Source organism: Enterobacter sp. WP_7_1, from assembly GCF_003688535.1.
GTDB classification, from domain to species: Bacteria; Pseudomonadota; Gammaproteobacteria; order Enterobacterales; family Enterobacteriaceae; genus Enterobacter; species Enterobacter asburiae.
This window is the reverse complement of record NZ_REFK01000006.1, coordinates 1-57,671: the sequence shown is the minus strand read 5'-3', so window position 1 is coordinate 57,671 and position 57,671 is coordinate 1. Positions and strand designations below refer to the sequence as shown.

The 57,671-nt window shown below is 56.2% G+C and carries 48 protein-coding genes and 1 pseudogene (1 of these 49 running past the window's edge); 22 read left to right on the top strand and 27 right to left on the bottom strand.

The genetic code is table 11. The features are described 5' to 3' along the window. The 3 genes from arnC to BJ885_RS20215 all read right to left on the bottom strand — a co-directional run. Window positions 1–281, bottom strand: the start of a protein-coding gene (gene arnC / locus BJ885_RS20225; protein ID WP_121932655.1) for an undecaprenyl-phosphate 4-deoxy-4-formamido-L-arabinose transferase. Its footprint begins 703 nt before the window's first position; 281 of the gene's 984 nt are visible here — the first part of the coding sequence; the start codon lies at window positions 279–281; its stop codon lies beyond the left edge, outside the window. Between the two features lies 1 nt (window position 282). Next, window positions 283–1,422 carry a UDP-4-amino-4-deoxy-L-arabinose aminotransferase gene (gene arnB, locus BJ885_RS20220; RefSeq protein WP_121932654.1) on the bottom strand — a complete coding sequence of 380 codons (1,140 nt, stop codon included), beginning with the start codon at window positions 1,420–1,422 and terminating at the stop codon, window positions 283–285. Window positions 1,423–1,874: 452 nt separating this feature from the next. Further along, complete coding sequence (locus tag BJ885_RS20215; protein WP_024908855.1) at window positions 1,875–2,381, bottom strand: phenolic acid decarboxylase; 507 nt, start codon at window positions 2,379–2,381, stop codon at window positions 1,875–1,877. 99 nt (window positions 2,382–2,480) lie between these two features. On the opposite strand from BJ885_RS20215, the gene BJ885_RS20210 reads away from it, so the two are divergent. Beyond that, on the top strand, window positions 2,481–3,362 hold the full coding sequence (locus BJ885_RS20210; protein ID WP_032662157.1) for a LysR family transcriptional regulator: 882 nt from the start codon (window positions 2,481–2,483) through the stop codon (window positions 3,360–3,362). A 32-nt stretch (window positions 3,363–3,394) separates the two neighbouring features. Next, complete coding sequence (locus BJ885_RS20205) at window positions 3,395–4,189, top strand: SDR family NAD(P)-dependent oxidoreductase (protein ID WP_047646797.1); 795 nt, start codon at window positions 3,395–3,397, stop codon at window positions 4,187–4,189. Window positions 4,190–4,194: 5 nt separating this feature from the next. Here BJ885_RS20205 and BJ885_RS20200 read toward each other — a convergent pair whose 3' ends face one another. Then, the gene (locus BJ885_RS20200) at window positions 4,195–4,722 is read right to left on the bottom strand and encodes an NlpC/P60 family protein (RefSeq protein WP_029740677.1); all 528 of its coding nucleotides are present in this window, start codon (window positions 4,720–4,722) and stop codon (window positions 4,195–4,197) included. Window positions 4,723–4,961: 239 nt separating this feature from the next. On the opposite strand from BJ885_RS20200, the gene BJ885_RS20195 reads away from it, so the two are divergent. Further along, window positions 4,962–5,624, top strand: a complete 663-nt coding sequence (locus tag BJ885_RS20195) for an HAD family hydrolase (protein WP_014885577.1) — start codon at window positions 4,962–4,964, stop codon at window positions 5,622–5,624. 60 nt (window positions 5,625–5,684) lie between these two features. Here the strand turns inward: BJ885_RS20195 and BJ885_RS20190 are convergent, their stop codons facing one another. Beyond that, the gene (locus BJ885_RS20190) at window positions 5,685–6,710 is read right to left on the bottom strand and encodes a TerC/Alx family metal homeostasis membrane protein (RefSeq protein WP_024908851.1); all 1,026 of its coding nucleotides are present in this window, start codon (window positions 6,708–6,710) and stop codon (window positions 5,685–5,687) included. A 166-nt stretch (window positions 6,711–6,876) separates the two neighbouring features. Next, a complete protein-coding gene (locus BJ885_RS20185) occupies window positions 6,877–7,275 on the bottom strand; it encodes a potassium channel family protein (protein ID WP_121932653.1) in 399 nt (132 codons plus the stop codon). A 317-nt stretch (window positions 7,276–7,592) separates the two neighbouring features. On the opposite strand from BJ885_RS20185, the gene BJ885_RS20180 reads away from it, so the two are divergent. Then, window positions 7,593–8,927 carry an MFS transporter gene (locus tag BJ885_RS20180; RefSeq protein WP_029740244.1) on the top strand — a complete coding sequence of 445 codons (1,335 nt, stop codon included), beginning with the start codon at window positions 7,593–7,595 and terminating at the stop codon, window positions 8,925–8,927. Between the two features lie 37 nt (window positions 8,928–8,964). Here the strand turns inward: BJ885_RS20180 and BJ885_RS20175 are convergent, their stop codons facing one another. Then, a complete protein-coding gene (locus tag BJ885_RS20175; protein WP_023309548.1) occupies window positions 8,965–9,702 on the bottom strand; it encodes an IclR family transcriptional regulator in 738 nt (245 codons plus the stop codon). Between the two features lie 169 nt (window positions 9,703–9,871). Between BJ885_RS20175 and BJ885_RS20170 the strand changes: the two genes are divergently transcribed. Further along, a complete protein-coding gene (locus tag BJ885_RS20170) occupies window positions 9,872–10,564 on the top strand; it encodes an RraA family protein (RefSeq protein WP_121932652.1) in 693 nt (230 codons plus the stop codon). Continuing rightward, window positions 10,564–11,502 (top strand): NAD(P)-dependent oxidoreductase, encoded by a 939-nt coding sequence (locus tag BJ885_RS20165; RefSeq protein ID WP_121932651.1) that lies wholly within the window; start codon window positions 10,564–10,566, stop codon window positions 11,500–11,502. The genes BJ885_RS20170 and BJ885_RS20165 overlap by 1 nt, the downstream gene beginning before the upstream one ends. Window positions 11,503–11,534: 32 nt before the next feature. Here the strand turns inward: BJ885_RS20165 and BJ885_RS20160 are convergent, their stop codons facing one another. Beyond that, a complete protein-coding gene (locus BJ885_RS20160) occupies window positions 11,535–12,731 on the bottom strand; it encodes an NAD(P)/FAD-dependent oxidoreductase (RefSeq protein ID WP_121932702.1) in 1,197 nt (398 codons plus the stop codon). A 228-nt stretch (window positions 12,732–12,959) separates the two neighbouring features. Here BJ885_RS20160 and pitA point away from each other — a divergent pair, with 228 nt between their 5' ends. The 3 genes from pitA to BJ885_RS20145 all read left to right on the top strand — a co-directional run bounded on the left by pitA (window position 12,960) and on the right by BJ885_RS20145 (window position 15,410). Beyond that, window positions 12,960–14,459, top strand: coding sequence for an inorganic phosphate transporter PitA (pitA, locus tag BJ885_RS20155; RefSeq protein WP_008503116.1), 1,500 nt, complete (start codon window positions 12,960–12,962; stop codon window positions 14,457–14,459). Window positions 14,460–14,635: 176 nt separating this feature from the next. Beyond that, on the top strand, window positions 14,636–15,025 hold the full coding sequence (locus tag BJ885_RS20150; RefSeq protein ID WP_029740249.1) for a polymorphic toxin type 44 domain-containing protein: 390 nt from the start codon (window positions 14,636–14,638) through the stop codon (window positions 15,023–15,025). Further along, entirely contained in the window at window positions 15,003–15,410 is a 408-nt protein-coding gene (locus tag BJ885_RS20145; protein WP_121932650.1) for a hypothetical protein, read from the top strand. The genes BJ885_RS20150 and BJ885_RS20145 overlap by 23 nt, the downstream gene beginning before the upstream one ends. Before the next feature lie 43 nt (window positions 15,411–15,453). Here BJ885_RS20145 and uspB read toward each other — a convergent pair whose 3' ends face one another. Further along, a complete protein-coding gene (gene uspB / locus BJ885_RS20140) occupies window positions 15,454–15,789 on the bottom strand; it encodes a universal stress protein UspB (RefSeq protein WP_003861224.1) in 336 nt (111 codons plus the stop codon). A 283-nt stretch (window positions 15,790–16,072) separates the two neighbouring features. Between uspB and uspA the strand changes: the two genes are divergently transcribed. Then, window positions 16,073–16,510 (top strand): universal stress protein UspA, encoded by a 438-nt coding sequence (uspA, locus tag BJ885_RS20135; RefSeq protein WP_003861223.1) that lies wholly within the window; start codon window positions 16,073–16,075, stop codon window positions 16,508–16,510. 133 nt (window positions 16,511–16,643) lie between these two features. Here the strand turns inward: uspA and rsmJ are convergent, their stop codons facing one another. Together rsmJ and prlC are read right to left on the bottom strand one after the other, a co-directional pair. Beyond that, window positions 16,644–17,396 carry a 16S rRNA (guanine(1516)-N(2))-methyltransferase RsmJ gene (gene rsmJ / locus BJ885_RS20130; RefSeq protein ID WP_183128641.1) on the bottom strand — a complete coding sequence of 251 codons (753 nt, stop codon included), beginning with the start codon at window positions 17,394–17,396 and terminating at the stop codon, window positions 16,644–16,646. A gap of 7 nt (window positions 17,397–17,403) precedes the next feature. Then, window positions 17,404–19,446 carry an oligopeptidase A gene (prlC, locus tag BJ885_RS20125; RefSeq protein WP_121932648.1) on the bottom strand — a complete coding sequence of 681 codons (2,043 nt, stop codon included), beginning with the start codon at window positions 19,444–19,446 and terminating at the stop codon, window positions 17,404–17,406. A gap of 214 nt (window positions 19,447–19,660) precedes the next feature. Here prlC and BJ885_RS20120 point away from each other — a divergent pair, with 214 nt between their 5' ends. The 3 genes from BJ885_RS20120 to BJ885_RS20110 all read left to right on the top strand — a co-directional run bounded on the left by BJ885_RS20120 (window position 19,661) and on the right by BJ885_RS20110 (window position 23,758). Further along, on the top strand, window positions 19,661–20,503 hold the full coding sequence (locus BJ885_RS20120; protein WP_047646791.1) for a 23S rRNA (adenine(2030)-N(6))-methyltransferase RlmJ: 843 nt from the start codon (window positions 19,661–19,663) through the stop codon (window positions 20,501–20,503). 71 nt (window positions 20,504–20,574) lie between these two features. Further along, entirely contained in the window at window positions 20,575–21,927 is a 1,353-nt protein-coding gene (gene gorA, locus BJ885_RS20115) for a glutathione-disulfide reductase (protein WP_033146863.1), read from the top strand. A 181-nt stretch (window positions 21,928–22,108) separates the two neighbouring features. Then, window positions 22,109–23,758 (top strand): alpha,alpha-trehalase, encoded by a 1,650-nt coding sequence (locus tag BJ885_RS20110; protein WP_029740255.1) that lies wholly within the window; start codon window positions 22,109–22,111, stop codon window positions 23,756–23,758. Between the two features lie 59 nt (window positions 23,759–23,817). Here BJ885_RS20110 and BJ885_RS20105 read toward each other — a convergent pair whose 3' ends face one another. Next, complete coding sequence (locus BJ885_RS20105) at window positions 23,818–25,407, bottom strand: STY4199 family HEPN domain-containing protein (protein ID WP_032662140.1); 1,590 nt, start codon at window positions 25,405–25,407, stop codon at window positions 23,818–23,820. Between the two features lie 148 nt (window positions 25,408–25,555). On the opposite strand from BJ885_RS20105, the gene BJ885_RS20100 reads away from it, so the two are divergent. Together BJ885_RS20100 and BJ885_RS23600 are read left to right on the top strand one after the other, a co-directional pair. Further along, window positions 25,556–26,095 (top strand): GNAT family N-acetyltransferase, encoded by a 540-nt coding sequence (locus BJ885_RS20100; protein ID WP_029742154.1) that lies wholly within the window; start codon window positions 25,556–25,558, stop codon window positions 26,093–26,095. Between the two features lie 71 nt (window positions 26,096–26,166). Beyond that, window positions 26,167–26,265, top strand: a pseudogene (locus BJ885_RS23600) (lysozyme); the annotation flags it as partial. Window positions 26,266–26,362: 97 nt separating this feature from the next. On the opposite strand, the gene BJ885_RS20090 reads toward BJ885_RS23600, so the two are convergent. Beyond that, window positions 26,363–27,121: an SDR family NAD(P)-dependent oxidoreductase gene (locus tag BJ885_RS20090; RefSeq protein WP_121932647.1), complete on the bottom strand. Its 759-nt coding sequence runs from the start codon at window positions 27,119–27,121 to the stop codon at window positions 26,363–26,365. Between the two features lie 119 nt (window positions 27,122–27,240). Between BJ885_RS20090 and BJ885_RS20085 the strand changes: the two genes are divergently transcribed. From BJ885_RS20085 to BJ885_RS20075, 3 genes are all read left to right on the top strand, one after another. Further along, window positions 27,241–28,140 carry a LysR family transcriptional regulator gene (locus BJ885_RS20085; protein WP_121932646.1) on the top strand — a complete coding sequence of 300 codons (900 nt, stop codon included), beginning with the start codon at window positions 27,241–27,243 and terminating at the stop codon, window positions 28,138–28,140. Window positions 28,141–28,192: 52 nt separating this feature from the next. Then, complete coding sequence (gene yhjD / locus BJ885_RS20080) at window positions 28,193–29,218, top strand: inner membrane protein YhjD (protein ID WP_121932701.1); 1,026 nt, start codon at window positions 28,193–28,195, stop codon at window positions 29,216–29,218. 260 nt (window positions 29,219–29,478) lie between these two features. Further along, a complete protein-coding gene (locus tag BJ885_RS20075) occupies window positions 29,479–30,801 on the top strand; it encodes an MFS transporter (protein ID WP_047646786.1) in 1,323 nt (440 codons plus the stop codon). A gap of 60 nt (window positions 30,802–30,861) precedes the next feature. Here BJ885_RS20075 and BJ885_RS20070 read toward each other — a convergent pair whose 3' ends face one another. Together BJ885_RS20070 and pdeH are read right to left on the bottom strand one after the other, a co-directional pair. Next, window positions 30,862–32,904: an AsmA family protein gene (locus tag BJ885_RS20070; RefSeq protein ID WP_121932645.1), complete on the bottom strand. Its 2,043-nt coding sequence runs from the start codon at window positions 32,902–32,904 to the stop codon at window positions 30,862–30,864. Window positions 32,905–32,969: 65 nt separating this feature from the next. After that, window positions 32,970–33,743 (bottom strand): cyclic-guanylate-specific phosphodiesterase, encoded by a 774-nt coding sequence (gene pdeH, locus BJ885_RS20065; RefSeq protein ID WP_023309584.1) that lies wholly within the window; start codon window positions 33,741–33,743, stop codon window positions 32,970–32,972. A gap of 229 nt (window positions 33,744–33,972) precedes the next feature. Between pdeH and BJ885_RS20060 the strand changes: the two genes are divergently transcribed. After that, a complete protein-coding gene (locus BJ885_RS20060; protein WP_059347469.1) occupies window positions 33,973–34,902 on the top strand; it encodes a sugar kinase in 930 nt (309 codons plus the stop codon). 63 nt (window positions 34,903–34,965) lie between these two features. Here BJ885_RS20060 and BJ885_RS20055 read toward each other — a convergent pair whose 3' ends face one another. The 9 genes from BJ885_RS20055 to bcsR form a co-directional block, all read right to left on the bottom strand. Continuing rightward, entirely contained in the window at window positions 34,966–36,459 is a 1,494-nt protein-coding gene (locus BJ885_RS20055) for a pitrilysin family protein (protein WP_121932644.1), read from the bottom strand. A gap of 227 nt (window positions 36,460–36,686) precedes the next feature. Continuing rightward, window positions 36,687–37,973, bottom strand: coding sequence for a dicarboxylate/amino acid:cation symporter (locus BJ885_RS20050; RefSeq protein WP_032662127.1), 1,287 nt, complete (start codon window positions 37,971–37,973; stop codon window positions 36,687–36,689). A gap of 159 nt (window positions 37,974–38,132) precedes the next feature. Next, window positions 38,133–40,139 (bottom strand): biofilm formation regulator HmsP, encoded by a 2,007-nt coding sequence (hmsP, locus tag BJ885_RS20045; RefSeq protein ID WP_121932643.1) that lies wholly within the window; start codon window positions 40,137–40,139, stop codon window positions 38,133–38,135. A gap of 119 nt (window positions 40,140–40,258) precedes the next feature. Continuing rightward, window positions 40,259–43,741 carry a cellulose synthase complex outer membrane protein BcsC gene (bcsC, locus tag BJ885_RS20040; RefSeq protein WP_121932642.1) on the bottom strand — a complete coding sequence of 1,161 codons (3,483 nt, stop codon included), beginning with the start codon at window positions 43,739–43,741 and terminating at the stop codon, window positions 40,259–40,261. Then, window positions 43,723–44,829: a cellulose synthase complex periplasmic endoglucanase BcsZ gene (gene bcsZ / locus BJ885_RS20035; protein WP_121932641.1), complete on the bottom strand. Its 1,107-nt coding sequence runs from the start codon at window positions 44,827–44,829 to the stop codon at window positions 43,723–43,725. Before bcsZ ends, bcsC begins: the two co-directional genes overlap by 19 nt. A gap of 6 nt (window positions 44,830–44,835) precedes the next feature. Continuing rightward, window positions 44,836–47,256, bottom strand: a complete 2,421-nt coding sequence (gene bcsB, locus BJ885_RS20030) for a cellulose biosynthesis cyclic di-GMP-binding regulatory protein BcsB (protein ID WP_121932640.1) — start codon at window positions 47,254–47,256, stop codon at window positions 44,836–44,838. A 10-nt stretch (window positions 47,257–47,266) separates the two neighbouring features. Then, window positions 47,267–49,882, bottom strand: a complete 2,616-nt coding sequence (gene bcsA / locus BJ885_RS20025) for a UDP-forming cellulose synthase catalytic subunit (protein WP_029740462.1) — start codon at window positions 49,880–49,882, stop codon at window positions 47,267–47,269. Further along, complete coding sequence (gene bcsQ / locus BJ885_RS20020; RefSeq protein ID WP_029740463.1) at window positions 49,879–50,631, bottom strand: cellulose biosynthesis protein BcsQ; 753 nt, start codon at window positions 50,629–50,631, stop codon at window positions 49,879–49,881. The genes bcsA and bcsQ overlap by 4 nt, the downstream gene beginning before the upstream one ends. Before the next feature lie 11 nt (window positions 50,632–50,642). Next, complete coding sequence (bcsR, locus tag BJ885_RS20015; RefSeq protein ID WP_008503237.1) at window positions 50,643–50,831, bottom strand: cellulose biosynthesis protein BcsR; 189 nt, start codon at window positions 50,829–50,831, stop codon at window positions 50,643–50,645. Between the two features lie 175 nt (window positions 50,832–51,006). Here bcsR and bcsE point away from each other — a divergent pair, with 175 nt between their 5' ends. From bcsE to bcsG, 3 genes are read left to right on the top strand one after another with little or no spacing between them, the layout of a single operon-like run. Then, window positions 51,007–52,569 carry a cellulose biosynthesis c-di-GMP-binding protein BcsE gene (bcsE, locus tag BJ885_RS20010; RefSeq protein ID WP_121932639.1) on the top strand — a complete coding sequence of 521 codons (1,563 nt, stop codon included), beginning with the start codon at window positions 51,007–51,009 and terminating at the stop codon, window positions 52,567–52,569. Then, the gene (gene bcsF, locus BJ885_RS20005; RefSeq protein WP_024908822.1) at window positions 52,563–52,760 is read left to right on the top strand and encodes a cellulose biosynthesis protein BcsF; all 198 of its coding nucleotides are present in this window, start codon (window positions 52,563–52,565) and stop codon (window positions 52,758–52,760) included. Before bcsE ends, bcsF begins: the two co-directional genes overlap by 7 nt. Continuing rightward, a complete protein-coding gene (gene bcsG, locus BJ885_RS20000) occupies window positions 52,753–54,432 on the top strand; it encodes a cellulose biosynthesis protein BcsG (protein ID WP_029740465.1) in 1,680 nt (559 codons plus the stop codon). The genes bcsF and bcsG overlap by 8 nt, the downstream gene beginning before the upstream one ends. A gap of 48 nt (window positions 54,433–54,480) precedes the next feature. Here the strand turns inward: bcsG and BJ885_RS19995 are convergent, their stop codons facing one another. Genes BJ885_RS19995 through murB form a run of 3 tightly spaced genes read right to left on the bottom strand, consistent with a single transcriptional unit; the run spans window position 54,481 to window position 57,477 of the window. Continuing rightward, window positions 54,481–55,473 (bottom strand): glycosyl hydrolase family 8, encoded by a 993-nt coding sequence (locus BJ885_RS19995; RefSeq protein ID WP_029740466.1) that lies wholly within the window; start codon window positions 55,471–55,473, stop codon window positions 54,481–54,483. A gap of 16 nt (window positions 55,474–55,489) precedes the next feature. Then, complete coding sequence (gene birA, locus BJ885_RS19990) at window positions 55,490–56,452, bottom strand: bifunctional biotin--[acetyl-CoA-carboxylase] ligase/biotin operon repressor BirA (protein WP_029740467.1); 963 nt, start codon at window positions 56,450–56,452, stop codon at window positions 55,490–55,492. Further along, the gene (murB, locus tag BJ885_RS19985) at window positions 56,449–57,477 is read right to left on the bottom strand and encodes a UDP-N-acetylmuramate dehydrogenase (protein ID WP_121932638.1); all 1,029 of its coding nucleotides are present in this window, start codon (window positions 57,475–57,477) and stop codon (window positions 56,449–56,451) included. The genes birA and murB overlap by 4 nt, the downstream gene beginning before the upstream one ends. Window positions 57,478–57,671: the final 194 nt, after the last annotated feature.

The following is a 57,671-nucleotide window of genomic DNA, read 5'->3' as shown; positions in this document are numbered from 1 at the left end:
TCGCCCGTGACGTGGCTAAACCCCGCCATAATCGCCGAGTGCTGGCCGTAGTTGCGGTTGAGCAGCACGGCAACAATATGGCTGCCTTCGGCCTGCGCGGCCTCGGTCAGCATCAACGCGGAATTATCGCTACTACCGTCATCTACCAGCAGAATTTCATAAGCCTTGCCCATCGTGTCGCAGGCGGCGGTTGTACGGCGGATCAGTTCGGGCAGGCTCTCCTGCTCGTTATAAACCGGGATTACCACGGAAACTTTTTGTACAGGCGGTGCACTGAACATATCAATGTCCTGCAAGCTGATGGAGTGCGGTAATGACGCGGGTTGTGTCGTCATGAGTCATGTCCGGGAAAAGAGGGAGAGAACAAATACGCGCGCTATTCCATTCAGAATTCGGGAGCGATACATTAGGAAAACGCTCGCGGTAGTATTTTTGGGTGTGTGCCGCGCGGAAGTGGAGGCCGGTACCGATGCCTTTCTCTTTCAGCGCCGCCATCAGGTTGTCGCGTGAGATCCCGCAGCGCGCTTCGTCAACGCGAATAATAAACAGGTGCCAGGCGTGCACGTGCGGCCATGACGCAATGGTGAGCGGCTGGAACGGCGTATCGGCAAGCTCACGCAGGTAGCGTTCAGCAATTTCCTGGCGGCGTCTGTTGGCCTCTTTCAGTTTGTCTAACTGCACCAGCGCCAGCGCGGCGTTGATGTCCGCCAGGTTGTATTTATAGCCCGGCGCGATCACTTCCGCCTGCGGCGCGCGGCCGTGCGTCTGGCGGTCATAGGCATCTACGCCCAGGCCATGGAATTTCAGGCTGCGGATCCGCTGTGCCAGCTGGGCATTATCCGTGACGACTAAGCCCCCTTCCGCGCAGGTCATATTTTTAATGGCGTGGAAGGAAAAAATCGCGGTCCCTTTCCAGCCTACATGACGGTTCTTGTAGTAGGTTCCGGCGGCATGGGCCGCATCTTCAATAACCGGAATACCGTGACGTTCACCGATGGCATGAATGGCGTCGATTTCACACGGCGCGCCGGCATAATGAACGGGAATAATGGCTTTGGTACGCGGGGTAATGGCGGCTTCAACGGCTTCTGGCGTCACCATTAACGTATCTTTGTCCACATCAATCATGACCGGTGTGGCACCCAGCAACACGATCATATTCAGCGTGGAGACCCAGGTCTGGGAAGGGGTAATGACTTCATCGCCCGGGCCAATATCCAGCGCCATCAGCGTGACGTGCATACCTGCGGTGGCTGAACAGACGGCAATCGCATGCTGATTCCCGGTAAGCTGACAGAATGCCTCTTCAAGTTCCTGATTCTTTGGCCCAGTGGTGATCCAGCCCGACATCAAAACGTCCTGAAGCGCCGCAATTTCCTCAGCGCCCATCGACGGTCGCGAAAAAGGCAGAAAATCACTCATTATTAATTTCCTTGCTGTATTAAAGGCGTCATCTTTTACTGCACTGTCGTAATGGGCAGCTCAATGGAATCATGCAAGATGGTTATTAAATAAAGACCAAATAAAATTAAGTCGCTATTACAGTTATGTCAACAAACCATCAACTGAAGCAAAAGTAACGTCGTTTTCTTAGGAAAAAATTAAGACAGGTGAAAAGCAGAAGGGAAACAGCACATAAAAGAGAATAGAAAATCGTTTTACAACAGCAAGATAGTCATTCTTACTAGTTTTTTCTTTTTTTGTGGGTGGACTCACAGCGATTACTCTACTATTTCATTTTGTTTACAATGAAATTATAAGAAAAGTAAATGAACACTCAACCAAAATAAAAATCCCGGAGGTTTGAGTGGAAATTCCGTCATCCTCCGGGAACTTTTTATTAATATCAATTGTCGCGGAATCAACTGTCGCGCTTAGTTAAGATTAGCAGGAAAATCATTCGGCAATTCACTGGCTGCGCAGGCAATAACGCTTTCATTATTGGCACCACAGTCGCGCACAAAGGTGATCGTAGCAAATTCATCAATCACTTCCGTAGGATACGCCGGACCCGCATCGCGATAGCTATTCATCAGCGGAATATGGTCGTTCTGGAAGCAGACGGTTTTTTCCGGATTGTTCATGACCCAGCGTGGGAAGAAGATGGTGCCGTGGAACAGTTTGTCGCCCAGGTTCACAATCAGGCTGACGTCGGTACCGGTTGGCTCGGTCCAGGAAATTTTATAGATGCTTTCCCCTACCCGCACAATATAAGCCTGCTGATCTTTCACCCAACGGTTGGCTACAAGACCGCTGTGAATACGGTAATCAAGCGTAGTCTCATTTTTTACGTAAATCTCGTAGTTCCAGCCGTTATCGTAGGTATATACAAGATGTTTACCAACAAAGCCGCTTAAGTCGTGTTTGTCGAAGGTGTTCATAAGATGTCTCCTTTGTTTTGATGAGACGATCGTACCCCTTCAAAAAATGAATGAATAACGCTATGTTTTAATCAAATTCATCCAAATTTTAGATAAATCATGCATAAGACGACGCTGGAACAATGGGCTTTACTGGAAAGAGTGGTGGAAGCGGGCAGCTTTGCCAAAGCCGCGGAAGAAACCCACCGCAGCCAGTCCTCGGTGAGCTATAACCTGTCGCTGCTGCAGGAGCGGCTCGGCGTGGCGCTGCTGGTGCCGGAGGGGCGACGGGCGGTGTTAACCCCGGCCGGAGAGCTTCTTCTCAACCAGGTTAAACCGCTGCTGAAAGCGTTTTCGTACGTTGAGACGCGCGCAGCGACCCTTCGCAACGGGATGCGCACGCGGTTAGATCTGGTGGTGGATTCCATTTTCCCGCGCCGCCGCCTGTTCGCTATTCTTCGTCAGTTCCAGCAGCAGTATCCGCAGACTCAGGTTCGTCTGACAGAGGTGCTGGAAAATACCCGCGCCGACGCCATTAACGACGAAGCCGATGTGATGGTCTTAACCCGCCGCCAGGACATTACCGGGCTCGGCGAATGGCTGATGAATATCGACTTTGTTGCCGTGGCCCATTCCCGGCATCCCCTGTTTCACCTCGACGCGCCGCTAAATGATGAGATGCTGCGCCCGTGGCCGCTCATCCAGATTGCGGACAGCCAGCCCGCCGCGCGTGCTGCCGGCGAGTCGTGGACCTTCTCCACCATCGATGCCGCCATTGAGGCCGTCGTCTCTCAGGTCGGCTACGGCTGGCTGCCAGAGGAACGCATCCAGACCCAGCTGGATCAGGGCGTACTGAAGCGCCTGCCGCTGAGCCACGGCGCGCGCAGGGCAACGCCGCTTCACCTGATTGTAAAGCGTTCCCTCGCCCCGCTTGATGAGCAGGTTGAGACGCTGTTGCGCCTTTTTAGCCAGGAGCCGTCATCCTCACCTGCTACGCTTTAAGGTCCGAACGTTTAAACGAGAAGGAGCAGATGATGAAAATCGACTTTGCGGGGAAAGTGGCGCTGGTGACCGCCTCAACCGGCGGGATCGGGTTCGCCATTGCCAGAGGTCTGGCAGAAAGCGGTGCGGAAGTGATCGTCAACGGCCGCAGCACGGAATCGGTGAATAAAGGCATTCAGCAGCTCCAGCAGGTGGTGCCGGGCGTACAGGTGCGCGCCGCGATTGCCGACCTCAGCACGGCGGAAGGGGTCGAGTCGCTTCTGAAGGTAGCGAATAACGTCGATATTCTGGTCAACAACGCCGGGATTTACGGTCCGCAGGATTTCTATGCCACCGACGATGAGACCTGGGAGCGTTACTGGCAGACCAACGTGATGTCCGGCGTGCGTCTGTCCCGCGCCCTGCTACCGGGTATGGTGCAGAAAGGCTGGGGACGCGTGGTGTTCATCTCCTCCGAGTCGGCCTGCAATATTCCGGCGGATATGATCCACTACGGCGTGACCAAAACGGCGCAGCTCTCGCTGGCGCGCGGGCTGGCGAAGTTCGTGGCGGGGAGCGGCGTGACGGTCAACAGCGTGCTGCCGGGCCCGACGATGTCAGACGGTTTCGCAGAGATGATGAAAGATGAAATCGAAAAAACCGGCAAATCGCTGGAACAGCTGGCGAAAGAGTTTGTGATGGCCAACCGCCCCAGCTCGGTTATCCAGCGTGCGGCAACGGTTGAAGAGGTGGCTAATATGGTGATTTATGTCTGTTCGCCCCAGGCCTCCGCCACCTCGGGCGCGGCGCTGCGCGTCGACGGTGGCGTCGTGGATGACATTATCTGACGCTGTCAGGCCGCGCTGCCTGCAATACGACGGGCGGTAATGTAGTGTGCTTGCCAGTAATCATCCGTCAGGGTTGAAACCGTTACGCCCTGACTGGTTGAGGCATGAATAAACTGGTTTTTGCCAATATAAACGCCGACGTGCTTGCGGTTCGGGCCCGTCTGGAAGAAGACCAGATCGCCGGCTCTCAGGCGGTATTGGGCGACCTGCACGCCGCGATGGATCTGTTCACTCGTCGTGCGCGGCAAATTAAGATGCGCCGCATCGGTGAACAGGTGCTGCATGAGCGCGGAGCAATCCACCCCGCGATGCGTGGTTCCGCCCCACCGGTACTGGGTGCCTTTCCACTTCTGGTATTGGTCGAGAATACGCGAGCGCAGCGGGCCTGTTTCCTGATGCACCAGCGCAGATTTCGCCGGTGATGCTGCCAGTTCACTGTTCATCGATAACATCGACGCTGGAAGTTGAAAGCTGAACGCAGAAAACGAAGCAAAACTTAACGTGAGGATTGAAATAAGCGATCTAAGAGTCATATCAAGAAAGAAGTAGTGAGTGAGTTTTTCCTTACCTGTGGGGCCCAATGGTTCCCCTAAATATCTTGCGATGTGGCGATAATATAGACAGTTCGTTTTTTCACCAATTGTTATCGAGGCCAAAAATGGATTCACTTTGAGATCGCAAGATCGAGAAAAAAAGAGTGGTGATATAAGGACTGTCCAGCTAAAGCAGGTAAACTGATCCGCAGAATGTGTATTTCAGCTAAGACGTATTTATGACCAATATGATTGCCGACGAGACGGTGGCAAAATCCAGCGTGCTCTCTGTCTTTGACTTTGACGGGACATTAACGCACCACGACAGCTTTATTCCTTTCCTGCGTTTTGCCTTTGGCAAACGTTACTTCGCGGGCCGCCTGGTGCGCATGGCGCTGCCCACGCTCCACTGCGTGCGTCGCAAGCTGACGCGCGATGAGCTGAAGGAAGTGCTGATTAAAACGTTCCTGACGGGCGTGGATGAACACTGGCTGCGCCAGCAGGCGGAAGCCTTTTGCGAAAAATACTGGAACAAGCTGATGCGCCCCGAAGGGGTTCTGGCGGTGGCGGCTGAGGTAAATTCCGGTGCGGAGGTGACCATCTGTTCCGCATCCCCGGCGCTGGTGCTCCAGCCGTGGGCTGATAAGCTCGGCATTAAGCTGATTGGCACGCAGCTGGAAGTGAAAGACGGCAAGCTGACGGGGCGCATTACGGGCAATAACTGTCGCTGCGCCCAGAAGGTGGCGAGGCTGGAAAAAGTGTATGGCGATCTGAACGCCTATCACCTGCGCGCCTGGGGAGACACCCGCGGCGACCACGAGCTGCTGGCGGCGGCGCAGGATCCGCACTGGCGGCACTTCCACCACCCGCGCAAGCGTCGGAATTCACCGATTAAGGGTTAGGTGCGGACTGGCGCCCTCACCCCGGCCCTCTCCCACAGGGAGAGGGAGAAAAGCGGTACATCAGGCCTCACGTTTCCCCGGGAACATCACGCTCGCAATAATCCCCAGCGCCAGCACGCCAAGCACCACAAACAGACTGGCCGTGGCGCCAATGCTGTAACCGTGATGCCAGAAGTGGTCGGTGGCATTTAATCCCAGCTTGAACGCCACGAAGAACAGCAGCAGCACCACGGCTTTCTCGAGGTGCACCAGATACTGCTTCAGCGCTTCCAGCACGAAGTAAAGCGTACGCAGGCCGAGAATCGCGAACATCATGGCGCTGTAGATAATCAGCGGCTCGCGGCTCACGGCAATAATGGCCGGCACGGAGTCAAACGCGAACATGACGTCAGAGAGCTCGACGACGGCTACGCAAAGCAGCAGCGGCGTCGCATAGCGCTTCGCCTTCTTCACGCGTCCGACCATCACGTCCTGGTTTTCTGGTTTTTCAAGCTCAGCATCCACCTCTTTCTGCGTCAGAATAAAGGCGTTGCTGCTGATTTTCGGCCAGACCGGATAGAAGCGCTTCACCAGGCGATAGGCGAGATGACCCGAGTAATCTTCCACTTCGTCGCTCTCTTCATTGCGTCTGAGCATCATCACCGCCGTCCAGCCGACGACCAGCGCGAAGATCACCTCAACGTACGGCCCCAGGCTTAACAGGCTGGTGCCGATAGCCACAAAGATGCCGCGGAAGACAATCGCCCCCAGCACGCCCCAGTAGAGCACGCGGTGACGGTACTTATCCGGCACGCCGAACCAGGCGAAGATCGCCATCATCACGAACAGGTTATCGACGGAGAGCACCTCTTCCAGCGCATAGCCGGTGAGGAACAGGCTCGCCATCTCGGCGCCGTGGTGAACATACAGGAATCCGGCGAAGGCCATCGCCATCATGACCCAGAAAATGGACCACATCGCCGCGCTTTTCAGCGAGACGGGTTTATCGTGACGGTGCATAAAGAGGTCGATAAACATCGCCCCAACGGCCATCACCACAAAGACAACAACGGTTTCCGTCGGGAAACCGAGATGAGCAGCAGACATACAAAACCCTTTTGGCAGACAAAACACAACACCATGCAAACTGGCGTAAACCAGGAACAGAAAAGGGCGGGCCGTTAATCAGCCTCTTCGCCCTCAAATTCGCGGCCTTCGGGCCGCGCAAGGAGGAGTACTTTACCTTACCAGGCGGGGATCGCGCATCTGCCGTTTAGGCGCTCATGCCGCGCAAACGCTGCAGCACCGCCACCAGAACCGCCACGGACCAGCCCACCATCAACGCGCCTATCAGCCCTTCCACACCGCCGATGAGCCGCCAGTGCTGGGGTAACGTGACGTCGCCGTATCCCACGGTGGCGTAGCTGACCAGTGAAAAATAGAAGCTGGTGTTCCAGTCATTAAACGCGTCGATGACAAAATAAAACGCAGCAAACAGTCCGGCCTCAAGGAGGTGGGCGAAGATCATGGAGATGACGATACCGACGTTGCGTAACACGATGCGTACCGCAGAATCGACTTCTAACCTAATGAATTTTAAAACGCCAAACATCCACAGCGAATGGATCACCACGGTTAGGGTAAGCAAAATAATAATACTGAGTAGCTGCATGATGCGTGCTCGACCAAAAGGAATATGGCCCCGCTAACGCGGCGGGGCACCCGGTCGAAGCTTAGTTGAACGGCGAGGAAAAGTTGGTGCAATAATTGCGCTGCGTGATTATTTCCATTACAGAATCTCCTCTTTGCCGCTGGTTCGGCTGCTGTGAACGATATATCTGAAGCGCACTATCTGTGAGTCACCTCTTATTTACATCATTTAAACCTTCCATTAACTGGATAAAAATAACGCGCCGTCGCTATAGTGGTTTTGTTTAATAAAACTGAGTTGTACCTAATAAAACAAAGAACAAACCCTGCGAGGACACAATGACAGAACATTTACGTAACGGCGCGACCGCCACCGAGGACATAGAAAGAGAGACGATGCGGAAGGTGATCTGGCGTATTCTCCCGTTTCTGATTGTCAGTTACCTGGTCTCCATTATCGATCGCGGGAATATCGGCATGGCTTCGCTGCAGATGAATGAGGACCTTGGCCTCAGCAAAGCGGCGTTTGGCTTCGCCAGCAGCCTTTACTTCGTGGCCTATTTTTTGTTTGAGGTACCCAGCAACCTGGCCATGCAGAAAGTCGGCGCCCGGCTGTGGATCCCGCGCATTATGATCAGTTGGGGCATCGTCTCTATGTGTATGGCCCTGGTGCAGAACACCACGTCGCTCTATATCGTCCGTTTTCTTCTCGGTGCTGCAGAGGCGGGCTTCTTCCCGGGCGTCGTGCTGTATCTGACCTGGTGGATCCCCTCCCGCTACCGCGCACGCATTATTGCGTCCTTTATGGTCGCCATCCCGCTCGCTAACTTCATCGGCTCCCCGCTTTCCGGGTTGATACTGTCACTGGATGGCTGGCTGGGCCTTCGCGGCTGGCATCTGCTGTTCATCATTGAAGGCTTGCCGGCGGTGCTGCTGGGTATTGCAGCCTGGTTTATTCTCCGGGATCGCCCTCATCAGGCGAAATGGCTCAGTGATGAACAGAAAAAGTGGCTGGAAACCACGCTTGAGACCGAGCGTAGCCAGCAAAAGAACATTGGACACCAGACGACGTGGCAGTTGCTGAAGCATCGCCAAATCTGGCTGATGGCGCTGATTTACGCGGGCGCATCTTCCGCGGGCACCACCATCAGCGTCTGGTCTCCTCAACTGCTGAAATCCTTCCATCTCGATAACCTGGAGACAGGTCTGTTTAACGCCATTCCTTACGGTCTGGCATCGGTTCTGATGATTGTATGGGGACGGAATTCCGATCGTACCAACGAACGCCGCTGGCATACCGCACTCACGCTGTTCATGATTGCCGCCGGCGTGTTCGCCGCCTTTGTAAGCGTCTCGCTGTCTGCCACGCTCGTTATCCTCAGCATTATGCTGATAGGCGCTTATTCAATGAAAGGGCCTTTCTGGGCGCTGGCGTCCGGTTGGATGAGCAGTACCTCAGCGGCGGCGGGACTGGCCGCGATTGGCGCCATCGCAAACCTGATAGGCGGGGCGGTGATGGTAAACGCGTACGGCATTATCAATGAGCGGACGGGCAGCTACACGCTGGCTATGCTTCCGCTGGCCGCGCTGTGCGTGGCCGGGGGCATCGCGGTGCTCATTATGGGCCGGCAGGCCCGCCGCGCTCAGCTGCACGAAAAACAGGTCACGCATTAACGATGACAGAAGCGGGACATTTGTCCCGCTTCTGCGTTTAAAGATTTTCTTCCGCCGCGTCGCTCGTTTCACCAAAGAATTGCTGACAGAAGGGCTTACTGGCGCCCATTTTCTGCGACAGACGGCTTGCGGCCGCCTTCATCAACTGACCTATCTCCTTCTCACGGCGATCTTCCGTCAGCCGCGAGATGGGGCCGGTCAGGGCTAACGCCGCAACCAGCTTGTCGTGAACGCCGAAGACAGGCATCGCAAACGCAGCGGTGTGAGGATCGCGTGCGCCTGACGTGTAGAATGGGAGTTCAGCGTCTTCCTCCGGCAGGCTTTCATTGAGCCCCCAATGGCGTAATACCTTACTGATGGCCGAATTATCGAGCGGGAACTGGCTGCCGGGAAGATTGCTGTGTCGCAGGCCATGCGACGCTTCAGCGCGAAACAGGCAAAGCCGCTGCCCTCCCTCCAGCACATACCAGCTGGCACTCTCCTGAGACGCCAGGGATAAGGCCTGAAGCTCTGGCTGAACCACCCGGGAAAGATGGAAAGATTGTTCATACAGCTTGCCGAGGTAAAGCAGACGTGGGCCCAGCGCATAATTGCCGTCTTCATGCCTGACGACGTAATTCATACGTTCAAGAGAATTCATCAAGCGGTAAACCGTGGTTTTGTGATAACCCGACAGCTGTGCCAGCGCGGTCAGCGTCAGGCTCTCATCTCCAGGACGGAAGCAATCCAGTAAAGCCAGCGCTTTTTCAACCGCTACAACGCCTTCATTCCCCATCATTATCTCCTTGTTAGCCCGGCAGTGAGTGTACCTCAAATTTTGTGAGTCACTTCGTGTTTACATCACAAACGCCACCTCGGGTCTGGCTAAAAGGAAAGCAACACCGCTATAGTTGTTTTGTTCTGTACACCTGCATTGTACTCAGTAAAACAATATGGAGGCATTTATGTCCGTTACTGAAAAAAAACCGATTAATCGCCATTTCGAGCGCGTTTTAGCCGAGGACGTTCGTCGGGCTGCCGAGTATCAGGCAGCTATTCTGGCCGACGTGGCCGGTCGCCGCGGTACGCTTCATGGCCGCATCAAACCGCTGGCCCCACACATGTCCGTAGCGGGTCCGGCCATCACCGTTGAAGTCCGTCCGGGTGATAATCTGGCGATTCATGCCGCGATGGCGGTGGCGCAGCCCGGCGATGTCCTGATCGTCGATGGCAAAGGCGACCTGAGCTGCGCGCTGCTTGGGGAAATCATGGCCACTCAGGCTCAGGCGAGCGGCATTGCGGGCATTATTATTGATGGCGCTGTACGTGACGCCGATACCCTGAGCAAAGGTCACTACCCCGTCTTTTCTGCCGGTCTGAACCCCTGCGGCCCGACAAAGTTAATTTCTGGCCGGGTTAATCATCCCATTTCAGTCGCCGGGGCGACGGTTCAGGCCGGGGATCTGGTTGTCGCGGATATCGACGGCGTGGTCGTTATCCCGCGAGATGAGGTTCAGGAGGTTATCGCTCTGGCAAAAGAAAAGCTGGAGATGGAGACCCGGCGTCTTTCCGCCATCCGTGAAGGCGATTTACGTCCACGCTGGCTTGATGACGCGCTTCGTAAGGCAGGTATGTTGAACGACGGGGAGACGCTGTAATGGGCGGCAAAGACGTAGTTCTGGTTACCGGAAGCGACCTGGCGGAGCAGGCCATGGTCATGTTACAGGGCTTTGAGGTGGTGTTTGCGGGCCGCCAGCCCACAGAAGATGACCTGATCGCGCTGTGTAAACGACACAATCCTGTGGCGATCCTGGTACGTTACGGCAGGATCACCGCGAAAGTCATGGATGCCGCCCCGGCTCTGCAGGTTATTTCCAAGCACGGAAGCGGGATCGATGTGATAGACCAGACGGCAGCGGCCGAGCGCAACATCGCCGTCCGGGCTGCGCCAGGCGCAAACGCGGCAGCAGTGGCTGAACATACCTGGGCGCTGATCCTCGCCTGCGCAAAGTCAGTAGTGCCTCTGGACAAGCGGCTGCGAGACGGGCACTGGGATAAGGCGACGCATAAATCCATTGAACTGGAGGGCTTAACCCTAGGGCTAATTGGGTTGGGTGCTATCGGCTCGCGCGTGGCGACTATTGGCCACGCTTTCGGCATGAAGGTGCTGGCTTACGATCCCTATGCTAAGACCATGCCTGCCCTGTGCGAACGCGCAGAAACGCTGAACGGACTTCTTTCCCGTTCCGATGTCATCTCTTTGCACTGTCCGCTGACAGATGAGAATCGGGGGATGATCAATAGCCAGACGCTCGCACACTGCAAGCGGAACGCGATTCTGGTCAATACGGCACGCGGCGGACTGATCCACAATGAGTCGTTACTGGCGGCGCTCAGGGATGGCACGCTGCACAGCGCCGCGCTGGACAGCTTTACCCGCGAGCCGCTGACCGCGCCGCACCTGTGGCAGTCCGTAGAAAACGTGGTTATTTCACCGCATATTGGCGGCGTTACCGCAGCGTCATATATCAAGATGGGGACCGTGGCCGCGAGCAATATTCTTGCTGTGACGGACGTAACCACCGTCAGCCCATAAAGCCAACCGCGACGAGTGGCTGCGCTCTTATGTCACTTGTCTTCTGCCAGCGCCTGAGCACACGCCCAGGCACTTGCCCATGCCCACTGGAAGTTGTACCCGCCGAGCCAGCCGGTCACATCCATCACTTCGCCAATAAAATAGAGCCCCGGCACGTTGCGCGCTTCCATGGTGCGGGACGAGAGCTCATTCGTGTCAACGCCACCCAGCGTCACTTCCGCCGTGCGGTAGCCTTCGGTGCCGTTTGGCTGCACGCGCCAGTTTGTCAGGGTTTCCACCAGCATCTCCTGCTCGCGGCTGTTAAGCTGCTTGAGCGACACGTCCGGGATCTGCCCCAGCGCCTGCAAACATTCCACCAGACGTTTTGGCAGCTGCATTGCCAGGGTATTTTTCAGGCTTTGATTTGGGTGCGCGGTACGCTGCTCGTTAAGGAACGCGTCGAGATCGCATTCGGGGAGCAGGTTCACCGTGACAAACTCCCCCGGCTGCCAGTAGCTGGAGATTTGCAGTACCGCCGGGCCGGAAAGACCGCGATGGGTAAAGAGCAGATTTTCGCGGAACACCGTGCCGTCTTCGGCGGTAATGGCCGAGGGAACGGACACGCCAGACAGCGTCTGAAGCTGTTCAAGAAGCGGTTTATGCAGCGTGAACGGCACCAGCCCGGCGCGAGTGGGCAAGACTTTCAGGCCAAACTGTTCGGCAATCTTATAGCCGAACGGGGAGGCGCCCAGCCCCGGCATCGACAGGCCGCCGCTGGCGATAACCAGGCTATCTGCGCTGACGGTTTCACCGTTCAGCTGCAGCGTATAGCCCTGGTCGTCGCGGGCGACTTCCAGCACTTCCGTGCGCAGGCGCATGACGACGCCGCCCTTCTCGCACTCGGTCACCAGCATATCGACAATCTGCTGCGCGGAGTCGTCGCAGAACAGCTGTCCCAGCGTCTTTTCATGCCACGCGATGCCGTGCTTACCCACCAGGTCGATAAAATCCCATTGGGTGTAGCGCGCCAGCGCAGATTTACAAAAATGACGGTTTTGGCTCAAATAGGCCGCGGGTTCAACATACAGATTAGTAAAGTTGCAGCGCCCGCCGCCGGACATCAGGATCTTACGGCCGGGCTTTTTACCGTTATCCAGCAGCAGCACGCGACGACCCGCCTGTCCGGCCATTGCCGCACAAAACATACCCGCCGCACCGGCGCCAATTACCACGGCATCAAACCTTTCCACGTCAAAACCCTCTTTGTTAACTGCCGCGGATTGTAAAGTTTCCTCTGTGGTCACACCAGCGTAAAAAGATATTACAAAGCCATTCCATTGAAATTTAAAGAATATCCTTTCTGGTGCTTTTCGCAAATCAGGTGGTATGTCAAAAAAAGTCTATATTTCACTTTGCCCGCCGCGCATTTGTCCTGGATAATGCGCCGCGTTCATGTCCTCAAAATGGCGTAACGTCCTATGCTACATTTGTTTGCCGGCCTGGATTTACATACCGGGCTTTTATTATTGCTTGCTCTGGTTTTTGTACTGTTTTACGAAGCGATCAACGGCTTCCACGACACTGCAAACGCAGTAGCGACGGTTATCTACACTCGCGCAATGCGATCGCAGCTTGCGGTTGTTATGGCGGCGGTATTTAACTTTTTTGGTGTTCTCCTGGGCGGGCTGAGCGTTGCGTATGCCATCGTGCATATGCTGCCAACGGATCTGCTGCTTAACGTTAGTTCTGGCCATGGCCTCGCTATGGTGTTCTCAATGCTGCTTGCTGCAATTATCTGGAACCTCGGTACCTGGTATTTTGGCCTGCCTGCATCCAGTTCTCACACCCTCATCGGCGCGATTATCGGTATCGGGTTAACGAATGCCCTCATGACCGGTACCTCGGTTGTTGATGCATTAAATATCCCGAAAGTACTGGGGATCTTTGCCTCACTCATCGTCTCCCCTATCGTGGGTCTGGTGGTGGCTGGCGGGCTGATCTTCATCCTGCGTCGTTACTGGAGCAATACCAAAAAACGCTCCCGTATTCACCTGACGCCGGCAGAGCGTGAAAAGAAAGACGGCAAGAAAAAGCCGCCATTCTGGACGCGTATTGCCCTGATCATTTCCGCTATCGGCGTGGCTTTCTCACACGGCGCGAACGATGGTCAGAAAGGAATTGGTCTGGTGATGCTGGTACTGATTGGCGTTGCACCGGCAGGATTCGTGGTCAACATGAATGCCTCCGGCTACGAAATCACCCGTACCCGCGATGCGGTCAACAACGTCGAAACCTACTTCCAGCAGCATCCTGAACTGCTGAAGAAGGCGACCGGCGTTGACCAGTTAATCCCTTCTCCGGAAGCCGGTGCCACGACTGCACCAGGCGAGTTCCACTGCCATCCGGCAAACGCGATTAACGCGCTGGAACGTGCGAAAGGCATGCTGGGCAATATCGAAAGCTATGACAAACTGACCGTCGAGCAGCGTGGTCAGCTGCGTCGCATTATGCTGTGCATCTCTGATGTGACGGATAAAGTGGCGAAGCTGCCTGACGTGAATGCTGACGACCAGCGTCTCCTGAAGAAACTGAAAGGCGATATGCTCAACACCATCGAGTACGCGCCAATCTGGATCATCATGGCCGTCGCGCTGGCGCTCGGTATCGGTACGATGATTGGCTGGCGTCGTGTGGCGACCACCATCGGCGAGAAGATCGGTAAGAAAGGCATGACCTATGCGCAGGGTATGTCCGCGCAGATGACTGCGGCAGTGTCTATCGGTCTGGCGAGCTACACCGGTATGCCGGTATCCACCACCCACGTACTCTCTTCGTCCGTGGCAGGTACCATGATTGTTGACGGTGGCGGTCTGCAGCGCAAAACCGTGACCAACATTCTGATGGCCTGGGTGTTCACCCTTCCGGCATCCATCCTGCTGTCTGGCGGTTTGTACTGGATTTCGCTGAAGCTGATCTAATCGGTTTAGTGCGACAAAAAAGCGGGTCAGGAAACTGACCCGCTTTTTTTATGGCAGCTTTTTTTTCATGAAGTGTTTGATAACATGAGGATTTCCTGAACATTTTTTGTTCAATTTTAAAACACAGAAAAAACTATCATGGCGGCCAGAAGAAAAATCCAGACAAAGGAGAATGTATGGCTTCTGTCCCTATCTCAGGACCGGGTTCAATCGTTATAGCGAACAATATGCGTGAGGCACGCCTTAACGGAATGTCACGCAATATGGCTACGCCCTCAACGTATTATTGGTTCTACCAAAAAGTCCGAAATGGCGGTCCCTGGGATTATAAAAAATTCGACCCTTATTTTGCTGCATTTGGTAACTTCAACTTCGGAGCCGCCGGTACTGCGGCAGGTATCCCTGCAAACATCCTCCTTATGGGGGCAGGCTGGGCTCAAGGCCGGGCAGGTACCTCAAAACCGGAATGGGGAAAATGGTACGAAAAGCCGCCTTACGGAGACGACCCAACGGACCAACGCAACATCAGAGAAGGAATAGAGTATGCCATTCAAAACGGCTATTAGATGGACTCATCGCCTTGTTACCGTTTCGCTTCTGACTCTTGTCATTGGATTTCTCTGGTTAAACCATCAGCCCAATCAGCGAAATAGCGATGAGCTACAGCGCGTTTATAAATTATCCGATAGCGTCTGGCTCTATATGACCGTGAACAATCAGGGTGGCACAACCGTACCACCAATCTACCGTTACTATCTCTCGGGGGCGCTTGCAGGGAAAGACACTGATATTATCCATCAGCTTGCGATGAAGTATCCGGTAATCGAAGGTACAGGCACGATAACCTCGGCCAGTATTGATACAAGCGGGGAAGTGAACATTGCCTATAGCGGAAAGGTTATTTCGATTGAGAACAATATCTCCAGTCTCCGGTTCTCAGTTAAGCCCTGAGCCAGATGAAAGAAGGCGGGGCTTTCCCCGCCTGCTGTGATGCTCAGTGCCAAATCATCAATGCAATCATACTGACCACGACCAGCCCGCACAGGGCGCTGGTCAAAATGAACTGACGACGCAGGCGCTCGCAGCGACGAATAAACTCTTCATCGTGATGATCGCGGTAGCGCTGGTAGTAGATGTATCCCACCAGACGCATCTGCTTGCTGGGCTGTCCATGCGAGGTGAAGAACCCTCCACCGTCCACATACTGATAAAGCAACGGATCGCAACCACGAAGTACCACTAACAGCGCACGTAACGATGAGAAGTAGCGCGCCATATTCACTATGCAAACCACGCATAACGCCCAAAACAATGCGACGGTGCTAATCATACATCCTCCCCGGCGTCCGCCCACGAAGCAAGGCTCCTGAGCTACCGCACCCCAATGCCCTGACAGACAGTTCAGTGAAAGAATGACCAGAAGTCGATCCGGTTCGCGTTTTAATATCCGAACGGCTCATTTAATAGTGTAGGAGATCCGTTAATTTTTTTGCCACAAGGTTAATCGTTATCAACACCAAAGCTTGAAAAATATGTTTAACTGGGCCGTAATGAAAGTATCAGACGACGGCATTCTCACTTAGTCATCGATAACTTAAGGAAGGAGTAACACTATGGCTTACAAACACATTCTCATCGCGGTTGACCTCTCCCCTGAGAGCAAAGTGCTGGTTGATAAAGCGGTATCCATGGCACGTCCCTACAACGCGAAAGTTTCGCTGATTCACGTTGACGTGAATTACTCCGACCTCTACACCGGTCTGATCGACGTGAATCTTGGCGATATGCAGAAACGCATTTCCGAAGAGACTCACCATGCCCTGAGCGAACTCTCCACCAACGCGGGCTATCCAATTACCGAAACCCTGAGCGGCAGCGGCGACCTGGGCCAGGTGCTGGTTGATGCGATCAAGAAATACGATATGGACCTGGTGGTTTGCGGTCACCATCAGGACTTCTGGAGCAAGCTGATGTCTTCAGCGCGCCAGCTGATTAACACCGTTCACGTGGATATGCTGATTGTTCCACTGCGTGACGAAGAAGACGAGTAAGTGCAAAAAAGCCCGGTGGCGCTAACGCTTACCGGACCTACAAGGTAAAAGCAAAACGGCAACATGGTTGCCGTTTTTAATGTTTTTTCCCTCTCCCTGTGGGAGAGGGTTAGGGTGAGGGCATCAGCCCGCACTATTCCGGCGTACCCGGATAAATATCAAACCGGTGCCCTTTAGTGGTCACCGCATTGGTCGTCGCAACGTCCGCCAGCGGCGGTGCATAGTCCGGGCGCTTTACCACCACCCGCTTCGTGGCAAGCTGACGAGCCGGCTCCAGCAGGCCATCGGCATCCAAATCCGGCCCCACCAGCGACTGAAACACCCGCATCTCTTTCTTCACCAGCGCGCTTTTCTGCTTATGCGGGAACATAGGGTCGAGATAGACCACCTGCGGGCGCGGGGTGATATCCGTCAATACCGTCAGGCTGGAGGCGTGGATCAGCTGCAAACGCTCCTGCAGCCAGGTGCCGATTTCCGGGTCCGCGTAGCCTCGCGCCAGCCCGTCGTCGAGCAGCGCAGCGACCACCGGATTACGCTCCAGCATCCGCACGCGACAGCCGACAGACGCCAGCACAAACGCATCGCGCCCCAGTCCCGCCGTGGCATCGACCACGTCCGGGAGGTAGCTCCCTTTGATGCCGACCGCTTTGGCCACCGCTTCGCCGCGACCGCCGCCGAACTTGCGCCGGTGCGCCATCGCGCCGCCGACAAAGTCGACGAAAATCCCGCCGAGCTTCGGTTCGTCGCGCTTGCGTAATTCGAGATGTTCCGGCGTCATCACCAGCGCCATCAGGTTTTCTTCATCGTGCTCCAGCCCCCAGCGGGCCGCCAGAACAGATAAGGCGCCGTCTCCGGCGCCTGTTTCATCTACTAAGCAGATTTTCACGTAACAATCAGCCTTTGATCCCGTAATGCTCAAGCATCGCATCCAGCTGCGGCTCGCGTCCGCGGAAGCGTTTGAACAGCACCATTGGCTCTTCAGACCCGCCGCGGGTCAGGATGTTATCGAGGAACGACTGGCCGGTTTCGCGGTTGAAGATCCCCTCTTCTTCGAAGCGAGAGAAGGCATCTGCCGCCAGCACGTCGGCCCACAGGTAGCTGTAGTAGCCCGCCGCGTAGCCGCCGGCGAAGATGTGGCTGAAGGCATGCGGGAAGCGGCCCCAGGTTGGCCCTGGAATAACGGCAACCTGCTTTTTAATCTCGGCCAGGGTCTCAAGGATTTTCGCGCCCTGCTCCGGGCTAAACTCGGCGTGCAGGCGGAAATCGAACAGGCCGAACTCCAGCTGGCGCAGGATGAACATCGCCGCCTGGTAGTTTTTCGCCGCCAGCATTTTATCCAGCAGCTCTTTCGGCAGCGGCTCGCCGGTCTCATAGTGACCGGAAATAAACGCCAGCGCGTCCGGCTCCCAGCACCAGTTTTCCATAAACTGGCTTGGCAGCTCGACAGCATCCCACGGCACGCCGCTGATACCGGCCACGCCTGCGGTTTCGATGCGGGTCAGCATATGGTGCAGACCATGACCAAACTCGTGGAACAGGGTAATCACTTCGTCATGGGTGAACAGCGCCGGTTTGCCGTTCACCGGACGGTTAAAGTTACAGGTCAGGTAGGCGACCGGTTTTTGCAGAGAACCGTCGGCTTTACGCATCTGGCCCACGCAGTCGTCCATCCACGCCCCGCCGCGTTTGTTCTCACGCGCGTAGAGATCGAGGTAGAAGCTGCCGCGCAGCTCGTTTTTCTCGTCATACAGTTCGAAGAAGCGCACGTCCGGATGCCAGACGTCGATATCGGTACGCTCTTTGGCGGTGATGCCATAGATGCGTTTTACCACTTCGAACAGGCCGTTAACGGCTTTGTTTTCCGGGAAGTACGGGCGCAGCTGCTCGTCGCTGATGCTGTAGAGGTGCTGCTTCTGTTTTTCGCTGTAGTACGCGATATCCCACGGCTGCAGCTCGTCCACGCCGAACTCCGCTTTCGCGAAGGCGCGCAGCTGGGCCAGCTCTTTCTCACCCTGAGGACGGGCGCGTTTCGCCAGATCGGTCAGGAAGTCGAGCACCTGCTGCGGGTTCTCCGCCATTTTGGTGGCGAGGGATTTATCGGCGTAGTTTTCGAAGCCCAGCAGCTGCGCCAGCTCGTGACGCAGGGCGAGGATCTCCGCCATTACCGGGCTGTTGTCCCACTTACCGGCATTCGGCCCCTGATCGGAGGCGCGGGTGCTGTACGCACGGTACATCTCTTCGCGCAGGGCCTGGTTGTCGCAGTAGGTCATCACCGGCAGATAGCTCGGGATATCCAGCGTTAACAGGAAACCGTCCTGCTCTTTCGCTTCGGCCTGGGCTTTTGCCGCCGCCAGCGCGCTTTCCGGCATACCGGCCAGTTCCGCTTCGTCGGTAATCAGCTTCGTCCAGCCCATGGTGGCGTCGAGCACGTTGTTGCTGTACTGGTTGCCCAGCTCGGACAGACGCGCGGCTATTTCGCCGTAGCGGGTCTGCTTCTCTTTTGGCAGGCCAATCCCGGACAGCTCAAAGTCACGCAGGGCGTTATCGACCGATTTTTTCTGCGCCGTGTTCAGTTCGGCATAGTGGTCGCCGTCGCGCAGGTCGCGGTAGGCTTTGTACAGCCCTTCGTGCTGGCCAACCCAGGTGCTGTACTCAGAGAGCAGCGGCAGCGTCTGTTCGTAGGCTTCGCGCAGTTCCGGGCTGTTTTTTACCGAGTTCAGGTGGCTCACCGGGGAGAAGATACGCCCCAGCACGTCGTCCACTTCGGCCAGCGGCTGACGCAGATTTTCCCAGGTGTACGGCGCGCCCTGCGCTACCACGCTTTCTACCGCCGCGCGGCAGTTGCCCAGCGATTGCGTAACGGCTGGAACCACATGCTCAGGGAGGATTTTAGAAAACGGCGGCAACGAAAAAGGCGTCAGTAATGGATTGGTCATAAACGCTGTCCTGTTGAAATAGGTGAATGAAGCGCGCATCCGGCGCTGTGCATATGAGATCTAGAATGGGGTTAAGTGTAGAGGATTTCAATGCCGGACGTTGCGCTTTCGCGGCGGTGGAAACTTTTCTGTATACTGTGGCGATACGCTCTATTTTTGCCCGATGGCACTACGCTAATCGGGCCTACGTTTACTACCTGGAACACATTCATCCATGCTCAGTTATCGCCACAGCTTCCACGCAGGCAACCACGCCGACGTCCTTAAACACACCGTTCAGAGCCTGATCATCGAATCGCTCAAAGAGAAAGAGAAGCCGTTTCTCTATCTGGACACGCACGCGGGCGCGGGCCGTTATCAGCTGAGCGGCGAGCATGCCGAGCGTACCGGTGAATATCTGGAAGGGATTGCCCGCATCTGGCAGCAGGACGACCTGCCTGCTGAGCTGGAGCCTTACATCGGTGTGGTGAATCACTTCAACCGCAACGGCCAGCTGCGCTACTACCCTGGCTCGCCGCTGATTGCACGTCAGCTGCTGCGCGAGCAGGACAGCCTCCAGCTGACCGAGCTGCATCCGAGCGACTTCCCGCTGCTGCGTTCTGAATTCCAGAAAGACAGCCGCGCCCGCGTGGAAAAATCCGACGGTTACCAGCAGCTGAAGGCCAAACTGCCGCCGGTTTCCCGTCGCGGCCTGGTGCTGATCGACCCGCCGTACGAAATCAAAACCGACTATCAGGCGGTGGTGACCGGTATCCACGAAGGCTACAAACGCTTTGCTACCGGCACCTATGCCCTGTGGTACCCGGTGGTCCTGCGCGCGCAAATCAAACGCATGATCAAAGACCTGGAAGCGACCGGCATCCGCAAGATCCTGCAGATCGAGCTGGCAGTACGCCCTGACAGCGATCAGCGCGGCATGACCGCCTCCGGGATGATTGTGATCAACCCGCCGTGGAAGCTCGAAGCGCAGATGAACAACGTGCTGCCGTGGCTGCATAAAAAGCTGGTGCCAGCGGGTACGGGCCACGCCACCGTCAGTTGGATCGTGCCGGAGTAATCGCAGCCATCGGTGGAAACTATTGATTTCAGGTATACAATCGCGGCAATTCACGATTAAGGACAAAAGCAATGACTAAGCATTATGACTACATCGCAATCGGCGGCGGCAGCGGCGGCATCGCCTCCATCAACCGTGCGGCCATGTACGGCCAGAAGTGCGCGCTGATTGAAGCCAAAGCGCTGGGCGGCACCTGCGTGAACGTGGGTTGTGTACCGAAGAAAGTGATGTGGCATGCGGCGCAAATCCGTGAAGCTATCCATATGTACGGCCCGGACTACGGCTTTGACACCACCATCAACCGCTTCGACTGGGACAAACTGATCGCCAGCCGTACCGCCTACATCGACCGCATTCACACCTCGTACGACAACGTGCTGGGTAAAAATAACGTTGACGTCATCCACGGTTTCGCCCGCTTTGTGGACGCGAAAACGATCGAAGTGAACGGCGAGACGATCACCGCCGATCACATCCTGATCGCCACCGGCGGCCGTCCGAGCCACCCGAACATCCCGGGCGTGGAATACGGCATTGATTCCGACGGTTTCTTCGAGCTGCCTGCCCTGCCTAAGCGCGTTGCCGTTGTTGGCGCGGGTTACATTGCGGTGGAACTGGCCGGCGTGATTAACGGCCTGGGCGCGGAAGCGCACCTGTTCGTACGTAAACACGCGCCGCTGCGCAGCTTTGACCCGCTGATTGTCGATACGCTGGTTGAAGTAATGAACACCGAAGGCCCGACCCTGCACACCAACGCCGTGCCAAAAGCGGTGGTGAAAAACGCGGACGGCAGCCTGACGCTTGAGCTGGAAGATGGCCGCAGCCAGACCGTCGATTGCCTGATCTGGGCGATTGGCCGTGAGCCGGCGAACGATAACTTCAACCTGGGCGTGACCGGCGTGAAAACCGATGAAAAAGGCTATATCGTCGTCGATAAATTCCAGAACACCAGCGTTCCGGGCATTTATGCGGTCGGCGACAACACCGGCGCGGTTGAGCTGACGCCGGTCGCCGTTGCGGCGGGCCGTCGTCTCTCCGAGCGCCTGTTCAACAACAAGCCGGACGAGCATCTGGACTACAGCAACATCCCAACCGTGGTCTTCAGCCACCCGCCAATCGGCACCGTCGGCTTAACCGAGCCGCAGGCGCGCGAGCAGTACGGCGACGACCAGGTGAAAGTGTATAAATCGGCATTTACCGCGATGTACACCGCCGTCACCTCACACCGTCAGCCGTGCCGCATGAAGCTGGTCTGCGTAGGTCCGGAAGAGAAGATTGTCGGTATCCACGGCATCGGTTTCGGCATGGACGAGATCCTGCAGGGCTTCGCGGTGGCGCTGAAGATGGGCGCAACGAAGAAAGACTTCGACAACACGGTGGCCATCCACCCTACGGCCGCGGAAGAGTTTGTGACCATGCGTTAATCCTGATGCCCCTCTCCGGAGGGGCATTTTTTTAACATTCATAAATCGTTGCAAAACGAATGCTCCGAAAATAGTGATCTACCGCACATATCCCTCCCCATCTACCGAAGCGAATGACTACGCTTATAGGACGCCCGGATAAACCTGTCTTTTGAACACACAACCGGAGGTCCCTATCACCATGTTCAACCAGAAACTACAGGCTACCGAGAACATCGAGTTCGAGATTGCAGAAGAGCTGCGCTACGAGACCGATCCCTGCGAGTTGAAACTGGATGAAATGATTGAGGCGGAGCCGGAACCCGAAATGATCGAGGGGCTACCCGCCTCCGATGCGTTGACGCCCGCAGACCGCTATCTTGAACTGTTCGAGCATGTGCAGTCGACGCGGCTGTTTGCGGACAGTAAAACCTTCCCCGACTGCGCGCCGAAGATGGATCCGCTGGATATCCTGATCCGCTACCGCAAGGTCAGACGCCATCGGGATTTCGACCTGCGCCAGTTTGTGGAGAACCACTTCTGGATGCCGGAAACGTACGGCACAGAATATGTCTCCGACCCGGGACTCTCCCTGAAAGAGCACATTGATAACCTGTGGCCGGTGCTGACGCGCGAGCCGCAGGATCATATTCCCTGGTCTTCCCTGCTGGCCCTGCCGCAGGCCTATATCGTACCCGGCGGGCGATTCAGCGAGACCTACTACTGGGATTCCTATTTCTCCATGCTGGGGCTGGCGGAGAGTGGCCGTAACGATCTGCTGAAGTGTATGGCGGACAACTTCGCCTGGCTGATTGAACGCTACGGGCATATCCCCAACGGCAATCGCACCTATTATCTCAGCCGCTCGCAGCCGCCGGTCTTTGCCCTGATGGTGGAGCTGTTCGAGGAGGACGGCGTGCGCGGTGCGAAACGCTATCTGGATCACCTCAAAATGGAGTACGCCTTCTGGATGGACGGCGCGGAATCGCTGCTGCTTAACCAGGCTTACCGCAGCGCCGTGCGCATGCCGGACGGTTCACTGCTCAACCGCTACTGGGACGACCGTGATACCCCGCGCGACGAATCGTGGATTGAGGACGTGGAAACTGCCCGCCACTCGGGTCGTCCGCCCAATGAGGTTTACCGCGATCTGCGCGCGGGGGCGGCGTCCGGCTGGGATTATTCGTCCCGCTGGCTGCGCGATCCGTCGCGGCTCGCCAGCATCCGCACGACGCAGTTTATCCCCATCGATCTGAACGCCTTCCTGTTCAAGCTGGAAAGCGCTATCGCCAACATCTCGGCGTCGAAAGGGGATAAAGAGACGGCAGAGGCGTTCCGCCAGAAAGCCAACGATCGCCGCGCGGCGGTGAACCGCTATCTGTGGGATGAGGAGAGCGGCTGCTACCGCGATTACGACTGGCGACGCGAAGAGCTGGCGCTGTTTTCTGCCGCCAGCATTGTGCCGTTATATGTTGGAATGGCGACGCACGAGCAGGCAGAACGTTTGTCTGATGCGGTCAAATCGCGGCTGCTGACCCCGGGCGGAATTCTGGCGACCGAGTACGAAACCAGCGAGCAGTGGGATAAACCCAACGGCTGGGCGCCGCTGCAGTGGATGGCGATTCAGGGGTTCAAGCAGTACGGCAACGACTCGCTGGGCGATGAGATAGCCTGGAGCTGGCTGCATACGGTGAACCATTTTTATAAGACGCATCACAAGCTAATTGAGAAGTATCACATCGCCAGCAGCACGCCGCGCGAAGGTGGCGGGGGTGAGTATCCGCTGCAGGACGGTTTTGGCTGGACGAACGGCGTGGTGCGGCGGCTGATCGGGCTGTATGGGGAGCCTTAAGCGGGGTGCGGTCTGGTGCCCTCACCCCGGCCCTCTCCCACAGGGAGAGGGAGAAGAGATCAGCGAATCACCTCATAAATGGCAGTCTGAATGGACTGCCATTTTTTCGTGGTGGCATCCGGCTGCGACTGCGCGCGGCGTGTGGCCATGTCGAGATCGTGCTGCTGGCGTTTCACCACGGCAGGCACGGTGCAGAACGCTTTGAGATACTCTTTACGTACCGAGGTCAGAGACTCGCCGTTCGACATGGCGTGGCTGAGCGTGTTGATGAAGCGACGACACGGCTTCTCTTCCACCATGTTCTGCCGGTAGCGTAACATCAGCTCCAGCACATCGTCATAGCCTGCCGACATCGCCTCTTCGGTCCAGGAGAGCTTCCAGTCCATACCGCCCTGCAAAAATAGCAGGGTCACGCGGGTATCGTTGCGGTTGATGGCCGAGCGGAAATTATTCTCGTCCCAGGTGACCCCCATGCGCGTGAGCGTTTCGCGCGAGGAAGGCGTCTCGCGCATTTCCTGCGGAGGAGCCGCTTCAGCCGCGCTGGCGGTTGCAGGCTGCGGTTTGCTGCTGGTCACCAGCCAGAAGCCCCCCGCCACGATGGCAATCACCATGACGCCAACCGCCCCCCATAGCGCACCGGAAATGAGCTGCTCGCGTTGTTCAGGGGTACGCGGCGCGCGCTGGGTCGGCTTTTCAATGGTGTCACGGACTTCAAACAGATCCCCACCGGTGACCCGATCCATTTTCTGCGCCTTTTCCCAGAAGGTATGCAATTCGCTGGCATCTACCGCCATGAATCCGGCCGGATTGACGCGCGTTCTCCCCTCTTCAAACGCGCGCTGAACGGGCCGCGCGATCTGCGCATAGTAGTTATCCAGCAGCTGGATTTGCGCCGAGCTTAGCGTTTTCTGAACGGTGATGCTGTTGCGGATTTGCCGAATATCATCGAGGAAGGTTTGCAGCGTTTTGCGCGGTTCAACCAGCAGCGTCAGCATGGACGGGTCGCTGAACAGCGAAGCGTAATAGCGGCTGAACTCTTTTTTATCCACCAGCATCTGCGCCAGTTCACTGAACATCATGCCGCTGAGGACATCATTGATCTCGCCAAGCTTCAGCCAGCGCCGCACGCGGTCAGCGTTAAACAGGGTCTTAAGATGGTTGTTCAGCCGCACCTGATCGGGCCAGGCCTGCTGGATGAGCCCTTTAATCATCAGCTCAATCGCGCGTACCTGCTTGTGCGCCTGCTGCTGCTGGAGTTCGCTTCCCGGTGCCAGGTCAGTGCTGTAGGTCAACAGCGGCTGCTGCAGGCGAAGATGTTCCAGCGCGGTCACAAACCGCATCGCCGCAATAAGCTGGTTTTCACTCACATCCTGTCCGCTTTCATACTGCGGAACGCGCTGCTGCAGCAGGCGCAGCTGGAGCGTAAATTCCGACATCTCGGCATCATTGAGGTTGAGTTTTTTCGCAACGGCTCCCCAGCCGCCCAGAGCTAATCGCGCGCTGTCGAGTTGTTCCAGGAACCAGCGTGGATCTTTTCCCTCAGAAGCATGTACATTCAGAAGGAGTAAAATTTCCACCGACGCATGGCGAATGACCGCCAGACAGTGTTCAAACTGTTCGCGAATATGGTGTGATGTGCTGAGAGTCATTGTTTTCCTTAAGCGACAACGAAGACATCCGGAATGGGCACGAGACGCCCTTTTTTCTTTTTATTTATACGCGGTTAACCATACCTGACTTTCTGTTGAAATAAAGTGACAACCCTAAAATGATTTAAAATGTTTCAGGAGAATCTGAATGCCGGTTTTAATTACCTCTCGCCTGACCTGTTCGCCCCTGCAGGAACAAGACTGGCCCTTTTTTCTGGCGCTACAGCAGCACCCGGACGTGATGCGCTTTGTGGCGGAAGATCGTCCCGTCGCGGCGATCCGCGAGGCGTTTGATTCGCGCCTGACCCCATGGGCACCGGGCAGCGCGCACTGGCTTTGTCTCGTCGTACGTGACACCGCCTCACATGCCCCGTTGGGCGTTACCGGGTATATTCATCGGGAGGAGGACTGCGCAGAAGTGGGCTTCCTTTTCGCACCCGAGGCGCAGGGGAAAGGTTACGGCTTTGAATCCCTGAAAGCACTTTGCGATTACGCTTTTCATCAGGGCGGTATACGGCGACTCACCGCCACCGTCACCGCGGGAAATGTCGCGTCAAGACGCCTGCTGGAAAAAGCCCGCTTTCGCCTGGAAGGTGAATTACGCGAGAGCTATTACCTTGCGGGGCGCTGGCAAAATGACTGGCTATTTGGTTTATTACAGCAGGAATACCTGAATAATAATTCCTGACCAACCGCTTTTTAGCAGATATTTCCCGGACGTCGTTTCCTCTTCAGTGTCGCTATTAAGAGGAAACGAATATCAAACATCATTCGCTGGAAATATTTTCAGCGGCCATTGCGTTAATAAAAAAACATCCGGGTCTTTCTCTGGAGAAATATCGTGATGAAAATGGGTTATCGGCTATGGCTGCCTGCGCTCTTTATCACTGTCAGTATGCAGACACATCCATATTAAGGGTTTCCTTAAGAGGTTCCTTCCCCTTAAGCCCGCGCATCACAGGAACATACCGCCTGACACTTCAATACGTTGCGCATTCATCCAGCCCAGCTTATCGCTGAGCAGTGCCGCAATGGCATCGCCAATATCGTCCGGCAGCCCCACCCGTCCCAGCGCCGTCTGCGACGCCAGCATCTGATTCAGCTCCGCGTTGTCGCGCACGCGTCCGCCGCCAAAGTCGGTTTCTATCGCGCCCGGCGCAATGATATTGACGGAAATCCCGCGCGCGCCCAGCTCTTTCGCCTGATAACGCGTCAACACTTCCATCGCCCCCTTCATGGCCGCATAGGTCCCTGAGCCCGGCTGGGTAAAACGGGCCAGCCCGCTGGAGACGTTGAGGATACGTCCCCCGCCGTTAAGCAGCGGCAGCAGGCGCTGGGTCAGGAAGAAAGGTCCTTTGAAATGAATGTTCAACGCTTCATCAAACTGGGCTTCCGTCGTGTCGGCATAGGGCGCATATAAACCCGTTCCGGCATTGTTCAATAAATAGTCAAAGGTTTCGCGCTGCCAGACGGTCTTAAGGGTTTCCTGAAGCTGTCGGGCAAAATGATCAAAACCCGTGATATCTCCGACGTTGAGCTGTAATGCCGCTGCGTTGACGCCTTTTTGCTGAATTTCATGCACAACGTCCAGCGCTTCCTGCTGGCTACGGTTGTATGTCAGGACAATTCCCGTGCCGTCTGCCGCCAGCTTTAACGCAGCGTTTTTACCCAGACCACGGCTACCACCGGTCACTAATGCAATACGTTCACTCATCATAAACCTCGTTTTGGCTGTTAAGGAGATTGAGAAAGAGCTTATTAGGTGATAGAAAATCAATAAAGATGGGTTAAAACGCTTCACTGTTTCACCAGAAACAACAATGAGCTTCCTCTATGGATAAAATTCACGCAATGCAGTTGTTCGTCCGCGTCGCGGAACTGGAGAGTTTTTCCCGCGCGGCCGAAACATTAACCCTGCCGAAAGGCAGCGTCTCGCGGCAAATTCAGGCCCTGGAAAACCGGCTTGGCACCCAGCTATTGCACCGCACCACGCGCCGCGTCAGCCTGACGCAGGACGGCATGGTCTATTACGAACGGGCAAAAGATCTGCTGGCAAACCTTGATGAACTCGACGGTATGTTTCAGCACGATCCCTCCAGCATCAGCGGTCGGCTGCGCGTGGATATGCCCGTCGGCGTTGCTCGAAATTTAGTCATCCCCAAACTACCTGCTTTTCTGCAGCACTATCCGGGCATTGAACTGGAGCTCAGCAGCAGCGATCGCCTGGTGGATGTGATCCGTGAAGGGTTTGATTGCGTCGTCCGCGTCGGCACGCTGAAGGATTCAGGGCTGATTGCCCGTCCGCTGGGCAAGCTGTCGGTGATTAACTGCGCCAGCCCGGATTATCTGGCGCGATTTGGCTATCCGGAAACGCTCGACGATTTAGGCTCGCACGCCGTGATCCACTACGCCGCGATGCTGGGAACCCGCCCGCAGGGCTTTGAGTTTTATAACGGCAGTGCGACGCAGTGGATAAAAACGGGCGGGGTGTTAACCGTCAACAGCACGGAAACTTACCAGGCTGCCTGCCTCGCCGGGCTGGGCATTATTCAGGTTCCGCGGGTTGGGGTGCGCGATTTACTGCGCGCAAAGAAACTGATTGAGATCCTCCCGCAATACCGGGCCGAATCGATGCCTGTGTCCCTGATTTACCCTCACCGCCGCAACCTCTCCCGCCGGGTCCATCTGTTCATGGAGTGGCTAACTGCACTCACAAAAGCTTACGTGGACTAGCCGCAAGCTATAATTCAAAAACACATCCAGCTCAACGAAAAGGAAAATGCGCGTGACGCCGGAAAACAACCCGCAACGACCCACCCAACATTTAGAGTATGAGCCCGTCAAAAAGATGGAAACCGGGCCTGAAGAGGCCACCTCGCCGGGCGCCGCCAGCAAAGCGCTGGGGACCGTCACCGGCATCGCCGCAAGAATTCAGCAGTTTCCCATGGTTGCGCATCTGATACGCGCGACCGAGCGCTTTAATGACCGCATGGGGAACCAGTTTGGTGCCGCCATCACCTATTTTTCCTTCCTGTCGATGATCCCGATCCTGATGGTGTCGTTTGCAGCGGCAGGTTTTGTGCTCGCGTCGCACCCGACGCTGCTGCAGGATATCTTCAGTAAAATCCTGAATAACGTCAGTGACCCGACTCTTGCCAGCACGCTCAAGAGCACCGTCAATACCGCCGTTCAGCAGCGTACCACCGTCGGTATCGTCGGTTTGCTGATTGCCCTTTACTCCGGCGTTAACTGGATGGGCAACCTGCGCGAGGCCATTCGCGCCCAGTCACGCGACGTCTGGGAGCGTAAGCCGCAGGACCAGGAGAAAATTTGGGTTAAGTATCTCCGCGATTTTGTTTCGCTGATAGGCCTGCTGGTCGCGCTCATCGTGACGCTTTCCATTACCTCCGTGGCGGGCTCGGCGCAGCAGATGATCATCTCCGCGCTTTACCTTGATTACATCGAATGGCTGAAGCCCGCCTGGCGCGGCATTGGGCTGGCCATTTCCATCTTCGCTAACTACCTGCTGTTCTTCTGGATCTTCTGGCGCTTGCCCCGCCATCGTCCGCGCAAGAAGGCGCTGATTCGCGGCACGTTGATTGCGGCGATCGGCTTTGAGCTGATCAAAATCGTGATGACCTACACGCTGCCGTCGCTGGTGAAATCGCCTTCCGGCGCGGCGTTTGGCTCGGTGCTGGGACTGATGGCCTTCTTCTATTTCTTCGCCCGCCTGACGCTGTTCTGCGCGGCATGGATTGCCACCGCCGAGTACAAAGGCGACACGCGAATGCCCGGTAAAACGCACCGCTAGCCCCGCTCTCGGGCTGAAATTTCAGCCCGATTCATCATTTCAGCATATAAATCCAGTCCGTAACTTTTATTTAACCGAAAACCAGTTTAATTGACTGATATTTAAAATCTGTGAAGCATTTCATAGACGTGTTTTCGCTGGCCTGAAAATTATCCGCTTTTTGTTGCTTTTATCACCAGCGCGCGGCTTTGTTACAGATTGAAATGTCGCTTTTGCTGTGCGTAATATGGCCTTTCGTTCGACAAAAATAAGAAAATATTATGCAAGCAACAGCCACCACACTCGACTCAGGAACGGAAAACGTTCCGGTAAACTCGCGCAATAAAGTTGTCGTCGCCTCGCTGATTGGCACCGCCATTGAGTTCTTCGACTTTTATATTTATGCCACCGCCGCGGTCATCGTCTTCCCGCATATTTTCTTCCCGCAGGGCGATCCGACGGCGGCCACGCTGCAGTCTCTGGCGACCTTTGCCATCGCGTTTGTTGCGCGTCCGATTGGCTCTGCGCTGTTTGGACACTTTGGCGATCGCATTGGCCGCAAAGTCACCCTGGTGGCCTCGCTGCTGACGATGGGCATCTCCACCGTGGCCATCGGTCTGCTGCCGACCTATGAAACCATCGGCATTCTGGCGCCGGTCCTGCTGGCGCTGGCGCGTTTCGGTCAGGGTCTGGGGCTGGGCGGTGAATGGGGCGGCGCGGCGCTGCTGGCCACCGAGAACGCTCCGGCGCGCAAGCGCGCGCTGTACGGTTCATTCCCGCAGCTGGGCGCACCGATTGGCTTCTTCTTTGCCAACGGGACGTTCCTGCTGCTCTCCTGGCTGCTGACGGATGAACAGTTCATGAGCTGGGGCTGGCGTCTCCCGTTTATCTTCTCAGCCGTGCTGGTGCTGATTGGCCTGTATGTGCGCGTTTCGCTGCATGAAACCCCAGTTTTTGCGAAAGTGGCCGCGGCGAACAAGCAGGTGAAAGTGCCGCTGGGTACGCTGCTGACCAAACACGTCCGCGTGACCGTACTGGGCACGTTCATCATGCTGGCAACCTATACGCTGTTCTACATCATGACCGTCTACTCTATGACGTTCAGTACCGCCGCCGCGCCGGTTGGCCTGGGGCTGCCGCGTAACGAAGTGCTGTGGATGCTGATGATGGCGGTGATCGGGTTCGGGGTCATGGTACCGATTGCGGGTCTGCTGGCGGATAAGTTTGGTCGTCGCTCAAGCATGATTGTGATCACCACGCTGATCATTCTGTTTGCCCTGTTCGTCTTCCCGCCGCTGCTGGGTTCAGGTAGTCCGGCACTGGTGATGGCCTATCTGCTGATTGGCCTGAGCCTGATGGGGCTGACCTTCGGCCCGATGGGCGCGCTGCTGCCTGAGCTGTTCCCGACGGAAGTGCGTTATACCGGTGCGTCGTTCTCCTACAACGTTGCCTCTATTCTGGGCGCGTCCGTTGCGCCGTATATCGCCACCTGGCTGCAGGCGAACTATGGTCTGTTCTACGTGGGCGTCTATCTGGCGGCCATGGCAGCGCTGACGCTGATTGCGCTACTGCTGACGCACGAGACGAAGCATCAGGCTCTGTAATTCACTGCGGCCCGATGCCCTCTCCCCGCCCCTCTCCCACAGGGAGAGGGAGAAAGGGAGCTACTTCTTCATCTGCGACAAAATAGTACGGCACTGATTAGCCTCGCCCTCAGACGGCGAAATCAACGCCAGCAGGGCTGCGGCCGGGGTGACCAGCGTCGCCAGGGCCGCAGCTACCGCACCGCGCGCAATCAGCGGTCCGGGCTTCACGCCCGCCTGAGGGTTTTTGAAGGTTCCGCGCACGTAAAGCGGCGAGCGCAGGGTGATGATGCGGATCCCCTTACTTTCCGGGTCAATCGTCAAATCAAGCTGCTCCGAGGCCATGCTGGCTGTCCCGGTCACGTTAATCACCGCGTTTTCCGTGTCGAAGGCAAATATTTGCGGACGCGCCACGCCGTTAACCAGATCCAGATTGGCCGCCGCGCAGTTTACCCGCACCTCGTCATCACCGAAGATTTGCCCGATGACGTAGTTACCGACGTTCAGCCCCAGGATCTCCATCAGGTTTCGGCTCACCAGCCCGTCGTTCATCAGCAGCTTCAGGTTACCATTGCCGCTGCCCAGCAGCGCCGCCACCGAGTTCCCCACGCCGCGAATATCGGCATCACCGTTCATTTCACCGAGAGTTTTCTGCATCAGTTCTACGTTCGGCATCAGCTCTTTCAGCTTCAATCGACGCGCCTGGATTTCCGCCCGTCCCTGCATCGGCTTCTTATCGCCTTCCAGGTGAATATTCGAGGAAATCGTCCCGCCCGCCATGCCGAACTTCAGCGGCTGCAGGCGCAGGTCGGCGTTTTTGAGGAGGATATGGGTCGAAAGATTGCTGATCGGCAGCGTACTGCCATGTTCAATTTTTCCGCCTTTGAAGCGCACATCCGCATCCATCACGTCCCATTTGTCGGTTTCGAAGCGATCGTATGGCAGCACTTTGCCGGCAGGCTGAACGTCCTTTTTGACCTCTTTCGACTTGGTACCCTTACCCGAGTCCACGCCAATTAGCGGGCCCAGGTCGGCCAGACGCAGCTGCCGGGACTCAACATCCCCTTCCAGTTTCGGGCGCGGTTTTCCGGTGGTGTAGGTCAGCGTGCCGTGAATATCACTGTCACCGATGCGGCCGTTGAAATCCCGGTAGTCAAAAACGGACGCTTTTTCGGTATCGATTTTGGCGACCAGATGCCCGTCCGTTTCGAACGGCGGGGTATCCGGCAGCAGCACGCCGGTCAGTTCATACAGCTCGCCCAGCGAATCACCGGCAAATTTAAGCTGAAGGTCGACGCCCCCCATATTCATCGGATCGTTGACCGTGCCCACGAACGCCACGCGGGTGTTACCGGAACGGAAGTCCGCCTGCACCGGGAACGGCGTGCCTTCGCTCCGCAGCGCCAGCATGCCGCCTATTTTCCCTTTACCGCTGAGAGGCTGATCGTTGTAGCGCCCTTTTGCCGTCAGGCCGAAGACATAGTCACCTACGCTTGCCGCGTCGCCTTTTGCTTTCGTGCCCGTGACCTCGCTAAACGGCAGCGGTTTGCCCAGCGGATCGACGAGGATCTCCACATCCGCCTTGCTGACCTTATCGTCGATGGCGATCCGTCCTCGATCGAAAAGAATATTGTCGAGACGGAATGACCAGGAGGAAGGCTGGGCATTCGGATCTTTTTCGCTGTCGCTGGCAAGGTTAAACGTCCAGTTGTTGTTTTTTTCTGAAAGTCGGATCAGGCGCGCATCGGGCTGCTGAAGTTTGATCCACGGCAGATAGACCGTTTTGGTGAGGAGCGCCAGCGGAGCCAGCGTGGCTTCAACGCGCGGCAGGTGGATCATTGTGACGTCCGGGATATCCGGCGGGTTGCCGAGAATGATGTCGTCGGCATGGACGTGAGGCCAGGGGATCCAGCTGCGCCAGCCGGGCTCCTCTTTCTGACGCTCCCATACCACCCCTAAATCACCGCGTATGGCGAAGGGGCGGTTCAGTTCGGTTGAGACTTTCTGGTTGATGGTCGGCTTGAGACGGTTCCAGTCAAACGTCGCAATAATGATGGCGACGACCACGATCAACAACAAGAAAATCCCTGCTGTCCAGGAGATTACCCTGGTTGTTCTCGTCATTTTTATCCCCTTTCCTGATGACCTGTCCTGTAAAACTATAGTCCAGACAAAGGGAAGCGGGCTTATCAGAGGGTCGTTATAACGCTATCGAGGCGATCCATGGGTACCGGGCGGGAGAGATAATAGCCTTGCGCCGCCGCTGCGGGAGAGTTTTGCACATCACGCCACTCTTCCAGTGTTTCCACACCTTCAACAATCACGCCCTGGCAATAGCGGTTCATCAGCTGTAATAACAGCGTAAACAGATTCCGCCCTTCCGGGGTTTGACGCAGCATAATGAACAGGTCGCGGGCCACTTTAATGTAGTCGTAGCGTACTTCACTCAGGGCGGAGAAGTTCGCCATGCCGGTGCCAAAGTCATCCAGCCACAGCGGGCCGTATTCGCATATCGACGCAAACGAGGAATCCTGCGGCAGGCGGACATGCTCCACCAGCTCAAAGCGCATCCACGGCAGAGTGGCGATCAGCTCCTGCAATTTCGCGTTCTGACGCAGCGCCAGCAGGGTTGGGCCATCGACGTTCACCGAGGCGAGGATATCGTGCTGTTCGAAAAAAGGTTGCTTCGTCGCCAGCATACGAAGCTGCTCTTCCAGCACGTCCAGACGCTGGCGAACGGCAACTTCGGCAAAATAGCGATCCGGCGCGATGCGCTGAGTAGGGTTTGAGGGATGCGTAACGACGGTCAAAATTTCAATTGCCATCAGTCGACCATCTGTTCGGTAGATCGGCTGATAGGTATACGCACGCTCACATTGCAGCCAGTAGCGATGCTCCTGCAAGTTCTCAATACTTGCCTCAGGCGTAGTGCTCAGCCGCTGGATAACCTGCTCTGACTTCATTTCAGATGTCCTGTTGTTGGGATAGCCTTTCTGGACTCGTCACAGGATTATCGGCGCGACAATTGAGAACTTTATGTTCAATTCACCGGGAAAATGAAATTAAGATGACAGAAATGCGCGGGAACACGCGCTGGCTCAAATAAAATAATGGAACGTTGTTTTAATATAGTTGACCGGTTAATTCACTCAGCGCACACTGCTGATAATTCTTCTGTTCAGGTTCACGACTATGTCCAAAAAAATTGCCGTGATTGGCGAATGCATGATTGAGCTGTCACAAAAAGGCGCGGAAGTCAGCCGCGGATTTGGTGGCGATACGTTAAACACGTCCGTTTATATTGCCCGTCAGGTCGCGCCTGACGCGCTTACCGTGAACTACGTGACCGCCCTGGGCACGGACAGCTTCAGCCAGCAAATGCTGGAGGCCTGGCAGAGTGAACATGTTGAAACGTCGCTGATTCAGCGTATGGAGAACCGCCTCCCGGGGCTTTATTACATCGAAACCGACAGCACCGGCGAACGCACGTTTTATTACTGGCGTAACGAAGCCGCGGCCAAATTCTGGCTGGAGAGCGACGCGGCCGCGGCCATCTGCGAAGAGCTGGCGACCTTTGACTACCTCTATCTGAGCGGCATTAGCCTGGCGATTTTAAGCCCCGCCAGCCGTGAAAAGCTGCTCTCGCTGCTGCGCGAATGCCGTGCAAACGGCGGCAAAGTTATTTTCGATAACAACTACCGCCCGCGCCTGTGGGCCAGCCGCGAAGAGACGCAGCAGGTCTATCAGCAGATGCTGCAGTGCACCGATATCGCCTTCCTGACGCTCGACGATGAAGACGCCCTGTGGGGTGAGAAACCGGTAGAGGACGTGATTGCACGCACGCAGGCGGCAGGCGTGAGCGAAGTGGTGATTAAGCGCGGGGCGGATTCGTGCCTGGTCGCGGTGGCGGGCGAAGCGCTGGTTAACGTTCCGGCGGTGAAGCTTGCCAAAGAGAAAGTGATTGATACCACGGCGGCCGGCGATTCATTCAGCGCGGGATATCTGGCGGTACGTCTGACGGGTGGAACGCCGGAAGCGGCGGCACAGCGTGGTCACCTGACGGCCAGCACGGTGATTCAGTATCGCGGGGCGATTATTCCGCGTGAGGCGATGCCTGTTTAAGTAAGGTGCGGGCTGATGCCCTCACCCTAACCCTCTCCCACAGGGAGAGGGAATGTTTAAGCATTACTGCCCCTGCGGAATATCCGTCGCGTCCGGATGTAAATCATCGGCCGTGGCGACCTGCGCGGGCTGCGGCGCGGTAGCCATAATGGAATCCCAGGTCGTCTGAAGTTCCTTCATGTCATATTCCGGCTCGCCCTTCGGCTGCAGGAGGATCAGCGCCATCTCCTGCGACAGCTGCTGACGGAGGTCCTGATTGAGCATCTCGACGGTCAGACCGTTGAGGAAGTCCTGACGAAGCTTCTGGTACTGTTCCGGCGCAATGTCGACCACCTGATTCTGCAGAGAGCGAATACGCTGGCTGATCAGAATGTCGGTATCGGCGCGAGCGTAGGTCGCAAACAGCTTCTGCAGCTCGAGTTTTTTCTGCGCCACGAGAGCGTTGAATTCCTCTTCGGAAAGACCCTCTTTACGCACTTTTGCCAGCTCTTTCGCGACCACGCCCAGATTGGCATTCAGCTTATCGCCCGGTGATTCAACGTTGATGGCGCACTGCGCACGCTGGAACAGCACGCGGCAGTCAAAGCCAAGACCGATATTCTTCACGTTGTTCTTGCTCAGCGTCTGCTGAACGTGCCAGAACAGCGCTTCACGCGCCAGATCGGCACGCCAGTAGCGCAGCATCGCCGCGGACTCGCGGATTGGCTGCCAGGCGTTATCCCACATGACGGAGAGGCGATCCTGACGCACGGCGTCCGTCATAATGCTGACAGGCTCTGCACGCAGCGGAGAGAGCGTCGGAACAGGGGCTGGCGTTTCACGCTTGCCTTTCAAATCACCAAACGCTTTGTTGATCTGCTCCACCACCGCGCGGCTGTCCACGTTACCCACCACGATTAGCGTCATCGCGTCCGGGGTGTACCACTTCTGGTAGAACGATTTTACCTGTTCGGCATCCACCGGCTGTTTCAGCGGTTCGGCCGGATCGTGTCCCAGCAGCGTCGAGCCCTTCAGGCGGTAACGCCACCAGCCTTCTTTGGTATCACCAGGCCAGGTCGCCACCATGTCGCTGTTGCTCAGCGCATAGTTGACGGTGTCCGGCGTAATCGCCAGATTGCCAGAGGCATCGGAGAGATACGTAAGCGCTTCTTTAAGCAGGTCGTTACGGTTATTAGGCAGGCTCAGGTTAAACATAGTGTAGTCATACGAGACCACAGCCGGGGGGAGCGGGCGTTTTGGATCGATGGCCTGCTGCCAAAGCGAACGCACCTGAACCGCTTGCAGGCTGCCGCTCTGCGTGAGCGCCAGCCGGGGAATAAAATGGCTAAAACCGGTTTGCTGAGTGCTTTCCGTGAGGGAACCGGTATTAATAGACAGACGGATTTCTATACGGTCACTGGGACGCTGCGGAGTGGCTAACACCTGCCACTGAAAACCGTTCGCTAATGTCCCTTGTTGCCAGGCCGGGTCTGGCTGGAGCGCATCTGCCTGCACATAACTGGCTGCTGCCATCATCAGCAAACCGCCGGTTAAGAGTCGAATTTTTGTGCCCTGCATGTGAACCCCTGATCAACATTCCTGGTTAAAAAAGAGTGTTTCGCGACGCTCTTCACTCTTAAAGATGACGATGAAAACACGTCGATTAGACCGCGCGTTCGGCAAAACGTCACGGTCAGAAGTGAAATATACCCAAAAAAAATCTTGTCGAATTTTGACAGGTACGAACAGTTATTATGCGCAGGAGCCCGCATCCCGACAAGGGAATACGGGCATTTGTGACAAGATTAAGAGGATAAGCCAGGATTTTTGCTGTCAGTTGAACGATTATTCAGAGTATCGTCGAGCTTTTTGTGATCCAGCTCTTTTACCCATTTCGCCACTACCACCGTTGCCACGCCGTTACCCACCAGGTTGGTTAACGCGCGCGCCTCTGACATGAAGCGGTCGATACCGAGAATCAACGCCAGACCCGCCACCGGCAGGTGACCCACAGCGGAAATGGTGGCAGCCAGCACGATAAATCCGCTGCCCGTCACGCCTGCCGCGCCTTTAGAGGAGAGCAGGAGCACCACCAGCAGGGTAATCTGGTGGAAAATATCCATATGGCTGTTGGTCGCCTGAGCGATAAACACGGCCGCCATCGTCAGGTATATCGAGGTGCCGTCCAGGTTGAAGGAGTAGCCCGTCGGGATCACCAGCCCGACCACCGATTTACGGCACCCCAGCTTTTCCATCTTGTCGAGCATACGCGGCAGCGCCGATTCTGAAGAGGAGGTCCCCAGAACAATCAGCAGCTCTTCGCGGATGTAACGGATAAATTTGAAGATGTTGAAACCCGTCGCGCGGGCGATGGAGCCCAGCACTACGACCACGAAAAGGATACAGGTGATATAGAAGCAGATAATCAGCTGACCCAGCTGCACCAGCGTACCGACGCCATACTTACCGATGGTAAAGGCCATCGCACCGAAAGCACCGATCGGCGCCAGGCGCATGATCATATTGATGATGCCGAAGATCACCTGCGAGAAGCTTTCGATCACATTAAAGATAAGCTGGCCTTTACTGCCCAGACGGTGCAGGGCAAAGCCAAACATCACGGCGAACAGCAGAACCTGCAGGATGTTTCCGCTGGCGAACGCGCCAATGACGCTGCCCGGTATCACGTCCAGCAGGAAGGCCACCACGCCCTGATCCTTCGCCTGCTCGGCATACACCGCAACCGCTTTGGCATCCAGCGTTGACGGGTCTACGTTCATCCCCGCGCCCGGCTGCACCACGTTGACGATGATCAGACCGATAATCAGTGCAAGGGTACTGACCACTTCAAAATAGAGAAGCGCCACCGCACCGGTACGACCTACCGCCTTCATGCTTTCCATGCCAGCGATGCCCGTCACGACGGTACAGAAGATCACCGGAGCGATGACCATTTTGATGAGCTTAACGAACGCGTCGCCAAGCGGTTTCATTTGCGCGCCCAGCTCAGGGTAATAGTGACCCAGCAGAATACCGATGGCGATGGCTGTCAGGACCTGGAAATAAAGACTTTTGAAGAGTGAGGTTTTCATAAGGTGTCCTTGGGAAGAAAAACCACAGGCTTTGTAAGGTTATGGTTAACCTGCGGCTTTAAAATAACACCCACATAACAGGACAGAAATAAACTCAGTTCAAATTTGAAACACAAATGTTAAGAACTTTGAGCTGGCTCGCACAAGCCAGCAACAAAATTACACTTTTGCGCTATTGTCAGCACCAGAAAGGTATCGTTCTTCAAAGACATCCGAAGGAACAGCAGGGGCAAAAAGGAAGCCTTGTCCGCTCTCCACGCCCGCCTCTGCCAGCCAGGCGCGTTGCGCTTCGGTTTCAATTCCCTCGGCAATAAGATGCAGGTTGAGGCTGCGCGCCATCTGGATAATCGCCTGCACCATGCTGCTGTCGCCCGGCAGACCGTCGACAAACGCTTTATCAATTTTGAGCACATCCACCGGAAGGGTTTTCATGTGCTGAAGCTGACGCAGCCCGGCGTACCCCATGCCAAAATCATCCAGCGCGATGCGAATGCCGGCATTACGCAGCGGTTTCAGAATTGCGACCGCCTGATTAGGGTCGTCGATGCGTCGGCTCTCCGTCACTTCCAGAGTTAACGTATCAGGCTTGATTCGGTAACGATGGATCAGCTCCAGCATCTCTGAAACCATGGTCGGGTGCATAAGCTGCAGGGCAGACAAATTGACCGACAGCGGCAGCGTCACGCCGCGCTCCTGCCAGGCAGCAAGCTGACGGCAGGACTCCTCCAGCACCCAGTAGCCAACGGTAACCATCAGGCCGCAGGACTCAATGCGCTCAATCAGCCCTTCCGGTAGCTCCCATGAACCATCCGGCTGCTGCACGCGCAGCAGTGCCTCGGCGCTTTTCACTTCTCCCGTCAGCAAATTCACCTGCGGCTGTAGCCAGAGGGCAAACTGGCGGTTATCCAGCGCGGTCAGGATGTCGCTCTCTTCCGTCAGGCGCTGCTGCGCCTTTTCCATCTCTTCCGGCGCGAAGAACTGGATCTGATTTTTGCCTTTGCGCCGGGCGGTGAACGCCGCCGAGAACGCGCGATGATAAAGCTGCTCTGCCGTTAAATCGCCATAGTACATCGCAATACCGATACTGGCGCTTGGACGAAGCTGGATACCCTGAATGGGCAACCGCTCATTAACGACAGTGAGTACTTGCTGACCTAAAGTGATCGCATGCCAGGGTTCTTTTACGCCGTTGGCAATCACCACCAGGTCGTAACCGCTGACCTGGGTCAGCACCATGCGCGGGGCAAGGACAGACTTCACTTTTTCGACCAGTGTCAGCAGCAGCATTTCGCGCTGGCTCTCCTTGAGCACGCCAGCCGTATCCTGCAGGGTTTCACAGGCGATAACCATCAGCGCCGTGGTTTGCTGACGGGCAACGGTCTGCTCCAGCATCGCCATCAGGAAGGCTTTATTAGGAAGCTCCGACACCGGGAAGCGCGTGGCGCTGCTGTTTAACTCATCCTGCTGGCGCTGGATGCGCTGCTGGTTGAGGTTGTAGCTGCGCACCAGCATACCTATCTCATCGTCATGATGCAGACGCGGCAGCTCAAGCTGATGCCCCATCTGATCCTGCGGCGCAAGCGTATTCAGCTCGCGGGCGATACGGCGCAGCGGATGAACAATCAGCCGGTTAATGCACCAGGTGAGCGCCACGCTGAGAATAAGCGTCATAAGTAAGCAAGTGGTCACTAACGTAACCACCCAGCTCATGACGAATTTATACATGCGGTAGGAGTCCGCCTGTAATACCAGGTAGGCCAGCGGCTGCGGGTTGGCAGGGCGTTCAAGCGAATAAACGGGCAGCGAAATCTGCACCGGCAGTTCAAACAGGCGCATCACCATCATCGGGACGGGACGCTCCGGGATAAAGCTCATCCGCAGCGCCTGAAACTGGTTGGGCAAGACGACGTCGGCGCGGCTCACGACGCCGGCAGGCTGAATGCGTTTTAAAATGGTTTCCGCTTCGGGAATATCCCCTTTCAGGATAGAGGCAGAGAGAGGGCCGCGCACCGAGCGGGCGATACTTTCTAACTGCGAAGCCGTGTTATAGCGATTCTGCTGTACGGAATGAAACAGCAAAATTACGCAGAAGAGCAGTACAAACAGCATGGTGACGGCAGAAACCATCGCCATCTGTTTGATTGTTAAGGAACGGCTGACACGCAAAATGACTCTCCACAAAACTCGAAGCGCAGGGCGCGCCAGGGTGTAAACCTGGCGCGCCTGAGTATACCCGATTGCCGCGCTATTAAGAGAGACTTACAAATGGATTAAGGAAAATCCGATTACCAGTCCGCGTAAGGGATAAGCGGCTGCGGCGGTAAGTCCATATCGCCCTGCCAGCCTGCAGCAGAGTAACGCACATAGATCAGCGCATGGCTTGGGGTATAGTCTTTCGCTTCCTGAATATCCACGCCCATGCCCACAAACCAGTTGGACGTTACGCGGCGTTCGATAATGGCCCGCGCGGTATAACCCGTGCCTGAGGAACTGCTGCCGGTTTCCATCGCGCCCCGGTCGGTATAGCGGTCTGGCTCATCGGTCGGGATCAGGTTCTGAATCGGGTAGCGCAGCTCGTCTTTGGTTTTAGAGTGAGACCAGGACACTGAGCCACCCAGCTCCCATGACCAGTTCTCCGTGCGTTTACGCCAGGTCACCGGCAGTGCGAAGGAGACATACTCCTGCGGGCTGTAGTATCCGCCCTGACCCAGGGTATAACCGCTCAGGTCTTTGTCGTAGTGCCAGAGCATATTGGAGACGCCGACCGTCAGGCGCTCGTTGTTTTTATTAATGAGCTTGTAGTAGTAACCCGTCATCCAGCGGACGCGCCAGTTATCTTCCACATTTTTACCCGTCAGCGTTTCCGCGTTCAGGCTGGACCAGACGCCGTTCGCTTCCCCTTTGTCATAGCTCATGCTTACGCCGCCACCGGTGGCACGTACGCCGCCCCAGGTGGTGCCGGTGTTGGTATCTTTTTGCCCGGCGAACGCCAGCAGAGAGCTGGAGATTGGGCGGCGATGGGCGTTAACGGTATAGCCGATGGGGCCCAGATCGCTGCTGTAGCTGATACCGCCCACCACGTCGACGACGTCAAAGCCCATTGGCGTGGTGCCAATATCCATCGCCCAGGTTTTATTCTGCCAGCCGACGGCGACGCTTGCGCCATTGTCGGACTGATGGGTGTTGCCGCTACACGGCGTTTCGTAGCAGGTCCCCCATTTTGGATCGTAGGTCCCGTTATTGTTATCAAATGAACCGGCGTCCATGTTGACCAGATCGCTTCTGAAGAACATGCGCCCGTCAGACAGCGGAGCATCCACCTGCAGCATGGTGGTGTGCGCTTTCAGGTCGGAATAGCCGCCCGTTCCGCTGGAACCCCAGTAGTCGTGCTGCAGCGTGACGTTAACATCCTGCTGACGGTACAAGTCACCGGCATCACTGCGCACGCCGCGCTTCAGCCAGTCGTCTTTTTCATCGTTACGCGTCAGACGAGTAAAACTGTCGTTGTCGGCCGGACGGGTCGTCGTGACGCCGGACGACACCATCGCGTCTTTATAGGTTTCCAGCGCCTGCTGAGGCTGACCGTTTTGCGCCTGGAAACGCGCGGCATCACGTAACACCAGCGCGTTTTCCATGGATCCGGGCTGCGATTTAGCCTGCGGAATGATGTTGTTGAAGGTCTGCTCTGCGGCAGCGGAATCGCCCAGGCCTGCCTGCGCCATCGCGACCCGGCGCTGCATGTTGAGCGACTGCGGCTGGCCGTTTTGCACGGCGGGCAGTTTCGCCAGCTCTGCGCGCGCGGCATCTTTGTCACCCTGCGCGCTATAAATCTCGGTCAGGCCGAGGATCGCGTCTTCGTTCTGCGGTTCACGCTGCAGTACAGCGCTGTACGTCGTTTTCGCCGACGCCAGATCGCCACGCTGCTGCGCCCAGTCCGCCAGCGTCAGGTCGATGCGGGTGGAGGTCGGCTGCTGGCGCAGAAGGTTTTCCGCCTCCTGCTCTTTGCCGCTGTCGCGCAGACGGTTGGCGGTTTCCAGCACCTGGTTGCTTTGCAGGCGGTCGGCAAGCTCCTGAATATTGCCGTTCCACTGGCTGCGCGGCAGCGTGTCCAGATGCGCCAGCGCGGCGCGGTCCTGATCGTTGCCGGAAAGATAGAGCCCGTTGGCGTACACCTGATCCGGGTCGGACGGTTTCTGGCTGGCAAGCTGACGCATCAGGGTATCCGCCTGGCTGCGCTGACCCGCGCTGTAGAGATCGCGCGAGAGACGATAGGTTATCCACACGTCGCCGGGAGAGAGCGCCAGACGACGACGCTGAATCTCTGCCGCCTGGGCGTATTTCCCCTGATTTTCCAGCTGTTCTGCCTGAGCGGAGAGCTGCTCGTTGGTCAGGCTGCGTTCAATATCATCGATGCTCCGGCGCTGGCTGGCGGAGAGAGACTGGATAAACTGCGAGGCCTTCTCCGGGGACTGCGCGCGGTAAATATTGGCCAGGCCGCGGACCGCATTGCTGTTGCCGCTGTCCATACGCAGCGCCTGGCGATAGTAACGTTCCGCCGCGTCGTTGTCTTTACGCGCCGCGGCGGCATCGCCCAGCCCCAGCACGGCATAACTGTCGGTATTGTCGATACCGCGCGCCTGCTGATAGTAACGCTCCGCCTGCGCAGGGTTATTCGCCTTCAGGGCCGCATCACCCTGCTGGATCAGCAGCCAGTAGCGGTTAACCTTGAGCAAACTGTCCCATTTACCCCGGTTATCGCTCTGGGGATCGAGGGCAATCGCCTTTTCAAACTGCGCCACCGCGCGGGCGCGGTCGCCTTTCTGGGAATAGGCCTGGCCAAGGGCACCCACCGCTTCACTGTCGGCATGGTTGGCGCTGACGGCTTTTTGCAGCTCAGCCACAGCCTTACTCCCCTGCCCGGCATCCACCGCCGCCAGCCCTTCCGCTTTCGCGCGGAACGCCGGGTCAGCGAGCTGTTTTTGCTGTTCTTCGAGCTGGGCACGCGCCGCCACGACGCTATCACCACTGCTGAATACGCTCAGGTATTTTTGCAGCGCGCTGACGCTGACGCTGCTGGCAGGCTGGCCTTTGATTTGGTCATACCACATATCAGACGCCTGGCTGCGCCCGTTGGTCGATTTAGCCATCTCCTGCAATACGGCAAAGCCTTCATCACGGCGTCCGCTCTGGAACAAAAGCTGGGACAGCGTCGCCTGCAGCTGCGTATTTCCGGGACTGCTGGCGTTGATTTTCTTGAGCTGGTTAATGGCCGCATTCCGGCGAGCGGGGTCTTTCGCCACGACGTTCCAGTATTCCGTCGCCACGTCGCCGCCCGGCGGGTTACCGTCAAACAGCTTGTCATAGGCTGCAATCGCCTCCTGCGTGTGTCCCGTGGTGGCGAGCAATCGCGCCTGCTGGAGCTGCTGGCGGCCATCCGGGGTGGATAGCAGCATCGTGTTGCGAGATGACTGATACGCACTCGAGCCCGGCGCGATCCCTTTCAGACGATCCAGCTCTTTTTGCGCACCGGCGTTATCGCCCTGGCGCAGCAGGTAGCGAAAACGTGCGGCAATGACGTCAGGGTTGTTCGGGTCAATCAGCTCAAGACGATAGAGCGACTGACGAACCAAATCCTCACGCTGTGTCGATTCGCCCAGCCGAACCTGTTCCAGCAGCTGTTTCTGCTGCGGAGAGTTGGCGGCCTCAGCCATCGGCATCAGTGCCAGGCCAAGCGATAAAGTGAGTAGATTTACTGTGAACTTGCGCATTCCTGGCCCCAATCCGGTATTAATTCACCTTTTGCGGTGAAGCGAAAACGATGCTGATCCCATCCTTGCCCAAAGAGAGTCAGCACGTAGCTGTAATAGGCATTATTATCGGGAAAATGGTCTGCAACGCGCTGGCGCTGAACCGCCTGGGCATCACGTTGTTGTAAAAACGGCAGCATGGCGGCAGAGAACCCGACCGGACCATTCCCGGTGCGTTTACCCGTCGCCACATCCACTTTCTCCGGCGGCACACCCCGTTTCATTGTCTTTGCCGCCATCGGCTGGAAGCGCGTCAGCAGCCGGGCTTTCTGAGGATCTTTATCACTCATCATTCCCACCCAGAGATAAACGCGGATGGCATCGTAGCCGCCCACCAGCGATTTATCCTGCTGTAACCGCCACCCTTTGTTTTTCTGATACTGAACCCAGTCCGGCGAAAAACCTTTCGGCGCGCTCTCCAGCAGCAGACGCTGATTGGTTTCACGAAGCTGGGTCCACGGGGTACCAAAACGCGTGAAATAACTCGCTAGCTGCGGAGGAAGATAGCTGGGGTTAAAACGCCAGACGTTTTCATCGGCAAAACCGACTTTACCGGGAAGCAGCATTGCGCCGAGCCCCGGCACTTTCACCACTTCCTCACTGACAATGCGTTTCAGCAGCGCCTTACCCGTGCGGGTATAGTCCGGATGTTTCCACAACCGACCCGCTTCGAGCAGAGACCAGGCGATCCAGACATCGGCGTCAGAGGCGGAGTTGGTATCAATCACCGCCCACGTCTCTTTATCTTTCTGACCCCATAGCCAGGCGGGCAGATGGTCGTTGAGATTGCCGCTGGCAAGATTATCGCGCGTCCAGGTCAGCAGCTGGTCAAACGCGCTGCGATCGTTCGCCGCAAGGGCAAAGAACAAGGCGTAGCTTTGCCCTTCCGAGGTCGTAATTTTGCGCGTGTCGCTGGGATCAACGACACGTCCGCCCTCACTGATGTAATCCTTTTTAAACTGCTCCCAGGCAGACCAGGTACAGGCAGCGCGAAGAGGAAGCGCCGCCAGCATCAACGCTGCTAATGCACACCAGCGAAAGGCTTTCATCACATCTTACTCATCCGGGTTCAGGCGACGACGGCTGATGATACGCAGCAGACGCCACAGCACCCATGCCAGCAAGACCACGCTGACCGCCGCCAGGATGGCGAGCAGAACCGGATGGTTAGCCAGCGCATACCACAGTCGTTCGAACCACGGCAGATGGCCTACGTAGTACACATCGCCCACGCGCAGGCTATTGACGCCGGACTCACGGATCACCGAAACGGAACCAAACATCGCGGCACGTTTACCGCTGTCGTTCATGGCCGTATTGAGCAGTTCATACCCGCGCGGGCTGTCCGCCAGGAGAGCCACCACGCTACGCTGTTCGTTGTAAGGTGACTGGAAGCCCACCACCGCGGCCATTGCCCCCTGAGACGTTACGGTCGTCTGCGCGCTGGCCTGACGGTCGTTCACATCCGGCATAATGCTTGGGAACTCAGTCTGGCGCAGCGGCGTGTTAACCCAGGACTGGGCCGCTTTCACCAGCAGATCGATACGTTTGTCATCCTTCAGCTTATCCGGAATAGTGCCGATCACCATGATGTCAGCATCTTTGTTCTGGATCTGGCTGCCATCATCCGTCAACGTGACGTTAATTGCCGGTAATCCCGTCTGTCCCCCAACGGTCGCCATGGTATCCAGGAGGGTCGTTACCTGCCCTTCGCTTGGCGCTTTTGGCATCACAACGATGGACTCAGAGAGATCGGCCATGCGGCTGAACGGGAAGCCCGCGTTAGCAAAGGCGCGCAGATCCGGCATCGCCAGGAAGTGATAGTACTTCGAGAAGTCGATGGTCGACTCATCGCCAATCACAACGTGGTTCTGCACGGGCTGGAAGGTGATGCAGTTTTCCGCCGAGCCGCCAGGCATCGGGTTCATGTACTGGAAGTCAAAGCGCAGCTGGTTTATCGCGCCGAGCTTCAGTGCCGGGATGGAGACATCCGTTTTACCGTCCAGCAGCCCCTGCAACACCGGCAGGCGAAGCATCAGGCGGTTAGTATCCTGCGTGCTTTGCAGGCTGAACGATTGCAGGAACTGGTTGTTCAGGCTGATATCCATGCGCGAGCTGTCTTTGGTCGCTGGCGCGGTATACCGGTAGTTCAGGTTGATATCAATGCCGTTGGTACGCAGCAGATACAAATCCGGCGGCAGATTCAGTGACAGGCTAATCGGCGCTGGCTCAAGCCCCGTCGCCTGCAGCTGTTCTTCATAGGTTTTCAGCTCGCCAAATGTCACCGCACGGTCGGTACGCACCCAGTTTGGCGCATCATAAGGTTTACGCGCCAGCAGCGGTTTGACCTCATCCACCACCACGCTGTCACCGCGGAAAAGGACGTTGCCCTGGGCAATGGCTTTTGCGGCCTGCACCAGATCTTTATCGTCGCGGCCAAAGACCACCAGCAGCTTCACGTACGGGTTTGCCGGATGGCTTATCATCTCAACGGTTGGCGCTTTGACGTCCGGATGATCGCGCAGGAAGGCCGGGCGTTTCGCGTTGGTCGCAAACACAATGGCATTTCTGTCCGGCAGTTTGTCATACATCGCCGGGAAGCTCTGTCCACGCCAGCCAGCACGTGAACCAAACCAGGACGCCACAATGGTGGCCGCCAGCTGCTCGGTCACATCCGGGGATGATGCAAACACCATCGGCAGCGTGAGCGGACGGTTATCACGCGGATCGAAGAACGGAACCGGGAATGCCGAGAGATCGTTTTTCAGCGCCAGCGACTGGTAGGTCATCTGCAGCGAGGAGTTACGCCCGACGTCCATCCACAGCGTGTTGCTGGCCGGGTTTTCGCAGACATCGCGGTAGTGGCCGACAAATTCCAGACGGATACGGTTAAAGTCGGTGATGAACAGCGGATTGATCGGCACCTGCGCCTGGGTTTTCTTACCCAGCTGCTCTTTGGTGACCGGCAGTACGTCCATCAGCTCATCATTCAGGTAGACCTTCAGCTGAGACTGCGTCGGCAGCAGAGATGGCGACGGCGTGTATTCCAGGTTCAGCACCGCATTAGATACGACCTCATCGCTGCGCATGCCAAACTCAATGCCGCCGTTAGGGTTGATGCCGCGCAGCACCATACTGCCCGGAGGCGGTGCGATTTGCGCGAAGGTCAGCTTCACGTCCCGTGACGGCGCATTGTCCGCGACGACGGGCGCATTCGCCCCCCGGACGCCCGGCATCACCTGCCCGATGACCTGGCCGTCTGCCGGCAGGGTGTTCCCCTCCGTTGGCTGGTTCGGCATGATATTTTCTGTTTGACCGGGTGCCGCGGTGACAACCGGATCGGTTGCCTGCGCGACGACAGGTACCGTTGGCGCAGGCGTTGCCGCTGCGTTACCAGGAGCTGCGTTAGCCATTGTTGCGGGGAGGACATTCATCCCCATTGCCACTGCACATAACCAGGAAAGTTTTGTTTTCATCGCGTTATCATCATTGTTGAGCCATAACCGGGTCCGCCTGCTTCGCCTCATCCCGCTCAGGACGACGAGGAATGAACGACACGACCCAGGAAACCAGCGAAGTAAGTGACCGGAAAATTAATTTCACCGACGACGGGGCGAATTCTGCAAGGTGACGATAGCCACGGAACCCCAGCTTCAGAATATCCAGCAGGCTTTCCAGAGGTTTATCTTCCGGGAAGCTGTCCTGCCAGAGAGCCCACGTGTCCGCGCGGGCAAACGTACACTGCACAAAATCGATATGTTGCTTTTTGGTCAACGGCATCAGCTGCAAACCGACTTCATTGCCCGCCACTCGAACAACCTGCGTCGGGAAGACATACTCCTGCTGACCGCGCTTAAGCAGCAGGTTAACTTTCTGGCCTTCCAGCACCTTCGCCTGGCCGTTGATTTTGATCCCCAGACCACCGTCAGAGAAGTCGTGCACTGTACAGGAGAAGAGATGGCCATCTTCACGGGCGATCGCCGCAGGCATGCAGATTTCAACGCGATGCGCACGGCGAACCTGTTTACTCTCCACCGACACCGCTACCGCGCCGCCGAGGATAATCAGGTTGTAGAAGACCCAGGCCATACTCACAAAGACGGTCAGGATTTCGTTTTCCGGGCCGTAGAAGTAACGCCAGATACCGGCGATGACGCCAACGATATTCAGCAATACCAGGAAGATATACGGACGGGAGATCACCCAGTCGACGTACTCTTCTTCTACCAGGCCACCCTTGGCGGTGACGTTAAATTTCCCTTTATGCGGGTTAATCAGCGCCACCATCGTCGGCGGCGCGATATACCAGGCCAGCACCGTCTCGTAGATTTCACTCCAGAAGGAATGGCGGTATTTACCCTGTATCTTCGAGTTCGTCAGGCTCGCGTGGATCATGTGCGGCAGAACAAACAGCGCAATCATCAGCGCCGGGGCGTAAATGATATAAGCGTGAAGGAGCAGGAACGCCAGCGGCGCCGTCAGGAAGATCAGCCGCGGGATACCGGATAAGAAGTGGAACATGGCGTTGACGTAGCAGAGACGTTGCGCCAGCTTGAGCCCTTTCCCTATCAGTGGGTTATCGAGACGGAAAATCTGCACCATGCCGCGCGCCCAGCGAATACGCTGACCAATGTGCGCCGACAGTGACTCCGTTGCCAGACCGGCGGCCTGCGGAATACGCATATACGCCGAGGTATAGCCACGACGGTGCAGGCGCAGAGAGGTGTGCGCATCTTCCGTGACCGTTTCGACGGCGATACCGCCAATTTCATCCAGCGGCTTACGGCGGATAACCGCACACGAGCCGCAGAAGAAGGTGGCATCCCACATGTCGTTCCCGTCCTGCACCAGGCCATAAAACAGGGTGCCTTCGTTCGGGGTTTTGCGGAAGCGGCCAAGGTTACGTTCAAACGGATCCGGCGAGAAGAAGTGGTGCGGCGTCTGCATCATCGCCAGCTCTTTCTCCTTCAGGAACCAGCCCATAGTCATCTGCAGGAACGAGCGCGTCGGCACGTGGTCACAGTCAAAGATCGAGACAAACTCCCCTGTGGCATACTTCAACGCGTTGTTGATGTTCCCGGCTTTCGCATGTTCGTGAGTCGGACGGGCGATGTACTCGACGCCAACCTCCTCTGCGAACTGGCGGAACGCCGGACGGTTGCCGTCATCCAGGATCCAGACCTTGAGCTTGTCTTTCGGCCAGTCGATGCCCAGCGCGGCATAAATGGTATTTTTCACCACGCTCAAATCTTCGTTGTAGGTCGGTACAAAGAGATCAACAGACGGCCACTGCGCGGTGTCTTTTGGCAGCGGAACCGGCTGGCGGTTGAGCGGCCAAATAACCTGGAAATAGCCCAGCACCAGTACGATCCAGGCGTAGGTTTCGGCAAACAGCAGCACCAGGCCGCACACCAGGCTGACCGGGTCGTCCCAGTTCAGGGTTGAGGTATAACGCCACCAGATGTAGCGACAGGAGACGGTCAACGACAACACAATCAGCATCAGCGCCGAGAAGCGGCCCGGAATACGGCGGACCAGCAGCGCCACGCCCCACAGCAGGATCAGGAAGGTGAACTGCGCCAGAGGGTTGAAAGGTTGCGTAATACAGACCAGCGCCAGAATGAGCGAGAACACGACGATCACGCCGAGGATAAAACGCCGCAGGCCCGGGTGGAGATGCCCGAGCTCTTTGTGGTTATCCAGATGGCTGGTCTTATCGCTTACGCTGTTGGGCAGTCTGTCCAGCCACTGGTGGTAGCGCTCACGTAACTGCTGGACGCGGGAGAAGCTGCGCCAGTGCGGCGTTATTTTCTCTGAGCGGGATGACGTGACCACCAGCCAGATGGCTTGAATGAGATAGCGTGCCGGATCCAAAGGACGCGGCCGGTTGGGATTAATGTGCGGATATAGCTCACTGTGTCGGGCACGTATGCGCTGCCAGCGCGGGTGTTCGAGGGGAATAAACATCCAGGCCAGAATCATCCAGAAGCAGCCGAGCGCGGCGCTAAATGCCGAAGCACCGTGTCGGCGGAAATGCCGGTAATGTTCGCTCAAACGCGAACTGACCGGTGGGATGAGTAACCAGCTGGCGAGACGACTCATACAGAACTCCCTGCATGCTCCGCCCTGTTGGCGAAGTTCAGCAGACACCAGTTAGCCAGCGTTAGGATCTCTTCTGCCGCCAGTGAATCGCTGCGGTATTCGCCGAGCGGTTGCTTAGACGCAAGACATTCCGCCATCCCCTCATCACGATGGATGACAATGGGAAGCAGACGGCGCTGGCTTTGCAGCCAGACCTGATACAGATCGTCCTGAATCTGGCTGCCAATGCGCAAATCGTTAATCAGAAGGTGAGCGTTCTGAGGCAGCCCCTGCTGATGCAGGCGGATATGGCAGTTCGCATCGACGTTGACGATGGAAAGTATATGATCGCACTGGGCGATAAGCTGTCGGGTCAGCGTGCCGGCGCCGTGCGGCAGATCCAGCAGGATCCACTTGTAGTGCCCCTTTTCTTTCAGGGTTTGCAGCGCCAGCGTGAACTGTGAAAACAAGCGCTGATACGCGGCTTCATTCTCGCGTTCCGTGGTGCTCAGTTGCCCAAACGGCAGCAGATCAAGCTGGGAGGTATAGCGCATCCCTGCATCCTGCCAGTCTTTATCATCAAGCAGTGCCCGGGCCCAGCCCTCTTCACGAGAAAAGTCGACGTTAAACGACATACGCAACAAATTATCGGCGCAGGCGTCAATAACCAGCACCGATTCACCTAAAAGCTGTAATGACCACGCCAGCGCCGCGGTAACTGATGTGGTACCCACACCGCCACGGACACCCTGTAATCCGAGTATGGCCATCAATGGCTCCCTTATTGTTGATGGGCGAATTCAGCTAATAACGGCCAGCGTTTAATAGCCGCGGCCAACTGTTCCCGCTGGGAAATATCGGTGTAATCTATTTCAGGTAAAGAAAAGGCCTGCGTCAGCGCCAGAAAATCGTTTTGGAATGTGTAACCCAGAGTCGAGTCGACTGGGGTTCCAGGTTCGTTATTATCCATTCTTTTTCCATCCCTTTAAGGAAAATCGCACGCTAAAGAACTTGCGAGGCTTCCTGCCCTGACAAATTTCATTTACATGCTAAATCTGATGTTCTTTAATTTCAATGTTAGGTTTATTTCTACGCTTTCGCTAGTAAACTGAGATACAGATAAATTAGACGAAAAGAGGGACACCGTGGACTCCATATTTTCTATTGGCATCCAGTCATTATGGGACGAATTGAGCCACATGCCAGTCGGAGGAGTCTGGTGGATTAATACGGACCGTAATGAAGATGCTATCAGTCTGGTAAACCAGACAATTGCTGCTCAGGATAAGGATTCCCGCGTGGCCGTCATTAGCATGGGCGAAGATCCGAAGAAAATTATTACGCTTGAAAGTGGTCGCGGCCCCCAGACGGTGCGATTATTTTCCATGACATCGGAAGCCGATAGTCTATACTTTTTGTCCCGCGACGTTCAGTGCTCTATTGATCCGGATCACTATTTAGTGATTCTGAAATGTGCAAATAACGTCCTGCAAAATATGCCCGCTGAAAAACTACTGCCGTGGCTGGAAAAAATCAATAAATGGGCAAAATTTCAAAATTGCACGCTATTGATAGTCAATCCCGGCAGTAATAATGACAAGCTGTTTTCACTTTTAATGGGCGAATATCGCTCCCTGTTCGGCCTGGCAAGCGTTCGTGACCAGGCAGGCAGCTATCTCTACGATATTGCATTCTGGTGTAATGAAAAAGGCGTGAGCGCCAGGCAACAGCTTACGCTGAAACATGTCGAGGGCGAGTGGCACCTGGCGCAGCAGGAAGAAACCGTGGTGCAACCGCGCAGTGATGAAAAACGCATCCTGAGCCATATCGCGGTTTTAGAGGGGGCACCCGCCCTGTCGGAAAACTGGACGCTGTTTGATTCTAACGAAGCCCTTTTCCATGAAGCCCGCACAACCCAGGCGGCAACCCTTATTTTCTCGCTGATGCAGAATAACCAGATTGAGACGCTGGCGCGGCAAATCCACACCTTACGCCGCCAGCGCGGCAGTGCGTTGAAAATTATCGTGCGCGAAAATAATACCAGCCTGCGCGCCACCGATGAGCGCCTGCTTCTGGGCTGCGGTGCCAATATGGTTATTCCATGGAATGCGCCGTTGTCACGCTGTCTGACGCTTATCGAAAGCGTTCAGGGCCAGCAGTTTAGCCGCCACGTACCGGAAGATATTTCCACGCTGCTCTCCATGACGCAGCCGATGAAGCTGCGTGGGTACCAAAAATGGGATACCTTCTGCGACGCCGTGGGCAACATGATGAACAACACGCTTCTTCCTGCTGACGGAAAAGGGGTCATGGTTGCCCTGCGCCCTGTACCGGGTATTCGCGTTGAACAGGCTCTCACTTTATGTCGCCCGAACCGTACTGGGGACATCATGACCATTGGCGACAATCGCCTGGTGCTGTTTTTGTCCTTCTGCCGGGTAAACGATCTCGATACGGCGCTTAACCACATCTTCCCCCTGCCTACAGGGGATATTTTCTCGAACCGTATGATTTGGTTCGAAGATAATACGATTAGCGCGGAGCTGGTGCAGATGCGTGCGCTCCAGCCTGAACAATGGGCCAAACCGCTCGCAATTAAGAGCGATGCCAAACCTATCCTCAATGCAAGGCATGATGGACACGTCTGGCGTCGGGTTCCGGAACCCCTTCGCTTATTAACAGACAACGCGGAGAACGCATCATCATGAACATCAGCGATATCATTCAACTGGTTATATTCTGTGCGCTGATCTTTTTCCCGCTTGGCTACTATGCGCGCCATTCCATACGCCGTATCCGTGATACGGCCAGAGTGCTGTTTATTAAACCTCGCTATGTAAAACCAGCCGGAACACTGACACGGGCATCACACGTCAAGGCAGACCGAAAACATGACTAATTCTACCTATACCGCTTCGTCACCCTCGCCGCTCTGGCAATACTGGCGCGGCCTTTCCGGCTGGAACTTCTACTTTCTGGTGAAGTTTGGTCTGCTGTGGGCAGGCTATCTGAATTTCCATCCCCTTCTCAACCTGGTATTTATGGCCTTCCTGCTGATGCCGCTGCCGAATATCAGGCTACATCGCTTGCGCCACTGGGTCGCTATACCTGTCGGCTTTGCGCTGTTCTGGCATGATACCTGGCTACCGGGGCCGGACAGCATTATGAGCCAGGGGTCGCAGGTGGCGGGCTTTAGCGCCAGCTATGTCCTCGATCTGACCGAGCGCTTTATTAACTGGCAGATGATTGGCGCGGTATTTGTGCTGCTGGTTGCCTGGCTGTTCCTGTCGCAGTGGATCCGCGTCACGGTGTTTGTGGTCGCGATTATGATCTGGCTTAACGTGCTGACGCTGGCTGGGCCGAACTTTTCGCTGTGGCCTGCCGGTCAACCGACCACCACGGTGACCACCACAGGGGGAAGCGCGGCGGCAACCGTCACAACGGCAGGCGATACGCCTGTGGTGGGCGATATCCCAACCCAGACCGCACCGCCGACCTCAACCAACCTGAACGCCTGGCTCTCCAGTTTCTATACCGCGGAAGACAAGCGACAGACTAAATTCCCGGATGCGCTGCCGGCGGATGCTCAGCCGTTTGAACTGCTGGTGATCAACATCTGCTCTCTCTCCTGGGCCGACGTGGACGCCGCCGGTTTGATGTCTCATCCGCTGTGGTCACACTTCGATATTCAGTTTAAAGATTTCAACTCTGCTACCTCTTACAGCGGCCCGGCGGCGATCCGCCTGCTGCGTGCAAGCTGCGGTCAAACATCGCATAAAAACCTGTATCAACCCGCCGGTAACCAGTGTTATCTGTTCGATAACCTCGCAAAGCTGGGCTTTACGCAGCATCTGATGCTGGGGCATAACGGCCAGTTCGGTAACTTCCTGAAAGAGGTGCGCGAACAGGGCGGCATGCAGGCACCGCTGATGGATCAAACCGGTCTTCCCGTCTCTCTGCTGGGCTTCGACGGCTCGCCCGTTTATGACGATACTGCCGTCCTGCAACGCTGGCTGCAGACCATCGAAAAAGACAGTAATCCGCGCAGCGCGACGTTCTATAACACTCTGCCGCTCCACGACGGTAACCATTTCCCGGGCGTGAGCAAAACGGCTGATTATAAAGTGCGTGCTCAGAAGTTCTTTGACGAGCTGGACGCGTTCTTCACGGAGCTGGAAAAATCGGGCCGTAAAGTGATGGTGGTTGTGGTGCCTGAGCACGGTGGAGCGCTGAAAGGTGACAGAATGCAGGTGTCGGGTCTGCGTGATATCCCAAGCCCGTCCATTACCAACGTGCCTGCAGGCATTAAATTCTTTGGTATGAAGGCACCGCATCAGGGCGCACCGATTGAGATTACACAGCCAACCAGCTATCTGGCAATCTCAGAGCTGGTTGCCCGCGCCGTTGACGGGAAGCTGTTTGTGGAAGATAGCGTGAACTGGGATCAGCTCACCAGCAACCTGCCGCAAACGGCAGAAGTCTCCGAGAACGCTAACGCGGTCGTCATTCAATATCAAAACAAACCTTACGTTCGCCTGAACGGCGGGGATTGGGTACCGTATCCGCAGTAATACGGTATGACGTCCCTCTCCCCATCGGGGAGAGGGACAATGTCAACATTATTGCTGGGCGATCCACACCAGCATTTTCAGACTTGCCGAATAGTAGTCGTCTTTAGAGGTGATTTCGGGTTCACCGGAAGACTGCCCCATCGTGAAATCACGTACGGCCAGCAGGCCGCCTTCCATCATGTAGGGCGCATATTCGTTGGTCGTGACGTTAACCCAGGCGGGAGTTTGTTCCCGGGAAAACTGACCGAACCAGGCCTTCCACGGCGTCAGCAGCGGGCTTTGCTTATCAGACCAGGCAAGGTACAGCGGAATACGAATCGCGTCATAGCTCATTCGCGGCGGCCAGCCTTTAGCAGGAGCCAGCTTGCCACCTGATGCCAGTGAAACCCAGTCAGTGGGCAGATTCGCTTTACCCGAGCCCATTTTCCCCAGCAGGCGTTTCCCGTCCTTAATCAAATCGCGCCAGACCGGCAAATGACTGCGTCTGGAGAAGGCCTGCCAGGCCGGAAACACGAAATAGGAAGGATTAAGGACCACTTCACCCTCAAGCTTAAACCCCTGGACGCCGGGCAGCATCACGCGGTAACCGGCATAGCGGATCACGCTGTGGTCAATCAGTGCTTTGGTAATTGCATCCGATGCGGCGCTGTAGCGTTTGTCATGCCAGCGGGCGTCGGCTTTCAGCAACGCCCAGGCAATCAGCACGTCGCCATCGGCAGCGTTGTTTTTGTCGGCGACCGGGTTGGACTCTGCGGGATTATAGCGCCAGTAAAACAGACCATTTTCTTTGTTCTTCAGCTGACTGTCTGTCCATTGCCAGAGCTTATCGAACGTGGCCTTATCGTCGTTGGCCACCGCCATCAGCATGGCAAAACCCTGACCTTCCGTATGCGACACGCCGCCATTACCGGTATCAACAATGCGGCCTTCCGGTTTGAAAAAGCGGGCCTTGTAACTCTCCCAGGCCCGATCCGCATGAGAGAGAGACGAGAACAGCAGACTCATCATGACGGCCAGCGTTGCGCACACGGGTTTTCGCATAATTAACTCGATCCGGTTATTCGGCACTTCGCAGTGAAATCTCACCGCCCATCCAGGGTTTAATCACGCCATCCTGCTCCAGGAGCAGCGCGCCCTGTGCGTCAATACCGCGTGAAGTCCCGTAGATCTCTTTATCACCAATCAGCAGTTTCACCGGGCGGTTAATGAAGTTATCCAGCTTTTCCCAACGAGACAGGAACGGTGCCAGCCCTTCCTGCTCAAAAAGCGTGAGTGAACTGCGCAACTCTTTAATCATACGCACGGCAAGGGTGTTACGATCGATGACGATTCCCGCCTCCTGGAGGTTAGTCCAGGCCTGATTCACCACATCATTTTGTACATTGCGCATCACCATATTAAGGCCTGCGCCAATGACGATTTGCGCCGCATCGCCCGTTTTTCCAGTCAGTTCGACCAGAATGCCGGCAAGTTTACGATCGTTGAGGTAGAGATCATTAGGCCATTTAACACGTACCTTATCCGCTCCCAGATCGTGCAGCACTTCCGCCATGACGATGCCGATGACCAGACTCAGGCCAATGGCAGCGGCCGGGCCCTGATCGAGTCGCCAGTACATGGACAAATAGAGGTTAGCGCCAAATGGCGAAAACCATTTGCGACCGCGACGGCCGCGACCGGCCTGTTGATATTCAGCAACGCAGGCATCGCCGGATGTCAGCTCAGGCAGACGATCCAGAAGATACTGGTTCGTCGAATCAATCACCGGCAGCACCGCAACATTGCCGTGTCCGATCTGGCTGCGGATCGTTTCTTCATTCAGCAATTGAATCGGCTCCGGCAGACTGTAGCCTTTTCCGGGAACCGTGAACACATCAACCCCCCAGTCGCGAAGAGTCTGGATATGTTTATTGATAGCAGCACGGCTCATGCCAAGCTGTTCACCCAGCTGCTCGCCAGAATGAAACTCACCGTCAGCAAGGATGCTAATCAGGGTTAAGGGAATGGTATTGTCCTTCACGCGATAGCCTCCACGGCATTGACTTCACCTGTGCAGCCAATGAAGCGAACTTCTGGCTCCAGCCAGACGTTAAATTTTTTGCCCACACGCTGACGAACATAATGAGCCAGCTGTACAACATCATCGCTGGTCGCATCGCGTTGATTAATCAGCACCAGAGCCTGATGCTGGTGAACAGCAGCACCGCCTACTGAAGTGCCTTTTAGCTGGCATTGATCGATAAGCCATCCCGCGGCAAGCTTCACGCTGCCATCCGCCTGAGGGTAATGTGGCGCGGCTGGCCATCCTTCAAGAAAGACTTTTGCATTTTCGCTGCTGATAACCGGGTTTTTGAAGAAACTGCCGGCGTTTCCGTTTACTTTTGGATCGGGAAGTTTGGTCATCCGCATATGGCAAACCGAGTCAAAAACGTCGCGGGCGGTTACGGTAGCCGGATCGAGACGCGTTAAATCCCCGTAGGTCAACACGGGCTGCCAGTTCTTCGACAGGCGCAGACCCACGGCGACAATCACGTAGCGATCCTGATATTCATGTTTGAAGATACTGTCACGATAGCCAAACCGGCACTGTTCCGCCGTTAAACGCTTTGCCGTTCCGGTCGCCAGTTCGATGCAGTCGACATATTCGCAGACATGTTTCAGTTCGATGCCGTAGGCACCGATGTTTTGAATAGGTGACGATCCGGCGCAGCCTGGAATAAGCGCAAGGTTTTCCAGGCCCGGCATCCCTTTTTCGAGGGTGAATTGCACCAGATGATGCCAGTTTTCTCCGGCCCCCACGTGCAGGTGCCAGCTGTCGGCACGCTCTTCCACATCAATTCCCATGATGCGGTTAACGATCACCGTTCCCGCAAAATCATCGAGAAACAGGACATTACTTCCTTCGCCCAGAATCAGTACGGGTTCGTTATTTTCAGTTGCGCTTTGCCATGCATCCAGCAGTTGCTGTGCATTATCGGCACGTACAATTTGTTTAGCATTGCGTTGAATGCCAAAGGTATTCCAGGGCTTAAGGGAGTGGTTCATAGACGCTATCCTGATGCAAAAACGCAGGTAGTTTACCGTATAAGCAGGGCGTTGGGGGATTAGTTTGTGCAGCGTATAAACGCAAAAAGGCCATCCTTACGGATGGCCTCTTCACTTATTTGATGCCTGGCAGTTCCCTACTCTCACATGGGGAGACCCCACACTACCATCGGCGCTACGGCGTTTCACTTCTG

Bases quoted from the DNA above. Each gene is read 5' to 3' on its own strand.
- BJ885_RS20185 (WP_121932653.1), bottom strand. From the start codon at position 7,275: ATGCAGCTACTCAGTATTATTATTTTGCTTACCCTAACCGTGGTGATC.
- BJ885_RS20105 (WP_032662140.1), bottom strand. From the start codon at position 25,407: ATGACTCTCAGCACATCACACCATATTCGCGAACAGTTTGAACACTGT.
- BJ885_RS20180 (WP_029740244.1), top strand. From the start codon at position 7,593: ATGACAGAACATTTACGTAACGGCGCGACCGCCACCGAGGACATAGAA.
- bcsZ (WP_121932641.1), bottom strand. From the start codon at position 44,829: ATGAAAGCCTTTCGCTGGTGTGCATTAGCAGCGTTGATGCTGGCGGCG.
- BJ885_RS20055 (WP_121932644.1), bottom strand. From the start codon at position 36,459: ATGCAGGGCACAAAAATTCGACTCTTAACCGGCGGTTTGCTGATGATG.
- BJ885_RS20050 (WP_032662127.1), bottom strand. From the start codon at position 37,973: ATGAAAACCTCACTCTTCAAAAGTCTTTATTTCCAGGTCCTGACAGCC.
- BJ885_RS20175 (WP_023309548.1), bottom strand. From the start codon at position 9,702: ATGGGGAATGAAGGCGTTGTAGCGGTTGAAAAAGCGCTGGCTTTACTG.
- BJ885_RS20165 (WP_121932651.1), top strand. From the start codon at position 10,564: ATGGGCGGCAAAGACGTAGTTCTGGTTACCGGAAGCGACCTGGCGGAG.
- BJ885_RS20170 (WP_121932652.1), top strand. From the start codon at position 9,872: ATGTCCGTTACTGAAAAAAAACCGATTAATCGCCATTTCGAGCGCGTT.
- bcsQ (WP_029740463.1), bottom strand. From the start codon at position 50,631: ATGGCCATACTCGGATTACAGGGTGTCCGTGGCGGTGTGGGTACCACA.
- arnB (WP_121932654.1), bottom strand. From the start codon at position 1,422: ATGAGTGATTTTCTGCCTTTTTCGCGACCGTCGATGGGCGCTGAGGAA.
- pitA (WP_008503116.1), top strand. From the start codon at position 12,960: ATGCTACATTTGTTTGCCGGCCTGGATTTACATACCGGGCTTTTATTA.
- uspB (WP_003861224.1), bottom strand. From the start codon at position 15,789: ATGATTAGCACCGTCGCATTGTTTTGGGCGTTATGCGTGGTTTGCATA.
- pdeH (WP_023309584.1), bottom strand. From the start codon at position 33,743: ATGAAGTCAGAGCAGGTTATCCAGCGGCTGAGCACTACGCCTGAGGCA.
- prlC (WP_121932648.1), bottom strand. From the start codon at position 19,446: ATGACCAATCCATTACTGACGCCTTTTTCGTTGCCGCCGTTTTCTAAA.
- BJ885_RS20090 (WP_121932647.1), bottom strand. From the start codon at position 27,121: ATGAGTGAACGTATTGCATTAGTGACCGGTGGTAGCCGTGGTCTGGGT.
- BJ885_RS20200 (WP_029740677.1), bottom strand. From the start codon at position 4,722: ATGACTCTTAGATCGCTTATTTCAATCCTCACGTTAAGTTTTGCTTCG.
- murB (WP_121932638.1), bottom strand. From the start codon at position 57,477: ATGAACCACTCCCTTAAGCCCTGGAATACCTTTGGCATTCAACGCAAT.
- BJ885_RS20195 (WP_014885577.1), top strand. From the start codon at position 4,962: ATGACCAATATGATTGCCGACGAGACGGTGGCAAAATCCAGCGTGCTC.
- BJ885_RS20100 (WP_029742154.1), top strand. From the start codon at position 25,556: ATGCCGGTTTTAATTACCTCTCGCCTGACCTGTTCGCCCCTGCAGGAA.
- bcsG (WP_029740465.1), top strand. From the start codon at position 52,753: ATGACTAATTCTACCTATACCGCTTCGTCACCCTCGCCGCTCTGGCAA.
- BJ885_RS20120 (WP_047646791.1), top strand. From the start codon at position 19,661: ATGCTCAGTTATCGCCACAGCTTCCACGCAGGCAACCACGCCGACGTC.
- BJ885_RS20060 (WP_059347469.1), top strand. From the start codon at position 33,973: ATGTCCAAAAAAATTGCCGTGATTGGCGAATGCATGATTGAGCTGTCA.
- BJ885_RS20070 (WP_121932645.1), bottom strand. From the start codon at position 32,904: ATGACGAGAACAACCAGGGTAATCTCCTGGACAGCAGGGATTTTCTTG.
- BJ885_RS20210 (WP_032662157.1), top strand. From the start codon at position 2,481: ATGCATAAGACGACGCTGGAACAATGGGCTTTACTGGAAAGAGTGGTG.
- uspA (WP_003861223.1), top strand. From the start codon at position 16,073: ATGGCTTACAAACACATTCTCATCGCGGTTGACCTCTCCCCTGAGAGC.
- bcsR (WP_008503237.1), bottom strand. From the start codon at position 50,831: ATGGATAATAACGAACCTGGAACCCCAGTCGACTCGACTCTGGGTTAC.
- gorA (WP_033146863.1), top strand. From the start codon at position 20,575: ATGACTAAGCATTATGACTACATCGCAATCGGCGGCGGCAGCGGCGGC.
- BJ885_RS19995 (WP_029740466.1), bottom strand. From the start codon at position 55,473: ATGCGAAAACCCGTGTGCGCAACGCTGGCCGTCATGATGAGTCTGCTG.
- bcsA (WP_029740462.1), bottom strand. From the start codon at position 49,882: ATGAGTCGTCTCGCCAGCTGGTTACTCATCCCACCGGTCAGTTCGCGT.
- BJ885_RS20110 (WP_029740255.1), top strand. From the start codon at position 22,109: ATGTTCAACCAGAAACTACAGGCTACCGAGAACATCGAGTTCGAGATT.
- BJ885_RS20085 (WP_121932646.1), top strand. From the start codon at position 27,241: ATGGATAAAATTCACGCAATGCAGTTGTTCGTCCGCGTCGCGGAACTG.
- BJ885_RS20215 (WP_024908855.1), bottom strand. From the start codon at position 2,381: ATGAACACCTTCGACAAACACGACTTAAGCGGCTTTGTTGGTAAACAT.
- BJ885_RS20205 (WP_047646797.1), top strand. From the start codon at position 3,395: ATGAAAATCGACTTTGCGGGGAAAGTGGCGCTGGTGACCGCCTCAACC.
- BJ885_RS20150 (WP_029740249.1), top strand. From the start codon at position 14,636: ATGGCTTCTGTCCCTATCTCAGGACCGGGTTCAATCGTTATAGCGAAC.
- BJ885_RS20190 (WP_024908851.1), bottom strand. From the start codon at position 6,710: ATGTCTGCTGCTCATCTCGGTTTCCCGACGGAAACCGTTGTTGTCTTT.
- bcsB (WP_121932640.1), bottom strand. From the start codon at position 47,256: ATGAAAACAAAACTTTCCTGGTTATGTGCAGTGGCAATGGGGATGAAT.
- BJ885_RS20075 (WP_047646786.1), top strand. From the start codon at position 29,479: ATGCAAGCAACAGCCACCACACTCGACTCAGGAACGGAAAACGTTCCG.
- BJ885_RS20145 (WP_121932650.1), top strand. From the start codon at position 15,003: ATGCCATTCAAAACGGCTATTAGATGGACTCATCGCCTTGTTACCGTT.
- bcsC (WP_121932642.1), bottom strand. From the start codon at position 43,741: ATGCGCAAGTTCACAGTAAATCTACTCACTTTATCGCTTGGCCTGGCA.